This is a genomic window from Streptomyces sp. NPDC057565 (assembly GCF_042801455.1).
Classification (GTDB): Bacteria; Actinomycetota; Actinomycetes; order Streptomycetales; family Streptomycetaceae; genus Streptomyces; species Streptomyces yanii.
This window is the reverse complement of the sequence record NZ_JBHVFU010000021.1, coordinates 1-55375: the sequence shown is the minus strand read 5'-3', so window position 1 is coordinate 55375 and position 55375 is coordinate 1. Positions and strand designations below refer to the sequence as shown.

55 protein-coding genes and 2 pseudogenes (1 of these 57 cut by a window edge) are annotated in these 55375 nt (G+C 71.1%); 17 read left to right on the top strand and 40 right to left on the bottom strand.

Features of this window, described 5'->3' with window-relative positions; all coding sequences use genetic code 11:
* The 4 genes from ACFU8W_RS29640 to ACFU8W_RS29625 form a co-directional block, all read right to left on the bottom strand.
* On the bottom strand, positions 1–138 hold the start of the coding sequence (locus ACFU8W_RS29640) for a glutamate ABC transporter substrate-binding protein (protein WP_384043432.1). The gene continues 774 nt to the left of window position 1, outside the view; the window shows 138 of its 912 coding nt (coding positions 1–138); the start codon lies at positions 136–138; its stop codon lies beyond the left edge, outside the window.
* A 14-nt stretch (positions 139–152) separates the two neighbouring features.
* Positions 153–896: an amino acid ABC transporter ATP-binding protein gene (locus tag ACFU8W_RS29635; RefSeq protein WP_384043429.1), complete on the bottom strand. Its 744-nt coding sequence runs from the start codon at positions 894–896 to the stop codon at positions 153–155.
* A gap of 123 nt (positions 897–1019) precedes the next feature.
* Positions 1020–1460, bottom strand: coding sequence for a DUF6278 family protein (locus ACFU8W_RS29630; RefSeq protein WP_384043426.1), 441 nt, complete (start codon positions 1458–1460; stop codon positions 1020–1022).
* A gap of 157 nt (positions 1461–1617) precedes the next feature.
* Positions 1618–1848 carry a hypothetical protein gene (locus ACFU8W_RS29625; RefSeq protein WP_384043423.1) on the bottom strand — a complete coding sequence of 77 codons (231 nt, stop codon included), beginning with the start codon at positions 1846–1848 and terminating at the stop codon, positions 1618–1620.
* A gap of 419 nt (positions 1849–2267) precedes the next feature.
* Between ACFU8W_RS29625 and ACFU8W_RS29620 the strand changes: the two genes are divergently transcribed.
* Together ACFU8W_RS29620 and ACFU8W_RS29615 are read left to right on the top strand one after the other, a co-directional pair.
* Positions 2268–3500 carry a Cmx/CmrA family chloramphenicol efflux MFS transporter gene (locus tag ACFU8W_RS29620; RefSeq protein ID WP_384043420.1) on the top strand — a complete coding sequence of 411 codons (1233 nt, stop codon included), beginning with the start codon at positions 2268–2270 and terminating at the stop codon, positions 3498–3500.
* A 61-nt stretch (positions 3501–3561) separates the two neighbouring features.
* Positions 3562–3834, top strand: coding sequence for a mycoredoxin (locus ACFU8W_RS29615; protein WP_327243527.1), 273 nt, complete (start codon positions 3562–3564; stop codon positions 3832–3834).
* Positions 3835–3984: 150 nt separating this feature from the next.
* Here ACFU8W_RS29615 and ACFU8W_RS29610 read toward each other — a convergent pair whose 3' ends face one another.
* From ACFU8W_RS29610 to ACFU8W_RS29560, 11 genes and pseudogenes are all read right to left on the bottom strand, one after another.
* Entirely contained in the window at positions 3985–4764 is a 780-nt protein-coding gene (locus ACFU8W_RS29610; protein WP_384043418.1) for an exodeoxyribonuclease III, read from the bottom strand.
* Between the two features lie 48 nt (positions 4765–4812).
* Positions 4813–5469 (bottom strand): MBL fold metallo-hydrolase, encoded by a 657-nt coding sequence (locus ACFU8W_RS29605; protein ID WP_345511402.1) that lies wholly within the window; start codon positions 5467–5469, stop codon positions 4813–4815.
* A 13-nt stretch (positions 5470–5482) separates the two neighbouring features.
* Positions 5483–6745 carry an alpha/beta fold hydrolase gene (locus ACFU8W_RS29600; RefSeq protein ID WP_384043594.1) on the bottom strand — a complete coding sequence of 421 codons (1263 nt, stop codon included), beginning with the start codon at positions 6743–6745 and terminating at the stop codon, positions 5483–5485.
* 706 nt (positions 6746–7451) lie between these two features.
* Positions 7452–8792: an NB-ARC domain-containing protein gene (locus tag ACFU8W_RS29595; protein ID WP_384043414.1), complete on the bottom strand. Its 1341-nt coding sequence runs from the start codon at positions 8790–8792 to the stop codon at positions 7452–7454.
* 334 nt (positions 8793–9126) lie between these two features.
* Positions 9127–9321: pseudogene (locus ACFU8W_RS29590) on the bottom strand (helix-turn-helix domain-containing protein); the annotation flags it as partial.
* A gap of 238 nt (positions 9322–9559) precedes the next feature.
* The gene (locus tag ACFU8W_RS29585) at positions 9560–9874 is read right to left on the bottom strand and encodes a GNAT family N-acetyltransferase (protein WP_384043412.1); all 315 of its coding nucleotides are present in this window, start codon (positions 9872–9874) and stop codon (positions 9560–9562) included.
* 45 nt (positions 9875–9919) lie between these two features.
* Positions 9920–10657, bottom strand: coding sequence for a GPR1/FUN34/YaaH family transporter (locus tag ACFU8W_RS29580; protein ID WP_384043409.1), 738 nt, complete (start codon positions 10655–10657; stop codon positions 9920–9922).
* Positions 10658–10673: 16 nt separating this feature from the next.
* A complete protein-coding gene (locus ACFU8W_RS29575) occupies positions 10674–12554 on the bottom strand; it encodes an amidohydrolase (protein WP_384043591.1) in 1881 nt (626 codons plus the stop codon).
* A gap of 17 nt (positions 12555–12571) precedes the next feature.
* Positions 12572–13525: an alpha/beta hydrolase gene (locus ACFU8W_RS29570; RefSeq protein WP_384043406.1), complete on the bottom strand. Its 954-nt coding sequence runs from the start codon at positions 13523–13525 to the stop codon at positions 12572–12574.
* Between the two features lie 397 nt (positions 13526–13922).
* The gene (locus ACFU8W_RS29565) at positions 13923–14444 is read right to left on the bottom strand and encodes a DoxX family protein (protein ID WP_384043403.1); all 522 of its coding nucleotides are present in this window, start codon (positions 14442–14444) and stop codon (positions 13923–13925) included.
* A gap of 5 nt (positions 14445–14449) precedes the next feature.
* The gene (locus tag ACFU8W_RS29560; RefSeq protein WP_384043400.1) at positions 14450–15112 is read right to left on the bottom strand and encodes a hydrolase; all 663 of its coding nucleotides are present in this window, start codon (positions 15110–15112) and stop codon (positions 14450–14452) included.
* Positions 15113–15626: 514 nt separating this feature from the next.
* Here ACFU8W_RS29560 and ACFU8W_RS29555 point away from each other — a divergent pair.
* Positions 15627–15797 (top strand): annotated as a pseudogene (locus ACFU8W_RS29555) (serine/threonine-protein phosphatase); the annotation flags it as partial.
* A gap of 130 nt (positions 15798–15927) precedes the next feature.
* Here ACFU8W_RS29555 and ACFU8W_RS29550 read toward each other — a convergent pair.
* The 8 genes from ACFU8W_RS29550 to ACFU8W_RS29515 all read right to left on the bottom strand — a co-directional run bounded on the left by ACFU8W_RS29550 (position 15928) and on the right by ACFU8W_RS29515 (position 23203).
* On the bottom strand, positions 15928–16524 hold the full coding sequence (locus ACFU8W_RS29550; protein WP_384043397.1) for a hypothetical protein: 597 nt from the start codon (positions 16522–16524) through the stop codon (positions 15928–15930).
* 13 nt (positions 16525–16537) lie between these two features.
* Positions 16538–17701, bottom strand: coding sequence for an ROK family glucokinase (locus ACFU8W_RS29545; RefSeq protein ID WP_266979826.1), 1164 nt, complete (start codon positions 17699–17701; stop codon positions 16538–16540).
* Between the two features lie 363 nt (positions 17702–18064).
* The gene (locus tag ACFU8W_RS29540) at positions 18065–18889 is read right to left on the bottom strand and encodes an ATP-binding cassette domain-containing protein (RefSeq protein ID WP_266979828.1); all 825 of its coding nucleotides are present in this window, start codon (positions 18887–18889) and stop codon (positions 18065–18067) included.
* Entirely contained in the window at positions 18886–19938 is a 1053-nt protein-coding gene (locus ACFU8W_RS29535) for an ABC transporter permease (RefSeq protein ID WP_266979830.1), read from the bottom strand. The genes ACFU8W_RS29540 and ACFU8W_RS29535 overlap by 4 nt, the downstream gene beginning before the upstream one ends.
* Positions 19935–20918, bottom strand: a complete 984-nt coding sequence (locus ACFU8W_RS29530) for a sugar ABC transporter substrate-binding protein (RefSeq protein ID WP_345511414.1) — start codon at positions 20916–20918, stop codon at positions 19935–19937. The genes ACFU8W_RS29535 and ACFU8W_RS29530 overlap by 4 nt, the downstream gene beginning before the upstream one ends.
* A 194-nt stretch (positions 20919–21112) precedes the next feature.
* Entirely contained in the window at positions 21113–22126 is a 1014-nt protein-coding gene (locus tag ACFU8W_RS29525; protein WP_384043392.1) for a sugar ABC transporter substrate-binding protein, read from the bottom strand.
* Positions 22127–22218: 92 nt separating this feature from the next.
* Positions 22219–22977, bottom strand: a complete 759-nt coding sequence (locus ACFU8W_RS29520) for a GntR family transcriptional regulator (protein WP_384043389.1) — start codon at positions 22975–22977, stop codon at positions 22219–22221.
* A 37-nt stretch (positions 22978–23014) separates the two neighbouring features.
* Positions 23015–23203 carry a hypothetical protein gene (locus ACFU8W_RS29515; RefSeq protein ID WP_384043386.1) on the bottom strand — a complete coding sequence of 63 codons (189 nt, stop codon included), beginning with the start codon at positions 23201–23203 and terminating at the stop codon, positions 23015–23017.
* Positions 23204–23360: 157 nt separating this feature from the next.
* On the opposite strand from ACFU8W_RS29515, the gene ACFU8W_RS29510 reads away from it, so the two are divergent.
* Positions 23361–24368, top strand: a complete 1008-nt coding sequence (locus ACFU8W_RS29510; RefSeq protein ID WP_384043383.1) for a Gfo/Idh/MocA family oxidoreductase — start codon at positions 23361–23363, stop codon at positions 24366–24368.
* 14 nt (positions 24369–24382) lie between these two features.
* Here the strand turns inward: ACFU8W_RS29510 and ACFU8W_RS29505 are convergent, their stop codons facing one another.
* From ACFU8W_RS29505 to ACFU8W_RS29485, 5 genes are read right to left on the bottom strand one after another with little or no spacing between them, the layout of a single operon-like run.
* Positions 24383–25603, bottom strand: coding sequence for a cytochrome P450 (locus tag ACFU8W_RS29505; RefSeq protein ID WP_384043380.1), 1221 nt, complete (start codon positions 25601–25603; stop codon positions 24383–24385).
* Positions 25604–25614: 11 nt separating this feature from the next.
* Positions 25615–26034: a PaaI family thioesterase gene (locus ACFU8W_RS29500; protein WP_384043377.1), complete on the bottom strand. Its 420-nt coding sequence runs from the start codon at positions 26032–26034 to the stop codon at positions 25615–25617.
* Between the two features lie 16 nt (positions 26035–26050).
* A complete protein-coding gene (locus tag ACFU8W_RS29495) occupies positions 26051–27229 on the bottom strand; it encodes a cytochrome P450 (protein ID WP_384043375.1) in 1179 nt (392 codons plus the stop codon).
* A 51-nt stretch (positions 27230–27280) separates the two neighbouring features.
* Positions 27281–28015 carry a response regulator gene (locus ACFU8W_RS29490; RefSeq protein WP_384043372.1) on the bottom strand — a complete coding sequence of 245 codons (735 nt, stop codon included), beginning with the start codon at positions 28013–28015 and terminating at the stop codon, positions 27281–27283.
* Positions 28012–29232: a sensor histidine kinase gene (locus ACFU8W_RS29485; RefSeq protein ID WP_384043370.1), complete on the bottom strand. Its 1221-nt coding sequence runs from the start codon at positions 29230–29232 to the stop codon at positions 28012–28014. The genes ACFU8W_RS29490 and ACFU8W_RS29485 overlap by 4 nt, the downstream gene beginning before the upstream one ends.
* Before the next feature lie 146 nt (positions 29233–29378).
* On the opposite strand from ACFU8W_RS29485, the gene ACFU8W_RS29480 reads away from it, so the two are divergent.
* Entirely contained in the window at positions 29379–29582 is a 204-nt protein-coding gene (locus tag ACFU8W_RS29480) for a hypothetical protein (RefSeq protein WP_384043367.1), read from the top strand.
* A gap of 172 nt (positions 29583–29754) precedes the next feature.
* On the opposite strand, the gene ACFU8W_RS29475 is transcribed toward ACFU8W_RS29480, so the two are convergent.
* Both ACFU8W_RS29475 and ACFU8W_RS29470 read right to left on the bottom strand, forming a co-directional pair.
* Positions 29755–30672 (bottom strand): DMT family transporter, encoded by a 918-nt coding sequence (locus tag ACFU8W_RS29475; RefSeq protein WP_384043364.1) that lies wholly within the window; start codon positions 30670–30672, stop codon positions 29755–29757.
* Between the two features lie 362 nt (positions 30673–31034).
* Positions 31035–31652 (bottom strand): dihydrofolate reductase family protein, encoded by a 618-nt coding sequence (locus ACFU8W_RS29470; protein WP_384043361.1) that lies wholly within the window; start codon positions 31650–31652, stop codon positions 31035–31037.
* Positions 31653–31865: 213 nt separating this feature from the next.
* On the opposite strand from ACFU8W_RS29470, the gene ACFU8W_RS29465 reads away from it, so the two are divergent.
* The gene (locus ACFU8W_RS29465) at positions 31866–32606 is read left to right on the top strand and encodes an SDR family NAD(P)-dependent oxidoreductase (RefSeq protein ID WP_384043358.1); all 741 of its coding nucleotides are present in this window, start codon (positions 31866–31868) and stop codon (positions 32604–32606) included.
* A gap of 88 nt (positions 32607–32694) precedes the next feature.
* Positions 32695–33525 (top strand): aldo/keto reductase, encoded by an 831-nt coding sequence (locus ACFU8W_RS29460; RefSeq protein ID WP_384043355.1) that lies wholly within the window; start codon positions 32695–32697, stop codon positions 33523–33525.
* A gap of 18 nt (positions 33526–33543) precedes the next feature.
* On the opposite strand, the gene ACFU8W_RS29455 is transcribed toward ACFU8W_RS29460, so the two are convergent.
* The 3 genes from ACFU8W_RS29455 to allB form a co-directional block, all read right to left on the bottom strand.
* Complete coding sequence (locus ACFU8W_RS29455) at positions 33544–33873, bottom strand: putative quinol monooxygenase (RefSeq protein ID WP_345511429.1); 330 nt, start codon at positions 33871–33873, stop codon at positions 33544–33546.
* 153 nt (positions 33874–34026) lie between these two features.
* Complete coding sequence (gene alc, locus ACFU8W_RS29450; protein WP_384043352.1) at positions 34027–35142, bottom strand: allantoicase; 1116 nt, start codon at positions 35140–35142, stop codon at positions 34027–34029.
* A gap of 2 nt (positions 35143–35144) precedes the next feature.
* Positions 35145–36488, bottom strand: coding sequence for an allantoinase AllB (gene allB, locus ACFU8W_RS29445; RefSeq protein ID WP_384043349.1), 1344 nt, complete (start codon positions 36486–36488; stop codon positions 35145–35147).
* 353 nt (positions 36489–36841) lie between these two features.
* Here allB and ACFU8W_RS29440 point away from each other — a divergent pair, with 353 nt between their 5' ends.
* A complete protein-coding gene (locus tag ACFU8W_RS29440; protein WP_345511433.1) occupies positions 36842–37642 on the top strand; it encodes an IclR family transcriptional regulator in 801 nt (266 codons plus the stop codon).
* A 61-nt stretch (positions 37643–37703) separates the two neighbouring features.
* Here the strand turns inward: ACFU8W_RS29440 and ACFU8W_RS29435 are convergent, their stop codons facing one another.
* Positions 37704–38384: an ABC transporter ATP-binding protein gene (locus tag ACFU8W_RS29435; RefSeq protein ID WP_384043345.1), complete on the bottom strand. Its 681-nt coding sequence runs from the start codon at positions 38382–38384 to the stop codon at positions 37704–37706.
* Complete coding sequence (locus tag ACFU8W_RS29430; RefSeq protein WP_384043342.1) at positions 38381–39478, bottom strand: ABC transporter permease; 1098 nt, start codon at positions 39476–39478, stop codon at positions 38381–38383. Before ACFU8W_RS29430 ends, ACFU8W_RS29435 begins: the two co-directional genes overlap by 4 nt.
* A gap of 111 nt (positions 39479–39589) precedes the next feature.
* On the opposite strand from ACFU8W_RS29430, the gene ACFU8W_RS29425 reads away from it, so the two are divergent.
* Positions 39590–40798, top strand: coding sequence for a sensor histidine kinase (locus ACFU8W_RS29425; protein ID WP_384043338.1), 1209 nt, complete (start codon positions 39590–39592; stop codon positions 40796–40798).
* Positions 40795–41430 carry a response regulator transcription factor gene (locus ACFU8W_RS29420; RefSeq protein ID WP_345511438.1) on the top strand — a complete coding sequence of 212 codons (636 nt, stop codon included), beginning with the start codon at positions 40795–40797 and terminating at the stop codon, positions 41428–41430. The genes ACFU8W_RS29425 and ACFU8W_RS29420 overlap by 4 nt, the downstream gene beginning before the upstream one ends.
* A 24-nt stretch (positions 41431–41454) precedes the next feature.
* On the opposite strand, the gene ACFU8W_RS29415 is transcribed toward ACFU8W_RS29420, so the two are convergent.
* Positions 41455–41769 (bottom strand): DUF5955 family protein, encoded by a 315-nt coding sequence (locus ACFU8W_RS29415; protein WP_384043334.1) that lies wholly within the window; start codon positions 41767–41769, stop codon positions 41455–41457.
* Between the two features lie 203 nt (positions 41770–41972).
* On the opposite strand from ACFU8W_RS29415, the gene ACFU8W_RS29410 reads away from it, so the two are divergent.
* From ACFU8W_RS29410 to ACFU8W_RS29395, 4 genes are all read left to right on the top strand, one after another.
* Positions 41973–42575: an NTP transferase domain-containing protein gene (locus ACFU8W_RS29410; RefSeq protein ID WP_384043330.1), complete on the top strand. Its 603-nt coding sequence runs from the start codon at positions 41973–41975 to the stop codon at positions 42573–42575.
* Between the two features lie 245 nt (positions 42576–42820).
* A complete protein-coding gene (gene aceB, locus ACFU8W_RS29405; RefSeq protein ID WP_384043328.1) occupies positions 42821–44440 on the top strand; it encodes a malate synthase A in 1620 nt (539 codons plus the stop codon).
* 194 nt (positions 44441–44634) lie between these two features.
* Positions 44635–45249 carry a TetR/AcrR family transcriptional regulator gene (locus ACFU8W_RS29400; RefSeq protein ID WP_384043325.1) on the top strand — a complete coding sequence of 205 codons (615 nt, stop codon included), beginning with the start codon at positions 44635–44637 and terminating at the stop codon, positions 45247–45249.
* Positions 45250–45309: 60 nt separating this feature from the next.
* Positions 45310–46548 (top strand): FAD-dependent monooxygenase, encoded by a 1239-nt coding sequence (locus ACFU8W_RS29395; RefSeq protein WP_384043324.1) that lies wholly within the window; start codon positions 45310–45312, stop codon positions 46546–46548.
* Between the two features lie 81 nt (positions 46549–46629).
* On the opposite strand, the gene ACFU8W_RS29390 is transcribed toward ACFU8W_RS29395, so the two are convergent.
* The gene (locus tag ACFU8W_RS29390) at positions 46630–47625 is read right to left on the bottom strand and encodes a fibronectin type III domain-containing protein (RefSeq protein WP_384043321.1); all 996 of its coding nucleotides are present in this window, start codon (positions 47623–47625) and stop codon (positions 46630–46632) included.
* 168 nt (positions 47626–47793) lie between these two features.
* Here ACFU8W_RS29390 and ACFU8W_RS29385 point away from each other — a divergent pair, with 168 nt between their 5' ends.
* Entirely contained in the window at positions 47794–48375 is a 582-nt protein-coding gene (locus tag ACFU8W_RS29385) for a TIGR03086 family metal-binding protein (protein ID WP_384043319.1), read from the top strand.
* A 152-nt stretch (positions 48376–48527) separates the two neighbouring features.
* Here the strand turns inward: ACFU8W_RS29385 and ACFU8W_RS29380 are convergent, their stop codons facing one another.
* Positions 48528–50663 (bottom strand): hypothetical protein, encoded by a 2136-nt coding sequence (locus ACFU8W_RS29380; protein WP_384043316.1) that lies wholly within the window; start codon positions 50661–50663, stop codon positions 48528–48530.
* 125 nt (positions 50664–50788) lie between these two features.
* Complete coding sequence (locus ACFU8W_RS29375; protein ID WP_384043313.1) at positions 50789–51472, bottom strand: alpha/beta fold hydrolase; 684 nt, start codon at positions 51470–51472, stop codon at positions 50789–50791.
* Positions 51473–51580: 108 nt separating this feature from the next.
* Between ACFU8W_RS29375 and ACFU8W_RS29370 the strand changes: the two genes are divergently transcribed.
* Both ACFU8W_RS29370 and ACFU8W_RS29365 read left to right on the top strand, forming a co-directional pair.
* Complete coding sequence (locus tag ACFU8W_RS29370; protein WP_384043588.1) at positions 51581–52384, top strand: chitosanase; 804 nt, start codon at positions 51581–51583, stop codon at positions 52382–52384.
* 362 nt (positions 52385–52746) lie between these two features.
* Complete coding sequence (locus ACFU8W_RS29365) at positions 52747–53646, top strand: chitosanase (RefSeq protein ID WP_384043310.1); 900 nt, start codon at positions 52747–52749, stop codon at positions 53644–53646.
* Between the two features lie 75 nt (positions 53647–53721).
* Here ACFU8W_RS29365 and ACFU8W_RS29360 read toward each other — a convergent pair whose 3' ends face one another.
* Positions 53722–55164, bottom strand: a complete 1443-nt coding sequence (locus ACFU8W_RS29360) for a nucleobase:cation symporter-2 family protein (protein ID WP_384043308.1) — start codon at positions 55162–55164, stop codon at positions 53722–53724.
* Positions 55165–55375: the final 211 nt, after the last annotated feature.

The following is a 55375-nucleotide window of genomic DNA, read 5'->3' as shown; positions in this document are numbered from 1 at the left end:
CGCGGTGTCGACCTTGTAGACCGGCAGCTGGCCGGGCTTGGGCCCCTTCACCGGAGGGCTGCCCTCCTTCCCGCAGCCGACGGCGATGACGGCCAGCAGAAGGCTCGCGCAGGCGGCCAGAAGTCTTCTCGTTCGCAACAGGGAGCCTCCCGTCAGTGCTTGAGGATCTTGGACAGGAAGTCCTTGGCCCGGTCGGTCTCCGGGGCGGTGAAGAACGCCTCCGGGGTGCGGTCCTCGACGATGCGGCCGTCGGCCATGAAGACCACACGGTTGGCTGCCGACCGGGCGAACCCCATCTCGTGGGTGACGACGACCATGGTCATGCCGTCCCGGGCCAGCTGCCGCATGACCTCCAGCACCTCGTTGATCATTTCCGGGTCGAGCGCCGAGGTCGGCTCGTCGAAGAGGAGGGCCTTGGGGTCCATGGCGAGGGCGCGGGCGATGGCCACCCGCTGCTGCTGACCGCCGGAGAGCTGGGCGGGGTACTTGTCCGCCTGGGAGGCGAGCCCGACCCGCTCCAGCAGCTCCCGGGACCGCAGGTCGCACTGGTCCTTCTTGCGCTTGCGGACCTTGAGCTGGGCGAGCGAGACATTGGCCAGCACGGTCTTGTGCGCGAAGAGATTGAAGGACTGGAAGACCATCCCGACTTCGGCCCGCAGCTCCGCGAGTCCCTTGCCCTCCTCCGGGAGGGGCCTGCCGTCGATGGCGATGTAGCCCGACTCGATCGTCTCGAGCCTGTTGATGGTCCGGCAGAGCGTCGATTTTCCGGAGCCGGAGGGGCCGATGACCACCACCACCTCCCCGCGGCCGACGGTGAGATTGATGTCCTGCAGTACGTGCAACTTTCCGTAGTACTTATTGACGTCCCGCAGCTCGATCAACGGATCGACGGCCATACGCTGCCCTACCCACTTATCGCTGTGTCGAGGTCAGCGCAAACTATCCATCCCGGCAAGGGACTTCGTATCCGACACGCACAAATGGGGTATAAGGCTTCTTATTAGGTTTCGACGTTTCGCCTATCCTTCGGCTGACTCCGCGTACACCTGCGAGAGCTCAGGGCTTCCGGCCATCGCCCAGTCGAGCCCTGCCTCGACGACATCGATCTCCCGCCCGGAGGCGAGCCGCACCACCGGCTGGCCGCTGGGCCAGATGTGCCAGACGGCACCGGGGACGTTCCGCACCAGGACCGTGCCGAGGTACAGCCCGGCGTCGTTACCCAGCCAGGGCAACTCCTCGGGGTCGTCCCGCCAGCGGGGCGGCAGCTGGTCGAGCGCCATCAACGAGGCCGGAGTGTCATCGAGTTCCAGCCCTCGCTGCCCCGCTCGGACACGCAGCAGCTCACACTCCGCGAGCAGCTCGGCCACGCCGTCCGGGTCGGCCTCGACGGCGGCCGCGAGGCCCGCCCCGCGCCTACCGTCGTGACGCTTACGCCAGTTGTCCAAGAAGGGGATGTTCATGCCACTCAGGGTCGCATCCCGGCCCGGTTACGCACCACAGGGCGCGCGGCCTGTCGTTCGAGTGCTGAACCAGGTGCGCATGCCCACCCGTGCGCTGCCGCGCGCGCCGCCCGCAACCACCGGGCGGGCGCGGCCGCCACCGGTTCGACGCGTCCGATCAGTACGCCGTCCGGCCGCACTCCGTACCGCACGGAACCGCCCCGGGAACGTCGGCCAGGTGCCGCCCCACCCACGCACGGTCGCCGGTCGACTCCTCCTCGTACGCGTCGGCCGAGGCCGGATGCGCGCGGTTCCGGTCCAGCAGCGCGACCTGCTCCGCCGTATCGATGCGGGTCGGCTCCCGGAGCGTCAGCCCCGTCGGACGAGTCCTCAGCACATGCGCACTCACGATCTCATCCTTCATGACCGCGCAGCCCACCCAGGTACATGTGTCGGCCATGTTCTTTGAAAGGGGTGGAGGCGGAGTGATCCCGACTGGTACGTTCGCGATCATGTCCAGCCCCGAGGCGAACAGAGACTAGCCACCGGTCCCGCCGGTGGCCGACCCGCTGTCGAGTCGATCCCGCACGGCCGATCAGGCCGGAGGATCGCTTCTGCCCGGCCGCTGCCGCAGGACCACCGCAGTGTGGGCTGCGCTTCCCCGTATGCGTTCGTGCCCTGATTCCCGGCCACGACGCTGCCCCCGCGTTGTCGCGTCACGTCCGTGAACAGGCCTGACGCTCTTCCGCGTTGCCGCTCGACCTGTCGGGCGGGCGCGGCCCACACCCCTGTCTGGTCCGTCCATCAGTCTGCCCATGGGGTTCCTTCATGCCATTTGCTGTCTACGCGCTCGGGCTCGCCGTCTTCGCGCAGGGCACTTCCGAGTTCATGTTGTCCGGTCTGGTCTCGGACATCGCCGACGACCTGCACGTATCCATCCCGGCCGCCGGCCTGCTGACGTCTGCGTTCGCGGTCGGGATGGTCGTCGGCGCACCCGCGATGGCGCTCCTCAGCCGGAACTGGCCCCGGCGTCGTGCGCTGCTGTTCTTCCTCTCCGTCTTCACCGCCGTCCATGTCATGGGCGCGGTCACACCCGGCTACGGCCTGCTGCTGGCGACACGGATCGTCGGAGCACTGGCCAACGCGGGTTTCTGGGCCGTGGCGCTGGTGACCGCGGTCTCCGTGGCCGGACCCGGCGCCCGGGCACGCGCCACGTCGGTGGTGGTCGGCGGTGTCACCGTCGCCTGTGTCGCGGGGGTGCCCGCCGGTGCGGTTCTGGGCGGGCACTGGGGGTGGCGCGCTGCGTTCTGGGCCGTGGCCCTCGTCTCCGTACCGGCTCTTGCGGTGATCGCCAGGACGATCCCCGGCGAACGGGCCGACTCCCACGCGGTGGGCGGGCGTGCCGAACTGCGGTCCCTGACCGAGCCGCGGCTCGTCCTCACCCTGCTGACGAGCGCGCTCGTGCAGGGCGCGACCTTCTGCGCGTTCTCCTATCTGGAGCCGCTGGTCACCCGGGTCACGGGGGCCGGAGCCGGGTGGGTGCCTGCCGTGCTCGCGCTGTTCGGGGTCGGCTCGTTCCTGGGTGTCACCCTCGCGGGCCGGATCGTCGATGCGCGGCCGGTCGCCGTCACCACCGTCGGGCTGGTGGCACTCACCGCCGGCTGGGCCGGGCTGGCACTGACCGCGGGAAGCCCGGTCGCGGTCGTCGCGCTCGTCCTGGTCCAGGGCATGCTCGCGTTCGGCACCGGAACGGCACTGATCTCGCGGGTGCTCCAGTCGGCGCCCGGTGCGCCGACGCTGGCCGGCTCGTTCTCCACGGCCGCCTTCAACGTGGGCGGCGCGCTGGGGCCCTGGCTCGGCGGCATCACGATCAGTGCGGGGTTCGGCTTCCGGTCGCCGCTGTGGGTGAGTGCGCTGCTGATGGTCCTGGCGCTCGGCGCGACCGCGGCGTTGTCCGGATATGACGCCCCGCCCGGCGCTGAACGGGCGGGGCGGTCGGAGCCTTCGCAAGCAGCCAGCAAGCGGGACAATGACAGGAATCACCGTATCGGCGACCACTGACAATCGGCCGGGGCCGATCTGAGATGCTTGCCCTCGCACGTGGGCGAACAGGGGGAAGCGCATGGCCGAGGACCGCGACGGCATGGTCGTCTACTGGCGGCCCGGCTGCCCGTACTGCATGAAGCTCCGCCTGCGGCTCCGGTTCACCCGCCTCAGGTACACCGAGGTGAACATCTGGCGGGATCCCGAGGCGGCGGCGTTCGTCCGCTCGGTCGCCGACGGGAACGAAACCGTTCCGACGGTGTCCGTGGCCGGGCACGCGATGGTCAACCCGTCCAAGCGGCAGGTGCTCGACGCGGTCCGGGCCCACGCGCCGCAACTGGAGGCGTCGTAGGTCCGGACCGGCCGGACGGGACAGTCAGGGACTGGGCGGCGGCGCCGGTGGCGGCAAGAGCCCGGGTACGGGTCTGCCCGGTCCCCCCAGGACGTTCCCGATCAAGGCGCCCTTGTGCGCCGGGAGCAGCAGGGCGTCACCGGCCGGCGGTCACAGATCCAGATCGACGACCACCGGCGCATGGTCGGACGCGCCCTTGCCCTTGCGCTCCTCGCGGTCCACATAGCTGTCCTTCACCGCCGCCGTGAAGGGGGCGTTGCCGTAGACCAGGTCGATCCGCATGCCCTTGTTCTTCGGGAAGCGCAGCTCGCGGTAGTCCCAGAAGGTGTACGGGCGGTCGTACTTGAGCGGGCGCGGCATCACGTCCGAGAGGCCCTCCTCGCGAAGGGTGGCGAGGGCGGCGCGCTCGGCGGGGGTGACATGCGTGGCGCCCTCGAACAGGGCGGGGTCCCAGACGTCCTCGTCGGTCGGCGCCACGTTGAAGTCGCCGAGGACCGCGAACGGCTGGGCACCCGCGGCGTCGGGGGCGACCGCCTTCTGCAGGGCCTCGAACCAGCGCAGCTTGTACGCGTAGTGCTCGTGGGCGATCTCACGGCCGTTCGGCACGTACACCGACCAGAGACGGACCGGGCCGCAGGTCGCCGAGATCGCCCGGGGCTCCTGCACGCCCTCGTAATCGGGGCCGCCGGGCAGCCCCATGACGACATCGGCCAGACCCGCCCGGGAGACCAGCGCGACCCCGTTCCACCGGCCCGTGGCGTTGACCGCGGACTCGTAGCCGAGCTCGCGCAGCTCGTCCGCCGGGAACTGCTCGGCCGCGCACTTGGTCTCCTGGATGCACAGCACGTCCGTGCCGGTGCTCTCCAGCCAGGCCAGCAGCCGGGGGAGGCGGGCGGTGATCGAATTGACGTTCCACGTGGCGATGCGCATGTACGTAAACCTAGCGGCTCCCACTGACACTCGCCGGACCGGCGCCGGTCACAGGCCGGTCGAGTCACCCGGGGTCAGCCGGCCGTGGTCGGTGCCGCCGAGGCTGCCGATCTGCCGGTCGTAGATCGGGCGGGCGAGATCGGTGAGCAGCGCGTCGTGGATGTCGATGGCTCGCCGCGGCTTGACCTCGCGTACGTAGTCGATGACCTCGGAGATCTTGTTCCAGGGGGCCATCACCGGGAGCATCAGGGTGTCGACGGGGTGGTCGGGCACGGTGAGCGCGTCGCCCGGGTGGAAGAGCGAACCGTCCACCAGGAAGCCGATGTTGGTGATCCGCGGGATGTCGGGGTGGATCACCGCGTGCAGTTCGCCGTGCACCTGTACGTCGAAACCGGCCGCGGAGAACGTGTCCCCGTGTCCGACGGTGTGGACGCGCCCGGGGAACGCCGCGGAGAGCTGGTCGGCGACACTGCGCAGGGTCCAGACCTGCGCGGCCGGGTTCGCCTCCAGACCGGCCCGCAGCCGGTTCTCGTCGAAGTGGTCGGGGTGCTCGTGCGTCACCAACAGCGCGTCGGCGCCGAGTGCCGCGTCCTCCTCCGAGAAGCCGCCCGGGTCAATGACAAGCGTCCGCCCGTCCTTCTCCAGTCGGATGCAGGAGTGCGTCTTCTTCGTCAGGGTCAGGTGCACGGGGTTCGCAGCGTTCATGGTGCCCATCCTGCTACGGGCGCGGCCTCGTTTCTTCCTGAATCACGGTCTGGGCGATCGTGAACGCGGCGCCCGCGGCCGGGATGCCGCAGTAGACGGCGGTCTGCAGCAGCACCTCCTTGATCTCCGTGGGCGTCAGCCCGTTGCGCAGGGCGGCCCTGATGTGCGCGGCCAGGCTCTCCAGATGGCCGGAGGTGACCAGCGCGGTGAGCGTGATGCAGCTGCGGGTGCGGCGGTCCAGGACCTCGCGGGTCCAGGTCTCCCCCCAGGCGTAGCGCGTGACGAGCTCCTGGAACTCGCCGGTGAACTCGTCGGAGGCGGCCATGACCCGGTCGACATGGGCGTCGCCGAGCACCTCCCGGCGTACCTTCATGCCCGGTTGGTACGGGTCGGCGCGGCCGCTGGTCGCGGCCTCCGGCTGATCCTCGGCGGGGGCGATCTCCGCGATGGGCAGCACGGGGGCGGAGAGCGCGGGGCCGGTGCCCGGGACGGGGATGGCGGCGAGGGTGTCCTGCCAGCTCGTCGAGAAGTGGGTGACGAGCAGGTCGGTGACCGCGGCCGGCTGCTCGACCGGGGCGAGGTGCGAGGCCCCGGGGACGAGGGCGAGCCGGGCGTCCGGGATGCCCGCGACCAGGGTCCGGGCCTCGGCGGGCCCGGTGACCCGGTCCTCGGCGCCGACCAGCACGAGGGTCGGGACGCCGATGCGGCCGAGCTCGGTACGGATGTCGAAGGCGGCGAGCGCTTCGCAGGCGGCGATGTAACAGCCGGGGTCGGTGGTGCGGACCATCTGGACGGCCCACTCGACGATCGCGGCCTGGGCGGCGGCGAAGCCGGGGGTGAACCAGCGTTCCGGCGCGCTGCGCGCCATGGGCTCCAGGCCGTTGGTCCGGACGACCACCCCGCGCTGCCGGAACTCGTCGGCGCTGCCGAACCGGGGTGAGGCGGCCACCAGGGCCAGCGAGGCGACCCGGTGCGGATGGCGCAGCGCGAGGTCGGCGCCGATCGCGCCGCCGATGGAGCAGCCCGCGTACGCGAAGCGCTGGACGCCGAGACCGTCGAGGGTGGCCAGCAGCCGGTCGGAGAGTTCACCGACGGAGGTGGCCGGGTGGGCGGGGGCGCCGCCGTGGCCCGGCAGGTCGAAGCGGAAGATCCGCCAGTGCTGGGAGAGCTCCGGTATCTGCCGGTCCCACATGTGCCAGGTGGTGCCGAGCGAGGGGCCGATGACGAGGACGGGGGCGTCCTGCGGTCCGTCGAACCGGTACTGCAGGGTGTGCACCGGCTGCGCGGGGGAGGCCTGCCGGGGCGGGGCGGGCTGCGTCGGTGGCGCGGGCTGCACGGGCGGCGCCTGCTGGGCCGGCGGCACCGGCTCCAGGTGTACGGCCTGGAACGGGGTGTGCTCGGGCTGCGCGTGCGACGGCGGCGCCGATGTGGTCTGCGGTCCGTGGAACGGATCCACCGGCTGGAGATGCAGCCCGGGCTGCGTGCCCTGCGCGGCGGCGTACGGATCCACGGGCTGCAGGCCCGGGAACGGCTCCACCGTCTGCGGCCCCTGGAACGGCTGCTCCGGTGGTGCGGACTGCGGCCCCAGGTAGGACTGCGCGGACTGCGGGGTCTTCGTCTCACTCACCCGCCCACGCTCCCATATCGCATATTTTCTGGCGGGAGGGGGGTCGGGACACTCGCCGGACCTCCGCATGAGTGCACTGCCGGACGAGGATCCTCCACATCTGACTTCACATACCAGCGCTTCGTGGTCCTGACGTTGGTGTACCCCGCCCAGAGCGCAAGGACGTGAGCAGGGAACGCGGGCGCCGGTATCCGCAGCGGTTCGCCACCCACGTCTTCCAACTTCCGCGCCGCACACTGGGTGTGTCGGACAGCGACATCCGGCAGGTCACGGGCAACGCCATCGGCACCGGGGACGGCTTCGGCGCGATGCTGCTCCCGTTCCTGGCCACCCTGGCCTCCTCCTCTGGCGACGGCTACCCGCCGGCCGTCGCGAACCGGTTGGCCGGCAATGTCGTCGACCTGTTCGCCACCCTGATCGCGGAGCGGGCCCACCCGGGCGGCATGGACGCGAACGCACCGAGCCATCTGGTGCTGCGCGTCCGTGACCACATCAGCGCCAGTGCCGAGGTCTGCTGGGAAGCGTTCTGGGCGCGGCGGGCGCAGTCCAGCCCTTCGTGGGCCCGTTCGATGGCCTCCCCGTACCGGGATTCGCAGGAGAGGGACCAGGAGTACACGTTGAGGTGAAAGGCCTGCATGTACGGGTCGTCAAGTGCGGTGGCGGCCTCGCCGGCCAGGCGGAAGACCTCGGGCCAGTGCCCCCAGTGAACCCACAGGTTGCAGAACCATTCCATGGCATAGGCGGTCTCCACGACCTGGATGTGCTCACCCCGGTGGGCGGCGCTGCGCAGCGCGGCGAGCCAGGCGGGGGCTTCGCTCTGGAGCCAGGCACGGGCCTGCTCGGCACTCTCCAGCGGGACCAGGCCCTGCCAGGAGGACGGCGGCGCCCCGTACTTGGGCTTGTACCAGCGGCCGGCGACCACAGCCGTCTCCAGCAGCCAGGTACGCAGCCGGTCCTCGGCTTCTTCCTGCTCGCCGGGTTCTTCCTCGCGGGACAGCCGGGCGCGGGCGAACAGCCGCAGCAGGTCGTGCAACTGGTAGCGGCCGGTGAAGGTAGCCTGCAGCAGGCCGGCCTCGACGAGCTCCTCCATCACGTCCTCGGCCTCGAAGACGCCGGTGGCGGTCAGAGCGGCGCCGTAGGCAGCGGTCATGTCCGGCCCCGGAACCGGACTCAGCAGCCGCAGCATGCGCGCGGCCTGGCCGGTCAGCTGGCGGTAGGACAGTTCGAACGCCGCCTCCACCCGCACGTCGCCGGCGGCGAGCGCGCTCAGTCGGCGTTCTTCGTCGGCCAGGCGCCGGACCAGGTGGTCAACGGTCCATCCGGAACGGACCGTCAGCCAGTCTCCCGCCACCCGCAAGGCCAACGGCAGTCGCCCGCACAGCTCCGCCACCTGCGCCACAGCCGCGGCTTCCGCGTCCGCCCGCTCCTCACCCAGGATCCGGCGCAGCAGATCGACCGCCTCCTCCTGCGCCATCTCCGACAGCGCCAGGCGGTCGACATCCTCAAGACCGGTCAAGGGCCGCCGACTGGTGACCAGCACCAGACTCCGCCCGCCTGCCGGCAGCAGCGCACGGACCTGCCCCTCGTCGCGGGCGTTGTCCAACACCACCAGGCACCGGCGGTCGCCCAACAGCGCCCGCAGAAGCCCCGCGCGGATGTTGATCCTCCTGCGCCAGCCGGCGGTCCGACACGCCAAGGGCCTTCAGCAGCTTCAGCAGCGCTTCGCCCGTGTCCACGGGGCCATCCACTCCGTGCAGGTCCACCACGAAACACCCGTCGGGGAACTTCTCCGCCGGATCCGTCGCCGCCTTCAGCGCCGGCGTCGTCTTCCCGCACCCCGGAGGACCCGAGACGACCCACACCGACACCTCTCCGCCGGCTGGGGCCCGTTCCGCGACCTCCCGCAGGAGAGCCAGCTCCGGTTCGCGCCCCGTGAAATCCCCCACCGATCGCGGCGGCACAACCGTCCCCGCCACCGCGACCGCGCGCGTCGGACGCGCCGTCCGCGCCGCGGCCAGCAGCGCCTCCCGCTCGTCGTCCGCGAGTCCAAGACCCTCCGTCGGCGCCACCACCGTGCGCCGCTGCGGAACCCGACTGCGCCCCCGCTCCATATCGCCGATGGCCCGGACACTCACACCCGACGCCTCGGCCAACTCCTCCATCGTCAAACGGCCTCGCTGCCGCAGACCGCGCAGAACGGCCCCGAACGACTTGTCCCCGTACACAACTCCTCTTTCCTCCACACCCCGAGGAAGGAATACGGTGTGCCAGTTCGGGTAAAACCGCAGGTCGGCGGTGTCAACAGCCGTGCCGAGCCCACCCCGAAGGGTGGTCTCGGCACGGCCCCAAGCCGGGCTGCGGGTCAGTGAGCAGTGAACCGGACCGCGTCCTGGATCAGCTCCACAAAGGGTGACGCGGGCGTGGCCGGGGGACCGGAAGGCGGAATCGTGGTGCTTCAGTGCTTCAGAGGCCGAAGCGGGCGCGGCTCGCCTCGGGCACCAGGTCGGCGTACTCGGGGTGTTTGCCGATCCAGCCCCGGATGAAGGGGCAGTACGGCAGGACACGCAGCCCGCGTGCCCGGGCGTCGTCGAGAGCCCCGCGGGCGAGCAGCCCGCCCAGGCCCCGACCCGCGAACCGGGGATCGGTCTCGGTGTGGATGAAGGCGATCTCGCCCTCCGAGAGGTGGTACTCGGCGAAGCCCGCGGTCTCGGTGCCGTCGTCACCGGCGAGGACCTCGTACCGGGACCTCTCTGGCCGGTCCGTCACCTGCGGTTCCATGGGTACTCCTGTGCGGTCGTGGTGTGACGGGGTGGGTGGGTGCGGTCAGAGCGTGCGGCGCACGCCCGCCTGGCGTTCCAGATTGCGGAGCTGGACGGCCAGGTCGCCTTCCACGGCGAGGTGGGCGGGGCCGCTGCGGCCGATGGGCAGGACCTGCTCGCTGCGCATGTCCTCGAGCATCAGGGCGAACGCCGTGTACATCGCGACGAGCGCCACCACGAGGCCGAGCGCACCGGACGTGCGGGTCAGCCATTCGGCGCCGGTGATGCCCGCGAGGCCGGTGGCCGCCCAGCGGGGCAGGGAGACCGCAAGCACGAACCACAGCGCGCGCTTGGGCCGGGTCACGGCGGTCATCAGCGCCCCGAAGCAGAGGAGCGCCAGGTTGAACACGCCGAGGACCTGAAGGCCGTCGGCCGCGCCGCTGAGCATGATGAGCGAGTAGGGCAGCCAGCTGCCGGCGAACACCGCCATCAGCGTCGCCGCGATCACGTCACGGGCGCCGAAGGCCAGGAAGCTCACCAGGAGTTGGAGGACGAAGGCCGGCAGCACAGTGAAGGCGACGGCGGCGCGGGCCGCCTCGTCGAAGAGCCCGAGCTGGAGGCAGCCCGTCATCACGGAAGCGATGGCTATCGTGAAGAAGCCGAGCGGCATGGGTGAGGCGATGGGGCGCAGGTTGATCCGGGTCATCGACCGGAGATCCGGCTCGAAACGGCGTCCCGGCGGTGTGTCCGGCGGGGTTGCCTGAGTGTCGCCGCCGTCGGCGGCGGGGGAGGCTGCGGTCATCGGGTGGATCTCTCTTTCAGTGATCGAAGCAGGGGTCGACGAAGGACGGCGTCGTCCCGGGAACGGAGCCACGCGCGACGCGCCAGCGGCGGTGCTGCTCGGACTCGGCGACGGCCTCGGCCACGAGCGACGCCTGGCGGGCGCCGCCCTGGTAGCCGCCGAAGTGGGCCACTGGGCTCCAGTCGGGGGTCACCGGCGGGATGGCCTCGTCGAGACCCTCGTACTCGGCGGACGCGTACACGATGCGGCCGCCGACGACGGTGAGGACGGACTCGATGTCGGGGATAGCCGCCTCGGGCACGGTGAGGTAGTCGTCGGACAGGATCGCGAGGTCGCCGTAGCAGCCCTCTCGCAGGACTCCCTTGACGTCCTGCTCACCGGTGAGCTGCGCTCCACCCCGGGTGTAGAGGCCGAGGGCGGTCTCCCGGTCGATCAGGTTCCCGGCCGGGTAGAGGGCCGTGCCGCCGACGGTGCGCCCGGTCACCAGCCAGTGGAGTGCGACCCACGGGTTGTACGAGGAGACGCGGGTGGCGTCGGTTCCGGCGGCCACGGTCAGGCCCCGGTCGAGCATGGCCCGCACCGGCGGGGTGTGGGCGGCGGCCTCGGCGCCGTAGCGGTCGAGGAACGCGGCGCCCTGGAAGGACATCCGGTTCTGGACCGAGACGGCTCCGCCGAGGGCGGCGATCCGGTCCAGGCTGCCGGCCGAGACGGTCTCCGCGTGATCGAAGAGCCAGCGGTTGCCGCCGGGGAAGAGTCCTTCCGCCGCGAGTTTCTCGAAGACGGCCAGATCGCGGCGGATCGTCTCGTCGTAGGTCGCGTGGAGCCGGAAGCCCCAGCCGTTCTCCATCAGGAGCCGGACGGCGCTCTCGAATTCGGTCTCGTAGCCCACGGCGAGTTCGGGTCGGGGTTCGGAGAAGTTCTCGAAGTCGGCGGCGGCCCAGGTCAGGTTCTCGCCCGCGCCGTTCAGCCGGAGCCACTCGTCCCCGTCCTCGGGCTTGACCATCTCGGTCCAGCGCTTCAGGTCGGCGAGCTCCTGGCCGGCTGTCTGCGGGAACAGGTGGTAGGCGATGCGCAGGGAGAGCTCCCCCGACCGGGCGAGGTCGACGACCGTGGCGTAGTTGTCGGGGAAGTTCTGGAACCCGCCGGCGGCGTCGACCGCGGATGTCAGTCCGAAGCGGTTGAGCTCGCGCAGGAAGTGTCGCGTCGACGTCCGCTTGTCGGCCTCGTCGAGGGCCGGCGCCTTGGCCAGGGTCGAGTACAGGATGAGGGCGCCCGGCGCTGCGAGGAGGACCCCGTTGGGTTCGCCGTCCCGGCCCCGTACGATCTGCCCCCCGCGCGGGTCGGGGGTGTCTCGCGTGAATCCGGCTGCCTGCACCGCGGCCCGGTTCATCAGGGCCGACTGGTACAGGTGCAGGACGAATACCGGGGTGTCGGGGGCGGCGGCGTTCAGCTCGGCGACGGTGGGCATCCTGCGCTCGGCGAACTGTTCGGCGGTCCAGCCGCCGACGACCCGGATCCACTGCCCCTTGGGGGTGCGGCCGGCCTGCTCGCGCAGCATGGCGAGAGCCTGTCGGAGGCTGCGCACGCCGTCCCAGCGCAGTTCCAGGACGTAGTTCAGGCCGCCCCGAATGACGTGCAGGTGCGAGTCGTTCAGGCCGGGAATCACCCGGCGCCCGAGGGCGTCGACGACCCTGGTTCCCGGGCCGACCAGGTGGGCGAGGTCGTGGTCGTCACCGAGAGCCGCGACCCGGCCGTCGCGGATCGCGACGGCGCGAGCCTCGGGTCGGTCGGGGTCACCGGTGAACACCTTCGCGTTGCGGACGAGGAGGTCGGCCTGCGGCTGTTCCTGCCGCGGGCCGGGCACGAGGCCCGCCACAGGCATGCTCGTCGTCGGCATGCTCATCGACGGCCCCATCACGCCAGGACCTTGCGCAGGGTGTCGATCGCGACACCGATGGCGAGTTCCGCGGCCTGCGTCTCGCGCAGCGCGTTCAGCATGACGAAGTCGTGAATGACCCCCTGGACGCGCAGGGCGGTGACGGGGACTCCGGCGGCGCGGAGCTTCGCCGCGTATGCCTCGCCCTCGTCGCGCAGGACGTCGGCTTCGGCGGTGATGACCAGGGCGGGCGGCAGGCCGGCCAGCTGGTCGGTGGTGGCGCGCAGCGGCGAGGCGGTGATCTGGGCGCGCTCGGCCTCGTCGGTCGTGTACTGGTCCCAGAACCACTGCATGCCGTCGCGGCGCAGGAAGTAGCCCTCGCCGAACCGGTGGTACGAGTCGGTGTCGAAGCTCGCGTCCGTGACCGGGTAGAAGAGGACCTGCTGGACGAGCGTGACGTCGCCGCGCTGCTTGGCCATCAGGGTGAGGGCCGCAGTCATGTTGCCACCGACCGAGTCGCCGGCGACGGCAATCCGGGTGCCGTCGAGGTCCTTGTGGTGTCCCTCGCGGGCGATCCACTGGGCGACGCTGTAGTTCTGCTCGATGGCGACCGGGTAGCGGGCCTCGGGCGACAGGTCGTACTCGGGGAAGACCACGGCCGCCCCGGTGCCGACGGAGAGCTCGCGGACGAGCCGGTCGTGGGTGTGGGCGTTGCCGAAGACCCAGCCGGCACCGTGGATGTAGAGGATGACGGGGAGGGGGCCGGTGGCACCGCGCGGGCGGACGATCCGGGCACGGACGTCGCCGGTCGGACCGCCGTGGACAGTGATCCATTCCTCGTCGACGGCGGGCAGCAGGACGCCTTCACCGCTCTGGACGTCATCCACGGCCTTGCGGCCGTCCTCCACGGGAATCTGGTAGAGGAACGGCGGCTGGGCGGTGGCCTCGGCGAACGCCTGGGCGGCGGGTTCGAGGGTCGGCCGGTTCGGCATGAGGGGTTCTCCTTCGGAGGGTGTGCGGGGTGGGGCGGGGCGGGCGTTCAGCGGGTGCCGCGCGCCGCGTCGAGGAAGGTCGCCCCGCGCATGAGCCAGTGGTGTTTCTTGTCAGGGGAGTACAGGGCCTGCTTGTCGGCGACTACGCGGTGGAGCCGCCGGCGGGCTTACATGCGGGTGTCGTGGCCGAGGCCGATCGGCAGCTGCTCGAGCGTGCCGAACGCCTGGGTTCCGGCGCCCTTCTGGTGCAGCAACGGCTGGCCGCCACTGCGCGGGGGTGTGGTGGTGGATGCGGTGATCGCGGTTTCCTTCAGGTGCTCCTGGCCGGATGAGTGGGAGGGCCCGGCCTCCCGCGCGGGGGACGCGGGCTGCCGGGCCCGGCCTTCGCGGCTCGCGCTCAGCGCCCGCCGTGGGCGGCGGCCTGCGGCGCCGCCGGGGCCGACCGATGCAGTACGAGCCGGGTGAGCAGCCCGCTGCCGAGACCGGCCACGAGGGCGAGGGCCGCCCACCACAGCGGGTACGGCGTGAGGCCGAGGGCCGCGTCGAGCGACCAGGCGCCTGGTCCGGTGGCAGCGAGGGCGGCGGCGGTACCGATGAGGACGAGCGGGTACTCGTATCCGTCGTTCTGCACCCAGAGCCCGTGGTGCCATTTCACGGTGAGCGCGACCGTCATGACCCCGATGGCCCCGGTCGCGGCGAGCGGGGTCAGGAAGCCGGCGGCGAGCAGCAGACCCGATCCGATCTGGCCACCGCCCGCCGCCAGGGCGGTGAGGGCTCCGCCGCGGAAGCCGTCGGCACGGAACTCCTCCGTGCCGCCCTCGAGTCCCCTGCCGCCCAGGTGCGAGCTGATCTTCTGCACACCGTGGCCGGCCACGAGCAGTCCCACCAGCAGACGCAGGATCAGAATGCCGGTGTCCACGGAGGTCAGCCGGCCGCGTGCGCGCCGATGACGCTCTGCGCGTACACGACACCCAGACCGTACGCACCCGCGTGGGCCTTGACGATCTCCATGACCGCGCCGTACGTCTCCTGACGCGCCCAGTCGCGCTGCAGCTCCAGCAGGACCTGCACCCAGGTCACCGGGACCGCACCGGCGGCGATCATCCGCTGCAGCGCGTGCTCGTGGGCGGCCGGGCTGACGCCACCCGAGGCGTCGGAGACCACGTACACCTCGTACCCCTGCTCCAGCGCCGAGAGCGCGGGCAGCACCAGGCAGACCTCGGTCCACAGACCCGACAGGATGATCTTCTTGCGCCCGGTCGCCTTGACCGCCGCGACGAGCGCCTCGTCCTCCCAGGCGTTCATCGTGGTGCGGTCGATGACCTCGTGCTTGGGAAACACCTCGGCCAGCTGGGGCAGCAGGGGCCCGGAGAACGACTCGGCGGCGACCGTGGTCAGGACGGCCGGCACGTCGAACGCCTGAGCCGCCTTGGCGAGACCCACGGTGCTGTTGATGATCGCGGCACGATCGCCGCTCCCGGTGCCGAAGAACATCTGCGGCTGGTGGTCCACGAAGAGCATGACCGCGTTGTCGGGCGTGAGCAGGTCCTTGCTCGGAGCGGCCTGCACCTTGTTGATGTCGAACATGAGGGGTCCTTTCGGAACAGTCGGTATCGCGCCCGCCGCGTTTCCGCGACTCGGCACATCCGAAAGCTATGACCGGCCCGACCGACCGACTTTTCTCCCTGCGCCCAGGTGTTGGCACGACAGCGCACTACCCGCTCAGGGCCGGAGCGGTGAGGGTGTCGACGCCGACGACGCCGTCGACCTGGCCCACACCAACGTCACCTCCCTTGTGGAGACCGTGTTCTCGGGGTTGTCGGCATTGGTGGTCGAGGACGTGGCCGACGAGGGGGAAGTGATCCGCCTGTCGGCGCGCCCCGGGAGGAGTCGGTGCCGTGCCCCTTGCGCTGCCGGAGCGATACCAGAACCGCACGACCCGGCCGGCCGGCCGACTTGGCTCCATTGCCGCGGAGTTGGCGGGCGGGGCGGGCGCCCGCCTCTCACGCTGCGCCGAGGGGACGCCCGTGGTACCGGCCCGGCAGGGGCACTCACGCGCTGAGTCGGTCCGGCCGCGGAACGTGGCCGAGGGCACATCGGCGGCGCCGCGTTCGCCGTCATCGGCGCCTTCCGTGAGGCTGCGCACCGGGAGCCCACCCTGACCGCGATCGTCGACGCCCTCGATGCCTCGGCCGTACGGCACAACTCCTACGCCGCACAGACCGGCGACGACGAACGGTTCGTCACCGCTGTCATCGCCAACACCGACGCGCACGACAACTGCGCGACGCGTCGCCACACACAGAGCCCCCGTCAAGGTAGGACTGCGCGGACTGCGGGGTCTTCGTCTCACTCACATCGCTCACTCGCTCCAGGTCAGTGAGCGCTCTGTCGGCCTCCGGTCAGGGGGTGGCCGCAGATACGACATATACGACAGGGGCTGCCGGATCGGTCATGTCGACACTGATGTTCTGGGTGGGACGCGGGTCCTTGTTGGTGTGCGTGGTGCCCGCCCAGTCGGCGCCGGGGCCGAAGTACCAGCCGGCGATCTTGGTGTCGCGGGCCCCGATGGTGACCTCGCCCTCCTGCAGGGCGGCGCGACCGCTGCCGAGACGGCTCAGGAACCGGTCGAGCCCGGCGGACGACGTGCGGAACTGCACGTACATCCGGCTGGCCTTCCAGTTGTTGGTTTCGTAGTACTGGACGTCCAGGGCGTTGCCGGGGATCGGCAGTTCGAAGATCCTGCGCTGCATCCGGGACGGCCAGCCCTCGCGCATCCCCTGCGCGGCGGCCTCGGCCTCCTTGTCCTGACCGGAGCGGCGGCTCTGCCCTGCGGAGATCAGCAGATAGCCGGCCGGGACGCCGATCAGCAGCACGATGATGGTCGCCGTGATCAGGCGCCGGCGGATCGTCCGGCGCCGGTCCTGCGGGGGCCTGCCGCTGCCCTCGCCGGGCGGCGAGGACTGGCGCGGCACAACGGGATGCTCGGCTGTGGTCATGTTCTGGGAATCCCTAGGAGGTGCGGGTGTTGCGCGTGGAGCGGATGGTGTTCGCGGCCTGGTCGTAGATCTGCGCATACCGCTCGTACCGCTCGACGCGACGGCGGTTGGTGCGGCGGAACCTCCGCGCGACCAGCCGGGCCAGGTCGGCGGCGCCGACCATACCTGCCTCCGGGCCGAGCTGCGCCTTGGCGATCCGGGCCTCGGGCCGGTAGCCGCGGCCGGTGAGGTGGCGTTTGAAGGCGTCCCTGGCGGGGCCGATCAGCAGATCGTCCGCGGCGCTCACGCCGCCGCCGATGACGAAGCAGGAGGGGTCGAGCGCGGCGGCCAGATTGGCGATGCCGACGCCGAGCCACTGGCCGATGTCCTGGAGGAGCTCGATGCACATCGCATCGCCCTCCCGGGCCAGTTCGGTGATGAGCGGCCCGGTGATCTCGGGGATGTTCCCCTTGACGCGCTCGATGATTCCGTGGGCGACCGGGGAGTCCGCGGCGGCCAGCTCCCGGGCCTCGCGGACCAGGGCGTTGCCGGAGCTGTACTGCTCCCAGCAGCCACGGTTCCCGCAGGGACAGCGGTGCCCGCCGGGCACCACCTGCATGTGGCCGAACTCACCGGCGACGCCGTACTTGCCGCGCTTGACCTGACCGTCCTCCAGGATCGCGCCGCCGATGCCGGTGCCGAGCGTGATCATGACCAGATGGTCCTCGCCGCGCCCGGCGCCGAAGCGCCACTCCGCCCAGGCGGCGGTGTTCGCGTCGTTGTCGACCATGACGGGGACGACGAGGCGCGAGGCCAGGGCGTCCCTGAGGGGTTCGTCACGCCAGGCGAGATGCGGGGCGAAGAGCACCTTGGAGCGGTCCGCGTCGACCCAGCCCGCCGCGCCGATGCCGACGGCGTGCACGTCGTGCCGGTCGGAGAGATCGAGGACCAGCTCGACGATGGTGTCCTCGACGACCTTGGGGCTCTTGGACTTGTCGGGCGTCTCGGTGCGCAGCTGCTCGAGGATGTTGCCGTCGGCGTCGACGACGCCCGCCATCACCTTCGTACCCCCGATGTCGATACCGACGGTGGGCACCCGGGGCGCGGTGAGGTGCGAGCGCCGCTCACGGGTGCCGACGGTCCGCAGGACGGTGGCGCGGGCGGAGCCGCGGTGTGTGAAGTCGCGGTACGTGCTCATCGTCCCTGCGGGGTCTGGGGGCCGGGTGGTGATGCTCCCGGCGACGGACGGCGCCCGTCGGGCTCGATTCTGCCACTGCCGGGGCGCCGGGGCGGGCGGCCGGGGCCCCGCGGCGCCCCGGTGGCGCCCCACCCCAGAGGGTGTCGGGCGGATCAGGGTCGAGCCCGGCCATGATCCGCCGGAGAGTCCTGAGCTTCTCTAAGAGGAGCTCACAAAATGGGAGTCCGATCAGCTCGCGGCGTCTGGTGCGTGCGATCGCAAGGCGCTGGAAGGTCCTCGTAGCGGAGCTACCAGGGCATTTCGGCAACGCAGCGAGCGTGCGTGCCAGGCGTCGCGAGCCGGGCGCCCATTTTGTGAGCTCCTCTAAGGCGTGTCGTCGGTGTCCGGGCGCCCCGGTGACGTGGCCCGCTGGAGCTCGTGGCTGAGCTCCTCGAGCTCGCTGCCGCCCGCCATCTGGCGGGTCAGCTCGTCCAGCGTGATGCCGTCCTTGGCATGGCTGCCGGACATGGCACCCCGCTTGAGCAGCACGAACCGGTCTCCGACCAGATATGCGTGGTGCGGGTTGTGCGTGATGAGAACCACGCCGAGTCCGGCGTCCCGGGCGGCCGCGACGTACTTGAGCACGACCCCGGACTGCTTGACGCCGAGCGCCGCGGTGGGCTCGTCCAGGACCAGCACCTTGGCACCGAAGTAGACGGCGCGCGCGATGGCGACGCACTGGCGCTCGCCGCCGGACAGGGTGCCGATCGGCTGGTCGACGTCGCGCAGGTCGATGCCCATGCGCAGCAGTTCGGAGCGGGTGGTCTCGCGCATCTTCCGGACGTCGAGCGTCTTGAACGGGCCGACACCCGTCGTCGGCTCGGAGCCGAGGAAGAAGTTCCGCCAGACCGGCATCAGCGGGACGACGGCCAGGTCCTGGTAGACGGTGGCGATGCCCCGGTCGAGGGCGTCGCGCGGGTTGGCGAGCGTGGTCTCCTCACCGTCGATGAGGAACGTGCCGGCGTCGTGCCGGTGCAGGCCCGCGATGATCTTGATGAGGGTGGACTTGCCCGCACCGTTGTCGCCCAGTACGCAGGAGATCTCGCCCGCGTGGACCACCAGCGAGACGTCCTGGAGCGCCTTGATGTTGCCGTAGAACTTGCTGACGTGGTCCAGCTCGATCAGCGCCCGGGGGGCCGGGGTCGTCATTTCGTCGCCTCCGCGCGCTTGCGTACCCATGCGTTGAGCAGGGTGGCCAGGAGCAGCATGGCTCCGAGGAAGAACTTGAACCAGTCCGGGTTCCACTCCGCGTAGACGATGCCCTTGCTGGTCATACCGAAGATGAACGCGCCGACCGCCGAGCCGATGGCGGAGCCGTAACCTCCGGTGATCAGGCAGCCGCCGATGACGGCCGCGATGATGTACGTCAGCTCGTTGCCGACGCCCTCACCGGACTGCACCACGTCGTACGAGAACAGCAGATGCTGCCCGGAGACCCAGGCGGCGAAGGCGACCCCGAGGTAGAGCCCGACCTTGGTACGGATCACCGGGACGCCGACCGCGCGGGCCGCGTCGGCCTCGCCGCCGACCGCGAAGATCCAGTTCCCGAAGCGGGTACGGAGCAGGATCCCGGTGGCGATCGCCACGAGCACCGCCCACCACAGGATGGTCACCTTGAACTCGACCCCGCCGACGGTCCACTCCGAGGCGAAGACCTTGCGGGCCGAGTCGAAGCCCTCCATGTCGCCGATGGACTTCGTCGACACGGTGCCGCTGATCAGCTTGGTGAAGCCGAGATTGAGACCGGTCAGCATCAGGAACGTGCCGAGCGTGATGATGAAGCTCGGAAGTTTGGTCCGGGTCAGCATGAGCCCGTTGAACGCGCCGATGGCCAGGGTCACCAGCAGCGACACGAAGACGCCGACCCAGACGTTGGCCGTCATCTGGTAGCTGAACATCGACGAGACCAGCGCGGAGCTGGTGACCAGCACACCGGCGGAGAGGTCGAACTCGCCGCCGATCATCAACAGGGCGACCGGCGCCGCCATGATCCCGATGGTGGACGCCGCGTACAGCACCGTGCCGAAGCTGGACGCGCGCAGGAAGCTGTCGGCGACGATCGAGAAGAAGAGAAAGACGGCCGCGGCGCCGACGACCGATCCGAGTTCGGGGCGGCCCAGGAGCCTGCGCAGCGGTGAGGTGCGCAGCAGCCGCTCGTCGGCCCCGGAGGGCGCGGGTGGTTGCTCCGTCGTGGTCATCGGGTCCCCCGCTTCGTGTACTCCGCCAGCTGGGCGGCGTCCTTCGAGGTGATGATCTGCGGGCCGGTGAGGACGGGGCGGCCGCCGCCGAGCACATTGCGGTTGTAGCGGTAGAGCCAGAGCAGGTCGACGGCCTCGTACCCCTGGAGGTAGGGCTGCTGGTCCACGGCGAAGCCCAGGGTCTTGTCCTGGAGTGCGGTGGCGACCTTGGCGTTCAGGTCGAAGGTGTCGATCTCGGCCTTGGAGCCCGCGGTCCGCTTCGCCTTCACAGCGGCGTCGGCGAACGGCGCGCCCAGGGTGACGACCGCGTCGATGCTCTTGTCCGCCTGGAGCTTCGCCTCGATGGACGCCTGGACGTCGGGCATGTTGGTGCCCTCGACGTACAGGTTCTGCATCTGCCCGTCGAAGGTCTTCTTCGCCCCGGCGCAGCGCTGCTCGTGCCCGATGTTGCCCTGCTCGTGCAGGATGCACAGGGCCTTCTTGCGGCCGCGCGCGTTGAGCTCGTCGCCGACGGCCTCGCCCGCGATGGACTCGTCCTGGCCGATGTGGGTGAGCGCGCCGAACGCCTTGGACTCCGCGGAGCCCGAGTTCACGGTGATCACCGGGATCCCGGCCCGGGTCGCCTTGGCGACGACGTCCTTCAACGCGTCGGGCTTGGCGAGCGTGACGATCAGCCCGTCGACCTTCTGGTCGATGGCGGCCTGGACGAGCTGGGCCTGCTGCTGCGCCTCGTCGTTGTGCGAGTACAGGAACTTGATGTTGTCCTTGACGGCCGCCTGCTTCGCGCCGTTCTGGACGATGTCCCAGAAGGTGTCGCCGTCGCCCGAGTGCGTGACCATGGCGAAGGTCCAGCGGGGTGTGTTCACCGCGGACCGGCCCTCGGCGGCGGCCCGGGCCGCGCGCTCCTCCGCCCGCTTGCCACCGGTGCTGCTGCATCCCACGAGGGAGGCCCCGAGCACCGCCGCAAGCACGGCGCCCATCGCACGTACCCCTGTCCGAACCCTTGCCACGACGTGGTGCCCTTCTTGTGCTGCTCGCTGTGCTGCTTGGTGCCGACCGGCGGTGTTTCCACCCGGTCCGGCTGGCCAAGTATCCCCGAGCCGGACTCGGCGCCGCCCGGCAGGGGCGGGCCGTGGGTGTCGGCACGGAGGGGGCACGGCGGTCCGCACGCGGGTCACCGGGTACCGCGCGCGGTGTATTTCTCCAGCTGCGGCACGTCGGCGGCGGTGACGATCGCCGGGCCGGTGAGCACGGGCTTTCCGCCCCCGATGATGTTGCCGTTGGTCCTGTCGAGCCACAGTTCGTCGACGGCGAGATAGCCCTGGAGATAGGGCTGCTGGTCGACGGCGAAGCCGACCTCGGAGGCCTTCAGCCGTTTGACGACCTCGGCGTTGAGATCGAACGTGTCGACCTCGGCCTTGGAGCCGGAGCCTTCCTTGGCCTTGACGGAGGCGGCGGCGAACGGCGCGCCGAGGGTGACGATCGCGTCGATGCCGTGGTCGGCCTGGAGCTTCGCCTCGATGGAGGACGTGGAGGCGGGCATGTTGGTGCCTTCGATGCTGAGGTTCTCGACGCTTCCCTCGAAGGTCTTCTTCACCCCGGCGCAGCGCTCCTCCAGCGACACATTGCCCTGCTCGTGGATGACGCAGACGGCCTTCTTGCGGCCCCGCTTGTTGAGCTCCTCACCGACGGCCTCGCCGGCGACCTTCTCGTCCTGCCCGATATGGCCGATCGCGCCGACACCCTTCGAGAACTGCGCGCCCGAGTTGATGGTGACGACGGGGATGCCCGCCTTCACGGCCTTGGTGACGGCGTCCGCCACGGCCTCCGGTTTGGCGAGGGTGACGACGATCCCGTCGACCTTCTGGTCGATGGCGGCCTGGACGAGCTGGGCCTGCTCCTTGCCCTCCTTGTTCGCGGAGTACAGGAACTCGACGTTGTCCTTGGCCGCCGCCTGCTTCGCACCGCTCTGGACGATGTCCCAGAAGGTGTCGCCCTCCCCCGAGTGCGTGATCATCGCGATCTTCATCCGGGGTGTGGAGACGCCCTTGGCTCCCTGCCCGCTGCCGCTGCCGGATTTGTCCTCGGAGCTCTTGCCGCCGGAGCTGCTGCATCCGGCGACGACGGTGACGGCGAGGCTGATGGTGCAGATGGCGATCAGGGGTGCTGCCTTGCGAGAAGTACGCATGGTGGGTCCGCCTTGTCTCCCGGCCGCCCGAGTGCGGCTTGGGGAGTTGTAGCGAGGAGCGGGGACACCGTCAACGGGCCGATATGCGGGCGTCAGCGGACAAGCAGCTGGAAATCGAAGGCGTAGCGCGACGCCCGGTAGATGTGCGAGCCGAATTCGACCGCCCGCCCGGTGTCGTCGTACGTGGTGCGTTCCATGGTCAGCAGCGGCGCGCCCTCGGGCTCGGCGAGCTGTGCCGCCTCCTCGGCCGTGGCGAGGCGGGCGCCGACGGTCTGGCGGGCGCTGTGCAGGGTGACTCCGGCGGCCCGCAGCATCCGGTAGAGGCCGGTGGCCTCCAGCCGTTCGGTGGACAGGTCGACGAGACCGGCCGGCAGATGGTTACGGAGCAGGGCCATCGGTTCGCCGTGCGCGGACCGCAGCCGTTCGACGAGGTGGACCTCGGTGCCTTCCGGGACGCCGAGGGCGGCGGCGGTCGCGGCGGGGGCGGGCTCGACCATGTTGCGCAGGACGCGGGTGGTGGGGTGCTGCCCGGCCGCCTCCAGGTCGTCGTACAGACTGCTCAGTTCGAGCGGACGCCGCACCTGGCTGTGGACGACCTGGGTGCCCACCCCGCGGCGACGGACCATCAGTCCCTTGTCGACGAGCGACTGGATGGCCTGGCGGACGGTGGGCCGGGACAGACCGAGCCGGGCCGCGAGCTCGATCTCGTTGCCGAGGAGGCTGCCGGGGGCGAGCCGGCCCTTCTCGATGGCCGCCTCCAGCTGCTGGGACAGCTGGTAGTAGAGCGGGACCGGGCTGCTGCGGTCCACGCCGAGTTCGAGGGCGGCGGGGTCGGCGGTGGGTTTGGACACGGCAGGAGCGTAGCTGTCACGTCCGGACGGCCGGTAGTCAGGTCGTCCTGTTGTCCGGACAATCCGGGTGTCTGTTTGTTCGCGTCGCTCCCCGGGTGAAGCCGTTGCAGAGGTACTGCTGGAGGAAGAGGAAGGCGATCAGGGTGGGCGGGGTGACGAGCACCGCGCCCGTCGAAATGTTCTCCTCGCAGGTGAAGCCGGCCGTCGAGGCGGGGCGCCGCCTCACGGCTCTCGACGGTGAACCGGTGGACACGGTGAACCGGTGGACAACGTGACGCCGGAGCCGTCCGGGGTGTCGGTACTGCGGTTGGAGGCGTCGAACACACCCTCGTTTGTCAGGACATATAGTTGACAGCGCAGCTGGGGGGCGGCACGTTGGGTCCATGCGTATCGGACTCATCGGCACCGGCCGGATCGGTTCCTTCCATGCGGGCGCGCTGGCCCGCCACCCCGAGGTGGACACCCTGGTGGTGACGGACACCGACGGGGCGCGGGCGGCCGGGGTCGCGGACCGCATCGGCCATGCGACAGCCGTCGGGTCCGCGGCCGAGGTGCTGGACGCGGGGGTGGATGCCGTCGTGATCGCCTCGGCCACCTCGGCACATGCGGAGCTGATCGCACTGGCCGCACGGGCGGGCCTGCCGGCGTTCTGCGAGAAGCCCATCGCACTGGATCTGGCGGGAACGCTGGGCGCCCTGCATGAGGTCGAGCGGGCCGGAAGCGTGCTCCAACTGGGCTTCATGCGCCGCTTCGACGCCGGTTACGGTGCGGCGCGCAGCGCCGTGCGGAGCGGGGCGCTGGGCAGGCTCCACACCGTCCGGGCCATGACGTCCGATCCTGCGCCGCCGCCCGCCGCGTATCTGCCGTACTCCGGCGGCCTGTTCCGGGATTGCCTGGTCCATGACTTCGACATCCTGCGGTGGGTGACGGGCCGTGAGGTCGTGGAGGTGTACGCCACCGGTTCGGACGCCGGTCCCGCGATGTTCCGGGCGGCGGGCGATGTCGACACGGCGGCGGCGCTGCTGACCCTGGACGACTCCACACTGGCGACGGCGACGGCGACCCGGTGCAACGGCGCCGGGTACGACGTACGGATGGAGCTGGCGGGCGAGCTCGACCAGGTCGCGGTCGGTCTGGACGACCGTACGCCGCTGACGTCGGTGGAACCCCAGGGCCCCGCCGCCCCGGCCAAGCCGTGGCCGGGGTTCCTGGAGCGGTTCGCCGCGGCGTACGAGGCGGAACTCGACGCGTTCGTACAGGTGGTGCGGGGCGAGGCGGCCAACCCGTGTGACGGCCGGGAGGCTCTGCACGCGCTGCGGATCGCGGAGGCGTGCGAGCTGTCCCGGCGCGAGCACCGGCCGGTGGCGGTGGCGGAGATCCCCACCGGCTGACGGCGCGGGCCCCGCTACCAGGCGACCGGCAGCCGCTCGGGGCCCCGGATCAGCATGCCCGTACGCCAGGTCAGGGCGGCGGGATGCGCGTCCAGGGCCAGTCCGGGGCAGCGCTCCAGCAGGGATCTGATCGCAATCCGGGCCTCGATGCGAGCCAGGGGCGCGCCCAGGCAGTAGTGGATGCCGTGGCCGAAGGCGACATGGCCGCGGGCGTCCCGGGTGATGTCGAAACGGTCGGCGTCCTCGAAGCGGTCCGGGTCGCGGTTGGCGTCGGCCATCGCGATCAGGACCAGTTTGCCGCCGCCGGGAACGACGGTGCCGCCGATGTCGAGCGGCTCGGTGGTGAACCGGTACGTGGGGGTCTCGACCGGCCCCTCGTAGCGCAGCGTCTCCTCCACCGCGTTGTCGATGAGTCCGAAATCGGCGCGTAGTACGGCCAGTTGGTCCGGGTGAGCGAGGAGAGCCAGAACGCCGTTGGAGATGAGGTTGACCGTGGTCTCGTGTCCGGCGACGAGCAGCAGCCAGGCCATACCCATCAGCTCGTCCTCGGAGAGCCGGTCGCCGTCGTCGTCCGACGTGTGGATCAGCGCGCTCATCAGGTCGTCGCCGGGCTGTGCGCGCTTGTCGGCCAGCAGCCCCGCCACGTAGCGGGTCATGTTCCCGGTGGCGGCCACCCGCGCCGCCGCGTCGACCGACGACACAGCGATGCCGGACCATTCACGGAACGACCCGCGGTCCAGGAACGGGACCCCGAGCAGTTCGCAGATGACGGACATCGGCAGCGGGAACGACAGCGCGTCGACGAGGTCGGTCCTGCGGTCCGGTTCCGCCAGCATCCGGTCGAGCAGTTCGTCGGTCATCTCCTGGATCCGTGGAGCGAGTTGCTCCATGCGGCGCGGGGTGAACTCACGGGTCACCAGCTTGCGCAGCCGGGTGTGCACGGGGGCGTCCGAGCTGAGCATGGACGTCCCTGCGGAGACCTTGCTGACGCCCAGGGCGGGCGAGGCGTTGTCCCACCGCTTGGACAGCCGCGGGTCCGCGAGCGCGGTGCGGCCTTCCTCGTATCCGACGACGAGCCAGGCGTCGGTGCCTTCCGGCATCCGGATCCGGTGGACGGGTCCACGCTCCCGGAGCGCGGCGTAGACGGGGTGGGGGTCGCGGGTGAACGTCTCACCGAGCGCGGCGAGATCGACGACATCCGCTGATTCGGTCGCGTCGGTCGCTCGACTGGTCAAGGCGGGTCCCTTCACTGCGTCCGGGCGGAGAGCACGGTTCCCTGGGCGACCGCGCACAGGGCTTCCGCGCCGTCATCCGCCGCGGCGAACAGATCGCAGCGGACCACCGCCTGGCGACGGCCGGTGTGGACGACGGTGGCGCGGGCGATCAGGGTGCGCCCGGTGGCCGGACGGATGTACTGGATCGAGAAGCCACCGGTCAGTACGGCCGGCCCGAGCGTCGTTCCGGCGGCGAAGGTGATCGAGTTGTCGGCGGCGTACGACAGCACGCCGCCGTGCACAAAGCCGTTCTGCTGCTGGAGCTCCTGCCGGATGTCCACTTCGAGGGTGGCGGCGCCGCCCCCGAAGGCGGTGATCCGTGCCCCGACGAGCCCGCTGAACGGCTGGCTGTCGAGGACCTTCTGCGCCATCTGCATGTCAAGTCCGTTCATGACAAGCCTTCTTATCTCACCAGCGCACCGGCAGCTGCCGGACCCCTCGGATCAGCATCCCGGGCAGCCAGTCCAGCTCCGCACCGGCCGGGTCGAGTGCGAGATCCGGGCACCGCTCCAGCAGCGTACGAATCGCGATCCGGCCCTCCATCCGGGCCAGCGGCGCCCCCATGCAGAAGTGCATGCCGTGGCCGAAGGCCAGGTGGCCCTGGGCGTCGCGACTGATGTCGAAGTGGTCCGGGTCCGGGTAGCGAGCGGGGTCGCGGTCGCCACCGGCCAGGGCGACCAGGATCGCTTCGCCCGCCGGAATGGTCCGGTTGCCGATCTCGACCGGCTCCCGGGCGAAGCGGAAGGTGGCGGTCTCCACCGGTCCGTCGTACCGGAGCATCTCCTCGACCGCGCCGTCGATCAGACCGAGGTCGGCGCGGAGTGCGGCGAGTTGGCCGGGGTGGGCGAGCAGGGCCCGTACCCCGTTGGAGATCAGATTGACGGTGGTCTCGTGTCCGGCGACGAGCAGCAGGAAGGCCATGCCGACGAGTTCGTCGGGCGACAGACCGTCACCCTCCTCGTCCCGCACTCTGATCAGCGCGCTCATCAGGTCGTCGCCGGGAGCGCACCGCTTGTCCTCGATGAGCTCCACGAGATAGGCCCCCATCGCGCGGACCGCTTCGCCTCCCGTGTCCGAGGACGTCGGGGCGACGATGCCGTTCGACAGCAGGCGGAACCGGTCGCGGTCCAGGTCCGGCACGCCGATCAGCTCGCAGATGACGGTCATCGGCAGCGGGAAGGCGAGCGCGTCGACGAGGTCGCCGCTCCCTGCGGGCACCATCGCGTCGAGCAGTTCGTCGGTGATCTGCTGGACCCGCGGCCGCAGCGACTCGATCCTTCGGGCGGTGAACTCGCGGGCGACGAGCTTGCGCAGCCGGGTGTGGTGCGGCGCGTCCATCTCCAGCATGTTGGCGTTGATCGGATCGCCGTCACCGATCCAGAGGTCCGAGGTCCGCCAGTCCTTGCTGAGCCGTTGGTCGGCGAGGGCCGCGCGGCCCTCCTCGTACCCGACGATCAGCCAGATCCGCTCGGCGTCATCGGTGCGGATGGTGTGCACCGGGCCCTCGGAGCGCAGCTTCGCGTACGTCGGGTAGGGATTCGCGGTGAAGTCGTGGACCCCGCGAAGATCGATGTCGACTGCGGACACGGTTCAGCCCCTCCCGGCCGGTTCGGTTCGATCGCCTCGGATCGAACCGTCTCAGCGTACGTCGCCCCCGCCGTCGTCCTCCTCGTCGAGCAACCCCGCATCGTGCACCAACAGCGCTATCTGGACACGGTTGTTGAAGTCGAACTTCGCAAGAATGCGTGACACGTGTGTTTTCACGGTGGCCACGCTGAGATAGAGGCTCGCGGCGATTTCCGCGTTGGAACGGCCGCGTCCGACGGCGACCGCGACCTCGCGCTCCCGCTCGGCGAGACCGGCGATCCTCCGGCGTGCCCGCTGGGCCCGGCCCGCGCGGTCGTCGGCGCCGGTCCCCGCTCCGATGCCTGCGGCCCGGTTCATCAGCTGCCGGGTGACGGCGGGCGACAGCACGGGGTCACCGGCCGCGACCCGGCGCACCGAGTCGACGATCTGCGCGGGCGGCGTATCTTTCAGGACAAATCCTGCGGCCCCGGCGCGGATGGCTCGCAGCACCTGCTCATCGGCGTGGAAAGTGGTCAGGACGACGACTTCCGGGGCGTCGGGGCGGCTGCGCAGCGCCTCGGTCGCGGCCAGTCCGTCCACGGTCGGCATTCTGATGTCCATCAGCACCACGTCGGGGCGGAGCCGGTCGACGAGGTCCGCGACCTCGGAGCCATCCGCTCCCTCCCCCACAATCGCGATGTCCTCCGCGCCGCCGAGCATGAACGTCAGCCCGGCCCGCACGAGCGGATCGTCGTCGACGATGAGCAGCCGCACGGGCCGTGCCGGAGGATCCAGGGGGGTGGTCATGAGGTCCACGGTAGCCAGGCCCGGATCCCGAATCCGCCGTCGGGTTCGGGCCCGTGGCCGAGGCGGCCCCCGGCGAGGGTGGCGCGCTCGGTCAGACCGATGAGGCCCTGGCCGGAGCCGGGAACCCGCTCGAACGGTTCGACGGGCGCCGGGTTGCGCACCTCGATGGTGAGACCCTCGCCCGGACCCCCGGTGACGGTGACGGTGACCTCGGCTCCGGGGGCGTGTTTACGGGCGTTGGTCAGGCCTTCCTGCGCGATGCGGTAGACGGTGCGGCCGGTGGCGGCGGGGGCGGCGGCCGGGTCGGCGATGCGGTTGTCGAGGGTGACCTTCATGCCGGCGCGACGGGACTCGGCGATCAGCGCGTCGAGGGTGGCAAGGGTGGGCTGCGGCCGGTTGCCCTCCCCGTTGTCACCGGGGCTGCGGAGGACACCGATGATCTCGCGGAGGTCCTGGAGCGCCTCGTGCGCGCTGTCCCGGATCACCCCGGCAGCCCGGCCGACCTCGGCGGGGGGCGCGTCGGGGCGGAATTCGAGGGCGCCCGCATGGACGCTGAGGAGGGTGAGGCGGTGGGCGAGGACGTCATGCATCTCTCGGGCGATGGCCTCGCGGGCCAGCCGCTGCGCCTGCTCGGCGCGGAGCTCGGCCTCGGTCTCGGCCCGGTGGGCGCGCTCGCGCAGGGTGATGACGAGCTGGCGCCGGGACCGCACGACCATGCCCCAGCTCAGCACCAGCAGGACCAGCAGCACACCGATGATCGTGGAGGCAACGAACGAGGTGTCCGGGTCGGGGCGCAGATACGGCTGTACGGGGGCGACGGCCAGGGCCAGCGCACCGACGGCGGCCACCGGTTTGAACGGCCGGTGCACCGCCACGCTGAACAGCGCGACGAGCATGGCCCCGGCAGCGACCGGTTCGACGGTGGCGAGCAGCGTCAGGACCACGGCCAGTCCGACCGGCCACCGGCGCCGCGTCCACAGCGCGCAGCAGGCCGCGGCACCGATCAGCGAGTCGACCAGGACGACACCGTCGGGTGTGGTGCGGTCGGCGTCGATCGCGGCGGCCGCGAGCAGGCCGATGCCGGCCGCACAGAGGAAGGCCGTGATGTCGACGACCCAGTCCCGTACTGTGCGGCGCGCCCGGCGGCCGTGGTCGCCGGGCAGCTCGGGCTCGGCCATGGCCGAGGGGAGCAGCCAGCGGTACTCCGTACGCGTCATATCGACAAAGCTACTCAAGTGACGGGCTCGTACCGGCCGTGCGGGAGCGAGGAGCCACCAAAGTTGCCGGATCGGATACTTTCGGCGCGGTGCCGCAGACCGGCGGCCGACACCCCGGCCGGAGCGGGCCCGCGAGGCTCTCCCCCATGAAGAAACTCTGCGAGTCGGTCGGCTTCATCGTGTTCATCCAGGGCGTCGCCGGACTGCTGCACGAATGGACGGGCTGGTTCCGGCTCTGGGCGGTGGTGCGGCGGCTGGAGTTCCTCAGCGGCTACCCGGTCTTCGTCAACATCGTGCTGGTGGTGGCCGGCGCCTCGGTGATGGTTGCGGCGGACCGGCTCCGGGAGTAATGGCCTCCCCCGCCACAGGGAATGGATCAGCGCGCGGCGTCATGCGGCTTCGATGGCAAGGCGGAGGACGCAGTCGCCGCAGAACGTCGGTGACTGACGACAACGCCGCGGGTGGAGTCGCGGGGCCTCGGGAGCCGGCTCCCTGTCGTGGGGGAGGCCGCAACCGGCCGGCTCACGGGGCAGCGGCGGCGCGACGCCCCCAGCCCGTCCCGGCGAGGACGAGCACCGCGCCCACCACGCCCAGGACCCCGAGCCGTTCTCCTCCGATGGCGATGCCTGCGGCGGCGGCCCACAGAGGTTCCGTACCGAGCAGCAGGCTGACCCGGGACGGCGAGGTGCGGCGTACCGACCACATCTGCACGAAGAACGCGAAGAGCGTGCAGAAGACGGAGAGGAAGAGCAGCCCGCCCCACTCCCGGACACCGAACTCCGAGGCCACCGCCCACGGCGACGCCCCCGTACCGGGCACGCCGGCGAGCACGGCGAAGACGGCGACTGCGCTGCCGAGCTGCACCGTGGTGAGCGACAGCGAGTCGGCGCCCTGGACGGACTTGATGCGGGCCATCAGCAGCACGTGGAGGGTACGGGCGAGTGCGGCAACCAGCATCAGCAGATCGCCCATCGAGGGGCTGGTGAAACCGCCGCCCTGGGTCAGCAGCACCACACCGGCGACGGACAGCGCGGCGGCGGCGAGGAAGGCCCTGGGCGGCCGGACCCGGGTCACCGCGGCCTCGGCGAGCGGTGTGAAGATCATGGTGAGGCTGATGATGAGGCCGGCGTTGGTCGCCGAGGTGTGCACGACGCCGTACGTCTCCACGAGGAAGATCCCGCTGAGGACCGACCCCAGCAGCCCCGCGCCGCGCCACTGCGCCGCGCTGAGCGCCCGCAGCCTGCGCCATCCCGTGGCGGCCAGCACGGGCAGCACGATGACGAATCGCAGGACGAGGACCGCGATGACGGTCTGCGTGGTCGTGATGCCCTTGGCGGCGAGATAGCTGGCGCCCCAGACGACCGCGACGAGCAGCACGGGCAGATCGGTGAGCCAGGCCCGGCGCGGTGGTGCGAGGGCGGGCAGGGCGATCGAGGACACCTGGTTTCTCCTGGCACTCGTGGTTCTCGTGATGCTCCACAGCGGGAACCATGGGGAGACCGCACCGGCTCACCCGCGGAACGATCACGGTACCGGGAGGTCCCCGACCCCGGGAACATCTGTCCCACCCCTCGGGCGTGGCCTGCGCTCCTGCACGAACGGGCCCGGGACCCGGGGTGAAGGGGACGCGCGCAGTGGTCACCTGGCGGACGGGCGGGTCCAGCGGCGGGCACGGTGAACGGCGAGCGGGCGGCGACGCGTTCGGTCTCCCGCCCTGCCCGGCGAGGGCGGCGCCAGGACCCTCGTCCGCATCCCGACGAGGCGCGGAAGGCCGCCCGGCCGGGCGGGCGGGCGGGCGCCGTTCAGTCGTCGACCGAGCCGAACCGAGCCCGGCCGACGGGCCGGTAGGTGTGGATCGCGATGCCTTTGGGGGTGGTGCGGGTGCCGGTCAGCGCGAACGCGGTGGGCAGCCCGCCCTCCGGGAAGAGCCGACGGCCGCGGCCGAGCACAACGGGGTAGGTCAGCAGGTTGTACTCGTCGATCAGGTCGTGCGCCATCAGGGACTGGGCGAGCGTGCCGCTGCCGTGGATCTGCAGCTCGCCGCCCACGGTGCGCTCCTTGATCCGGGCGACCTCCTCGGCGACATCGGCGGAGACGACGGTGGTGTTCTCCCAGTCGGCCTTCTCCAGCGTGGTCGACACGACGAACTTGGGATACGGGTTCAGCCGGCCGGCGATCGGGTCGTCCGGGTCGGTGACCCGGGGCCAGTACGCGGCGAAGATGTCGTACGTACGACGGCCCAGCAGGAACGCCGCCGACCGGTCGAGTACCTCGATCATGAACTGCCCCATGCCCTCGTCCATGAAGGGCGCGAGCCAGCCGCCGTACTCGAATCCGCCGCTCGGGTCCTCGTCGGGGCTGCCGGGCGCCTGCATGACACCGTCGAGGGACAGAAATGTGGTGAGGGTCAGCTTCGCCATGGTCCTTCTCCTTCCGGGCCGTCCGGCTCCTTCGGGGCCGTCCGGGCGGTCATGCACCGTCGTCTCTTCCGACCCCGCTTTCGCCCGGAACTCATCGGTCCACCCGACGGAGCTTCCGCCGCGTAGGTGTCCGTTTCCCGCCGGTCACCGCACGGCGAACGGACTTTCCTTGTCCCTGTCGAAACAACAGCCCCGACCGACAAGGAACCCGCCATGAACAGCACCGACACCAGGACCGCACTCGTCACCGGCGGCAGCCGCGGCATCGGCGCCGCGACCGCGCTGCGGCTCGCCCAGGACGGCGCCGATGTGGCGCTGACGTATGTACAGGACGAGGACGGCGCCCGTGAGATCGTCCAAAAGATCGAGGCGTACGGCCGCCGCGCGCTCGCCCTGCGCGCCGACTCGGCCGACCCCGAGGCGGTCCCGGCGGCCGTGCACGAGGCCGCGGACACGTTCGGCCGGCTCGACATTCTCGTCAACAACGCGGGCATCGGCGTCCTCGGCCCCATCGGCTCACTCACCCCGGCCGATGTGGACCGGGTGCTGGCCGTCAATGTCCGGGCGGTGTTCCTCGCCTGCCGGGCGGCGGCCACCCGGATGGAGCGCGGCGGTCGCATCATCTCCGTCGGAACGGCCCTGAGCAGGCGCGCGGGCGGTCCGGGCGGCACGCTCTACGCCATGAGCAAGTCGGCGCTCGCCGGTCTCACCAAGCCGCTCGCCCATGAGCTCGGCCCGCGCTCCATCACGGTGAACCTGGTCCAGCCCGGCCCGATCGACACGGACCTGAACCCGGCCGACGGCCCGTACGCCGCCGGACAGCGCGTCGGCACCGCCCTGGACCGCTTCGGTACGACGGCTGAAGTGGCCTCCCTGATCTCCTACTTGGCCGGTGACGAAGCGGCGTACATCACCGGTACGGAGGTGGTGGTGGACGGCGGCCACGCGGCCTGACCCGTACTCCGCCCGGCCGCGCCCTCCCTGTCCCGTGCCCCTGTCCGTCCTACCCTGGTCAGGATGGTTTCGAACGACAAGGGAGATCATGACCGAGACCCCGGTTCACCCCCTGGGCGGCGGCCGCACCCTCCCCGCCGTCGGGCTCGGCACCTGGCCGATGAAGGACGACGCGGCGGAGGAGGCGGTGGCCGGAGCGCTGGACCTCGGATACCGGCTCATCGACACCGCACTCAATTACCGCAACGAGACCGGCACCGGACGCGGGATCGCCCGCAGCGCTGTGGCGCGCGAGGACATCGTCGTCACCACCAAGGTTCCGGGCAGGCATCAGGGTTACGAGCAGACCCTGGCGTCGTTCGAGGAGTCCCGCCGCAATCTCGGGCTCGACTACGTGGACCTGTATCTCATCCACTGGCCACTGCCCCGGGTGGATCTGTACGTCGACACCTGGAAGGCGATGATCCAGCTCCGCAAGGACGGGCTGGTGCGCTCGATCGGCGTCTCCAACTTCACCGCGTCCCAGCTCGACCGGCTGGAACGGGAGACCGGAGTGCTGCCCGCCGTGAACCAGATCGAGATGCATCCGCGCTTCCCGCAGGAGGAGCTGCGGGCCGTGCACGCCGCCAAGGGCATCGTGACCGAGAGCTGGAGTCCGCTGGGCCGCGGCCGCAATCTCCTGGCGGACCCCGAGCTCGTCGCCGTCGCCGCGGCACACGGGGTGACCCCCGGTCAGGCCGCGCTGCGTTGGCACACCCAGCTGGGGGCGGTCCCGATCCCGAAGTCCTCCGATCCGGGGCGGCAGCGCCAGAATCTGGAGATCTTCGGCTTCGAACTGACGGCGGACGAACTGGCCAGGATCTCCGCCGGACCGCGGCGGCGGTACGGCGGAGACCCGGATGTCCACGAGGAGTTCTGAACCGTCAGGACTCACGGATTACTGACGGCTGGGCGTGAGCTCCGCCATCCGGGACCAACCGTCGCCCGGCACCTCGACATTGATGATCTCCGGGGCCACGGCGACGAGGTCCGCCATCAGGTCCATCGCCGCCGCGAAGTGCTCGGACTTCACATGCGCCTCTCCGGCCTCGGGGGACGCGAAGGCCTCCAGGAGCACGAACTGGTCCGGGTTCTCGACGCTGTACGACCACTCGAAGAACAGGTTGCCCGGCTCCTGACGGGTGGCAAGCGTGAAGGGCTCGACGGCGGGCAGCCAGTTGTCGCGCTCTTCGCTGTGGACGGTGAACTTGACGGCGATGAAGATCATGACGACTCCTGCTCGGGATGTGCGACGCACCCAGGGTCCCATAAGCCCTGGATGCGGACGCATCGGGCACACCCGAGGGGGTGGCGGGAGCCGCCGCGCACGAAGGAGTGACGTGCGCCGCCACCCGCGAGGCGGCAGGGCCGCCCGTCCTCGTCAGCCGCCCAGTTCCTGGTGGCGGGCGGCCAGTCGTGCCGCCCCTTCCTCCGTCAGCGAGCCGAACAGTCGCAGTCGTGAGATACCGCCGTCCGGGAAGATGTCGATCCGGACGTGCGTGGCGCGCACGGTCTCCGGGAGGACGAAGCGATGGTTCGTGTCGGGCTGCAGCCGGGTCCGCGGCAGGACCTCCGTCCAGTCGCCGCTCGTCCCGTCCCGCACCGAAAGGCTCGCCCAGCCCGCCGAGTTGCCCTTGAGACAGGCGGTGTCGATCTCGACGGCCCGGATCTCCGCCTGCTCGGCGAGCCTGTAGCGGATCCAGTCGTTGCCCTTGTCGCGGCGGCGTCGGGTCTCCCAGCCGTCGTCCATCTTGCGGGAGCGACCGGGCTGGATGGTGTTGGTGGCCGGGGAGTAGAAGCGGTCGGAGGCGTCCTCGACCTGGCCGCCGTTCTCCAGCGCGGCGAGGTCGAAGGTGGCGAGGGCGGCCAGCCAGGCGGGGTCGGGGGCGACCTCTCCGTAGACCCGGAGGCGGGCGATCCCGCCGTCGGGGTGCTGGTTGACCCGCAGATGGGTGACGCGCCGGTCGGTGTCGACCGCGAAGCCGTTGGCCGCGTGGCCGCCGACGGCCGTACGGAGTATGAGGGTTGTCCACTCCACGTCCGGTGCGAGGAGTTCCTCGGGGGACGGGGAGCCGGGCACGGAGGCCGCTTCGACGGAGACGGCCTGCGGGTGGTTGCCGCGGAAGTGGGCGGTGTCGACGACGATGCCGCGGACGACGCCGGGCGCGCCGAGCCGTACCAGCGCCCAGTCGTGGTCCTCGTCCGAGGGGTGCGGCTGCGCGGCACTGACGCCGCGGCGGCGACGGGTCTCCCAGCCGTCCATGATCTTGCCCTTGTGCCCGAAGTGCTCCGGGTCGAACTCCGCGGGCCCCGGCTTCAGCAGGTTCTCACGCTCGGCGAAGAACTCGTCGTTGGCTGCGATCACACCCGCGCCGAGCCGCCGGTCGGCGAGATCGACGAGGTGGGTGAAGGGGAAGTCGGCGGTGCGGTAGTCGGCGTACGGGTCGCCGCCCGAGTACGGGTCGGCGGCACCGGTGAAGTGCGCTGTCGCCGTCATGGTCAGTGGTTCCTTTCGAGGAGACGGCCGGTGGGCTCGGCAAGGACGCCGCCGGCCGCGATCCGCCGCCCGCGCAGCCAGGTCGACTTCACCACACCGTGCAAGGTCTTACCGGCGTAGGCGGTGACCTGGTTGCGGTGGAAGAGCTCGGCGGGGTCGACGGTGAAGGTCTCGTCGGGGGCGAGGACCGCGAAGTCGGCGTCGCGCCCGGCCTCGATGGCGCCCTTGCGGGTCAGTCCGGCCAGCTCGGCGGGGGCGGCGGACATCCAGCGGACCACGTCGTCGAGCGAGTGGCCGCGCCGGCGCGCCTCGGTCCAGATGGCGGGCAGTCCGAGCTGGAGGGAGGAGATGCCGCCCCAGGCGGAGGCGAAGTCCGGCGTCTTGAGGTCCGCGGTGCAGGGCGAGTGGTCCGAGACGATGCAGTCGATCGTGCCGTCGGCGAGCCCGGCCCAGAGCGCATCCTGGTTGGCGGCTTCCCGGATCGGCGGGCAGCACTTGAACTCCGTCGCCCCGTCAGGGACTTCCTCCGCGGTGAGGGTGAGGAAGTGCGGGCAGGACTCGACGGTGACGCGTATGCCCTCCCGCTTGGCGGCGGCGATCAGCGGCAGCGCGTCGCCGGACGACAGGTGCAGGACGTGAATGCGGGCGTTCAGCCGCCTGGCGTGCGCGATGAGGCTCTCGATGGCGGTGTTCTCGGCGTCGCGCGGCCGGGAGGCGAGGAAGTCGGCGTAGGCGGGTCCGCTGCGCTGCGGCGCGGCCGCCAGGTGGTGCGGGTCCTCGGCGTGCACGATCAGCAGTCCGTCGAAGCCGGCGATCTCGGCCAGGGAGCGGGCCAGCTGCTCCTGGTCCAGCTCCGGGAACTCCTCGACCCCGGAGGGCGACAGGAAGCACTTGAAGCCGAAGACCCCGGCCTCGTACAGCGGCCGCAGGTCCTTCACGTTGGACGGGATCGCGCCGCCCCAGAAGCCGGTGTCGATGTGCGCCTTGGCGGCTGCCACCTGCTGCTTGGTACGCAGATGGCCGACGGTGGTGGTCGGCGGGAGGGAGTTGAGGGGCATGTCGAGCAGGGTGGTGATCCCACCCGCTGCGGCGGCGCGGGTGGCGGTCCAGAAACCTTCCCACTCGGTGCGGCCGGGGTCGTTCACGTGGACATGGGTGTCGACGAGGCCGGGCAGCAGGACGTCGTCGCCGAAGTCCTGGAGCCGGGCACCGGCCGGCACCTCGGTGTCGTACGGCAGGACGGCGTCGATCGCACCGGCTGCGACGGCCACCGCCGCGGGGCGCGTCCCCTCGGGGGTGACGACGCGCGTCGAGCGCAGTACCAGGTTCACGTCCGCACCGGACACCCGTGCTCCTCACTTCCGCATGGTCGGCGGCTCACGGCCACCGAAAGAATTCAACGAACTGTTGAAGGAGTCTTCACTCGGGATTCGAGCCCGTCAAGACCCCACCTTCCTCGCCGGACGGCGAGCGGACCACCCGCACACCCGATTGGAGATTTCCACAAAGTAAAAGACTCTTTTCGAGGAGCGGAACGTAGCATGGGCCAGGTGCGGCATCGCGGAACGGTCCGGCTGATCCCGGACTCCCGGACAAACAGGCCCTGACCGGCCAGGACGCCGCACCGGGTGCAGTGTGCCGATCGGGAACCTCCCGGTAGGCTGCTGCCTTGCCCATCCGCCTCGAAAGGACCGTTGACGTGCCGCCGTCCCACGCCAGCACATCCGACTCCAAACCCGCCGGTTCCAGCGGCGGTGTGCAGTCACTTGAGCGCGCCTTCGATCTGCTGGAACGGATGGCCGACGCCGGGGGCGAGGTCGGACTCAGCGAACTCTCCGCGAGCAGCGGACTTCCGTTGCCCACCATTCACCGGCTGATGCGCACCCTGGTCGCCTGTGGCTATGTACGCCAGCAGTCCAACCGGCGCTATGCGCTCGGCCCGCGCCTGATCCGGCTCGGCGAGTCCGCGTCCCGGCTGCTCGGGACCTGGGCCCGTCCGTATCTCGCGCGGCTCGTCGAGGAGACCGGCGAGACGGCGAACATGGCGCTGCTCGACGGCGACGAGATCGTGTACGTCGCCCAGGTGCCGTCGAAGCACTCGATGCGGATGTTCACCGAGGTCGGCCGCCGGGTGCTCCCCCACTCCACCGGGGTGGGCAAGGCGCTGCTCGCACACACCCCGCCGGAGGAGGTACGGGCGCTGCTGGCCCGCACCGGAATGCCGGCCGCCACCGAGAAGACGATCACCACCCCGGACGGTTTCCTGGACGCGCTCGACCAGGTCCGCCGGGCGGGCTACGCGGTCGACGACAACGAGCAGGAGATAGGGGTCCGCTGCCTGGCGGTCTCCGTACCCAACTCCCCCACCTCGGCCGCGATCTCGATCTCGGGCCCGGCGGGACGGGTGACGGAGGCGGCGACGGAACGGATCGTGCCGATCCTGCAGCAGGTCGCGAAGGAGCTGTCCGACGCGCTGGCCAGCAGCGGTCCGACCGGCTGAGACCCTACGGACACAGCGGTGCCCGCCGGGCAGGCCCCGGCGGGCACCGACATGTTCCGGGTCAGCTGGGCACCGCTTCCGTCAGCCGCCCGTCCCGCATCACCACCGTCCGGTCCGTCCGTTCCAGATGCATCCGGTCGTGGGTGACCAGTACGGTCGCCGTCGACCGTTCCCGGGTCAGCGCGATCAGCAGCTCCAGTACCGCCGCGCCGCGCTCATGGTCGAGAGCGCTCGTCGGCTCGTCGACCAGGAGTACCGCCGGATCGTTCATCAGCGCCCGCGCGATATTGATCCGCTGGCGCTGACCGCCCGACAGCTGGTGCGGCCTGCGGCCCGCCTTGTCGGCCAGACCGACCGCGTCGAGGAGCTCCAGCGCCCGCCCGCGGGCGCCGCGCGTGGTGCCGCCCGACAGATGGGTCATCACCTGAAGCTGTTCGACGGCGGTCAGCGACGGCAGCAGGTTCGGCTGCTGGAAGACGATGCCGATGCGTTCGCGGCGCAGCGCCGCCTTCTCCGCGCGTCCGAGTCCCGCCGTCTCCCGGCCCGCGACCACGACCTGCCCCTCGTCCGGCGTGACCAGCGTCGCGGCCACCGCGAGGAGGCTGGACTTACCGGAGCCGGACGGTCCGACGACCGCGGTGAGTGAGCCCTCGGGGACGTCGAGCGAGACCCGGTCGAGTGCGGTGAGCCGGCCGTCGCCGTCGGGGTAGGTGAGGGTGACATCGGCGAGGGTGAGGGTCATCGGGCACTCCCGAGTGCGGTGAGCGGGTCGACGGCGGTGATCCGCCGGATGGACAGTGCCGCCCCGAGGGCACCGAGGGCGATCATGACGGCCGACGGAACGAGGACGGTCGCCGCGTCGAGGACGAACGGCACGGCCCCGCCACTGACCACCGCGCCGATGCCCGAGGCGAGCGCGGTGCCCAGTCCCGTACCGATCGCCAGCATCACGACCGCCTGCCCGAGCGCGTCGCGCAGGAGGTACGGGGTGGAGGCGCCGAGCGCCTTGAGGACGGCGACGTCGCCGCTGCGCTGGATCGTCCAGACGGTGAAGAAGGCCCCGATCACCAGGGCCGAGATGGCGAAGAGGAAGCCGCGCATCAGCTGGAGCGAGCCGTTCTCGGCCTGGTAGGAGCCGATGGCGGTGAGCGAGTCGTCGAGGGAGAGCGTGCTGGTGCCGGCCGCCGTGTCACCGGCGGCCAGGTCGGCGTCGCCGGTGGTGGTCAGGGCGATCACCGTGGCGTGCGGCGCGCCGCCGGTCCCGCTGTCCGCGAAGCGCTGCCAGTCGTCGAGCGAGGTCCACACGACCGGCGTATGGCTGTACGAGGCATCTCCCGCGACGGCCGCCACACGCACCTCGACGCGGCCGAGTCGCACCCGGTCGCCGACGGCCGCGCCGAGCTCGTCGGCGGCCTGCTCCGAGAGCACGACCCTCCCCGGGGCGACGCGCGCTGCGCCGGCCGTCGGGGCAAGGCCCGAGTCCTGCTCGACACCGAACGCCGACACGGCAGCCGTCCCCTCCCCTCCAACGGCGGCGGCGTTGAGCGTACGGATGCCGAGGGGCCGTGCGGCACCGACACCGGGCCGCTCGGCCCAGCTCCGCCACGCACTCTCCCCGACGGTCGAGTTGGTGAAGGACACCGACTGGCCGTCGGGCGGGGCGGCGAACGCGAGGTGGTCGGCGTTCAGCCCCGTGACGGCCGAGGTGTTCTCCCTGGCCAGACCGGCCGTAAGACCGGACAACAAGCCCACGAGCAGCGTGATCAGCACCACGACCGTGCCCATGAGCGCGAACCGGCCCCTGGCGAACCGGAGATCTCTCCATGCGACGAACATGGCTCCAGCCTCGGTCGGCCGGCCCGCGAAAACATCGCACGCCGGTGGGGCCTGACATCAACCTTTCGATTGACCGGCCGCGGACGCCGCGCGTCTACGCTGGAACGCATCATGGATTCGCGTTCGCACACCCCGGTCGCCGCCGCACTGCGGCTGTGTCTGCACGCATTGCTGCTGGGACTGCTGGCGCTCGCCGCGGTGCCGGCCGTGAGCGACGGCGCATCCAGCGCGACCGCCGTGGTCGCGCTCGCCTGCGTCATGGCCGCCGTCTACGCGGCGGGCGCGCTCGCCCCCGCCGTGCAGCCGCAGAACAGGGCGGCCGCCCTGTGGCTGTCGCTCCTCGGGGCGCTCTGGCTTGCGCTTCTCGTCCTCTCGCCGGACGCCCTGTGGCTGGCTTTCCCGCTGTACTTCCTGCAGCTGCATCTGCTGCCGATGCGCTGGGGTCTGCCCGCCGTCGTCGTCACCGCGGCGGCTGCCATCACCGGCTTTGTGCTGCACGGCGGGCAGATCACGCCCGGCGCGTTCATCGGGCCACTGCTCGGTGCGGCGGTCGCGATCGCCACGGTCCTCGGGTACGACGCGTTGTTCCGGGAGAGCGAGCGGCGCCGCAAGCTGATCGAGGAGCTGGTCTCGACCCGGGCGGAGCTGGCCGTCGCCGAGCGCACGGCGGGAACGCTCGCCGAACGCGAGCGGCTGGCCCGCGAGATCCACGACACACTCGCACAGGGCCTGTCCAGCATTCAGCTGCTGCTGCGCGCCGCCGAACGCACCCTTCCGCCGGACGCCCCCGCCACCGCGCATGTGCGCCGGGCCCGCGAAGCCGCGCAGGAAAATCTTGCCGAGGCCCGCCGCTTCGTACGCGCCCTCTCCCCGCCCGATCTGGAGAACGGTTCGCTCGCCGGCGCCCTCGAACGCCTCTGCGCGCGTACCACCGGACCGGATCTGACGGTGCAGTTCGCGGTCAGCGGGACGCCGGTGGAACTGCCGACGCCGTACGAGGTGGCGCTGCTCCGCACCGCCCAGTCGGCGCTGGCCAACACGGTGCAGCACGCCGCAGCCCGGCGCGCGGAGATCACGCTCAGCTTCATGGACACCTCGGTGTCGCTGGACGTCGTGGACGACGGCCGGGGCTTCTCGCCGGGCGCACCCGCGGTCTCGAGGGACACGGAGACCAGCGGTTTCGGTCTCCCCGCCATGCGGGCCCGGGCCGGTTCGCTCGGCGGCACGCTGAGTGTCGAATCGGCCCCCGGCCAGGGCACCGCCCTGGCGCTCACCCTCCCCCTCCCGCTGCCCGGGTACGAAGAGAGGTCGGCCGCATGAGTGCCACCCCCATCCGCCTGCTGCTCGCCGACGACCATCCGGTGGTGCGTGCGGGGCTGCGGGCCGTCCTCGACACCGAGCCGGACTTCCGCGTGGTCGCCGAGGCCGACACCGCCGAGCGGGCCGTGGCACTCGCGGCGACGGGCGAGTTCGACGTCGTGCTGATGGATCTCCAGTTCGGGACGGGCCTGCACGGCTCGGAGGCCACCGCGGCGATCACCGCGGCGCCCGACGCGCCCCGGGTCCTGATCCTCACCACTTACGACACGGACGCCGACATCCTGGCGGCCGTGGAGGCGGGAGCGAGCGGCTACCTCCTCAAGGACGCCCCGCCCGAGGAGCTGGCGGCAGCGGTGCGCACGGCGGCGGCCGGCCGCTCGGCGCTCGCCCCGGCCGTCGCGCACCGGCTGATGGACCGCATGCGGACGCCCGCGGAGGCCCTGACCAAGCGCGAGCTCGAGGTGCTGCAACTGGTCGGTGAGGGACTGTCGAACCTGCAGATCAGCAAGGCGCTGTTCCTCAGCCAGGCGACGGTGAAATCGCACCTGGTACACATCTACGCCAAATTGGGCGTCGACTCCCGCACGTCGGCGGTGGCTGCGGCAACGGCACGGCGGCTCATCCGCCGCTGACCCCCGCCGCACCCCCTCCCGTACTCAGCGGCGCATCGGCTCGCCGAAGAGATCCACGGCGACCCGCACGTCCCTGAGTGCGGATGCCAGCGCGCTGACCGAGCCGATCGCCCCCGCGATCAGCAGCAGTGAACGGCGCAGCCGCGGAATCTCGGGCACACCGGTGGCCGCCATCGCGTCCAGGGCCGCCAGTTCGTCCTCGGCGATCCCGCGGTCGGGGAACTCGGCGGGATGCCCCGCCAGCTCACGGCGGAGCCGCGAGACGGCCGTACGCAACTCCGTCACCCTCGGGTCCTCGTCACCGCTGGTCACCCGCGTCTGCCCCACGCTTCGCAACAAAGCACTCCCCCTCGCACCTCTTTGTGCCAGTGTTTCGCCCCTGCCCCGGACCTTGGTCAAGTGTCCGGGGGTGCGGGCAAGTTAACGCCATGAAAGGTGCCGTGCGCCACTCCGGGGACTGAATTCGGGGTGACCACGAGGGGACGCGGGCCACGGCCGGGTCGGGTAGGAATTCATGGGCACGGTGAGGTATTCAGGGCCTCATGGCTCATTCATCTCACCCCGTCGTCGCAGGTCTGCTGCTCGCCGCCGGCGGTGGCCGGCGGCTCGGCGGCCGGCCGAAGGCGTTGCTGGAACACCGCGGGCGGCCGCTCGTCGAGCACGCCATACGCATTCTGCGGGAGGGCGGATGCGACCCCGTCCATGTGGTGCTCGGCGCCGCGGCGGACGAGGTGCGGGCGCGGGCGGACCTCTCGGGATGCGCGGTGACCGTCAACCCGCATTGGCCGGAAGGCATGGGTTCCTCACTGCGGGCAGGGCTCGGCGCGCTCTCCGGTACGGAGGCGGACGCGGCGCTCGTCCTCCTGGTCGACCAGCCGGGCATCGGTGCGCAGGCGGTGGCGCGGGTCCGGTCTGCGTACCGCTCCCGGGTGACGCTGGCGGCAGCCTCGTACGACGGGGAGCGAGGCCATCCGGTGCTGTTCGGTGCCGACCGGTGGACAGGCATCACAGCGGGTGCCGTGGGCGATCAGGGGGCGCGTGCGTACCTGCGGGCGCACCGCGATGCGATCACCCTCGTCGAGTGTTCCGATGTGGCGGAGGCCTACGACATCGACACCGCGGAGGACCTGAGGCACCTCGACTGAACGGGCTGTGCGCGCGCTGGCACGCTGCGCCACCCCCACCCCACTTGTGTCGACCCGGAGAATCTCGACATCAACAAACCATTGAACTTCCACCATGAGGAAACTACTATCCACTGGTCAGAAGCGCTCTGTACCCCAGACGGCGCCCACGGCCGTATCCCGGAGCCCTGGCACGCCGTGCCATAGAGGCGACCCGGCGGCCACGAAGGCGCCACCCGCACCGCCCGCTGAAGGAGTGACAGCTCATGTCCGCACCAGCGCCGTCCCCGCTGGCCATCGTCGATGCCGAGCCCCTGCCCCGGCAGGATGAGGTCCTGACCGACGCGGCCCTCGCGTTCGTGGCCGAGCTGCACCGGCAGTTCACGCCCCGCCGTGACGAGCTGCTCGCCCGCCGCGCCGAGCGCCGCGCCGAGATCGCCCGCACTTCCACGCTGGACTTCCTGCCCGAAACGGCGGCGATCCGCGCGGACGACTCCTGGAAGGTCGCCCCGGCCCCGGCGGCGCTGAACGACCGCCGGGTGGAGATCACCGGTCCGACCGACCGCAAGATGACCATCAACGCCCTGAACTCGGGCGCCAAGGTCTGGCTCGCCGACTTCGAGGACGCGTCCGCCCCCACGTGGGAGAACGTCATCCTCGGCCAGCTCAATCTGATCGACGCCTACGAGCGCCGCATCGACTTCACGGACCCCAGGTCCGGCAAGTCGTACGCGCTGAGGCCCGCCGACGAGCTCGCCACGGTCGTCACCCGCCCCCGCGGCTGGCACCTGAACGAGCGTCACCTCCAGCTCGACGGCACCCCGGTGCCGGGCGCGCTGGTCGACTTCGGCCTCTACTTCTTCCACAACGCCCAGCGCCTGATCGACCTCGGCAAGGGCCCCTACTTCTACCTCCCGAAGACCGAGTCGCACCTGGAGGCCCGCCTCTGGAACGACATCTTCGTCTTCGCCCAGGACTACGTCGGCATCCCGCAGGGCACGGTCCGCGCGACCGTCCTGATCGAGACAATCACCGCCGCGTACGAGATGGAGGAGATCCTCTACGAACTCCGCGACCACGCCTCCGGGCTGAACGCGGGCCGCTGGGACTATCTCTTCTCCATCGTCAAGAACTTCCGTGACGGCGGCTCGAAGTTCGTCCTGCCGGACCGCAACGCGGTGACGATGACCGCCCCGTTCATGCGCGCGTACACCGAACTCCTCGTCCGCACCTGTCACAAGCGTGGTGCGCACGCGATCGGCGGCATGGCGGCATTCATCCCGTCCCGCCGCGACGCCGAGGTCAACAAGGTCGCCTTCGAGAAGGTCAAGGCCGACAAGGACCGCGAGGCGAACGACGGCTTCGACGGCTCCTGGGTCGCCCACCCGGACCTCGTCCCGATCGCGATGGCCTCCTTCGATGCGGTTCTCGGCGAGAGGCCGAACCAGAAGGACCGCCTGCGCGAGGACGTCTCCGTGGCGCCGGGTGACCTGATCGCCATCGACACCCTGGACGCCAAGCCCACGTACGACGGCCTGCGCAACGCCGTCGCCGTCGGCATCCGCTACATCGAGGCGTGGCTGCGCGGCATGGGCGCCGTCGCCATCTTCAACCTGATGGAGGACGCCGCCACCGCGGAGATCTCCCGCTCGCAGATCTGGCAGTGGATCAACGCGGACGTGGTCTTCGAGAACGGCGAGCACGCCACGGCGGACCTGGCCCGCAAGGTCGCCGCCGAGGAACTCGCCGCGATCCGCGAGGAGATCGGCCAGGAGGCATTCACCTCCGGCAAGTGGCAGCAGGCCCACGACCTGCTTCTCCAGGTGTCGCTGGACCAGGACTACGCGGACTTCCTGACACTGCCGGCGTACGAGCAGCTGGTCTGAGCCGCTCCGACTCCGTAGAGCTTTCCGCCCCCGGTACCGCACAGCACCGGGGGCGGAGCGCTGCCGCCCGGTCGGCCCTCACCCCGCGCTCGACGAGAGGCCGTGTGATGGCAGATTCTGCCACATAGGCAATTCCTGCCGACCAGTTGCAGGGCCCTCGAGGGCATAACCTGACCCGCATGCAAGGTGGCTCGTTGACGGAGCGGCGCAAGGCCGCGACCCGCTTGGACATCGCCCGTACGGCGGCGGCGCTCTTCGTGGAACACGGCCTGCGGACCACACGCGCCGAGGACATCGCTCGCGCCGCGGGCGTCGCCCCACGCACCTTCTACCGCTACTTCGCGACCAAGGAAGAGGCCGTCGCGCCACTGCTCGCCGCCGGCGCCCAGCAGTGGGCGGAGGCGGTGCGGGACGCCCCGAGCGTACTGTCCCTGCCCGATGCGATGCGGCACGCGGCGGCCCGCGCACTGGTCCCGGCGTCCGGTGACACGGCGGCCGCGGAGTCCCTGGAGTGGGTGCGGTCGCTGCTGAGGATGGCGGCCGACAGCCCGACTCTGCGGTCGGTATGGAACGACGCCTGCCACGAGTCCGAGGCCACCCTGGCGACCGTGCTCGCGGCGCGGGCCGGTCTCCCAGACGAGGCGGACCCGCTGGACATCCGGCTGACCGCCGGGGTCGCCAGTGCGGCGGTGCGGGTGGCCGTGGAGGCCTGGGCGACGAGCGACGCCCGGGCGGACGGGCCGCTGGGGCCCGCGGCATTGGCGGCACGCTGCCTGACCTCCGCGGAGGGCGCGCTCCGCGGGGTTTGACCGTCCACTGCGGGTGGGGAGTCAGAGGTGTGGTCCGTGGGGCAGCCGAGGAGACATCAGATGCGTGGAGGCCGGGTCGTCGTCGTGGGCGGCAGCGTCGCCGGATGCGCCGCCGCACTGGCCGCGCACCGAGGCGGCGCCGACGAGATCGTGGTCCTGGAGCGCGCGCCGGGCCGGTTGGCGGAGCGGGGCGTCGGGCTGGCCGTGCACGACGACCGTTACGAGGAGCTTCGGTCGGCCGGGTATCTGGACGCGGGGATGCCCTGGATCCAGCTGAACCGCCGGCGCTGGTACGTACGCGGAGAGGGCGGCGCACCCCTCGGACAGCTGATCGGCGAGATGCCCTTCCCGTTCCGTACGTACAACTGGGGTCCGCTCTGGCAGGAACTGCGGACCCGGGTTCCGGGCGAGGTCGACTTCCGTACCGGCACCACCGTCGGGGCGGTGCGGCACACCCCGGACGGGGTTGCGTTACGCATCACGGGCGTCGACGGCAGCGACCGTACCGAGGTGTTCGACTTCGCCATCGGTGCGGACGGATACCGCTCCCTCGTCCGCACCGAGGTCTGCGCCGGGCTCGTCGCCGCGGCTCGCCCCGAGTACGCCGGGTATCTCGCATGGCGCGGCGCCTTCCCCGTCTCCAGGATGTCCGCCGCCGACCGGCGGCTGTGGGACGTCGAGGAGTGTGCGTACGCCGTCTTCCCCGGCGGCCACGTGATCGTCTACCGCATCCCGGACGCCACCGGCGGCCAGCGGGTGAACTGGGTGCTCTACACCGCTCCTCCCCCGGATCTCGAACTGTCGTTGGAGACTCCGACGAGCCTGCCGCCCGGCACGCTCACCGACGCCTTGCACTCCCATCTCGCGCATATCGCCGCCGAGTTGCTGCCACCGTACTGGGGCGGCCTGGTCGGCCTGACCGCGCCGGACGAGCTGTTCGTCCAGCCGCTGTACGACTTCACGGCGCCGCGCTACGCCACCGGCCGGCTCCTGCTGACCGGCGACGCGGCGACCGTGGCCCGCCCGCACACCGGCGCCGGTGCGGTCAAGGCGCTCCAGGACGCGACGGCACTGGAGTCGGCGCTCAGGTCCGCACCCCACTGGGCCGAGGCACTCCGTACGTACGACTCCGAGCGCACCGCGGCCGGCCGGGCCATGGTGGAGCTGGGGCGGCGACTGGGGCAGGCCCTGGTGGAAGCCACACCGGAGTGGGGATCGATGGATTCGTCGGCGCTGGATGCCTGGTGGCAACGGGCCGCCGTGGGCGGCGGGTTCGGTGGCCGCGCCCTGAAGGCGTGACCCCCGAACGGGAGGTTTCCTGGATCGATGGCCCGTTCGGTGCGGCTTCCCGCTCGCCCTGTCCGTCCGCGTGCGTCCCTGTCAGCCGCCGAGGACGACGGTGCGCCGGGCGGAGAAGTCACCCCACTTCCCGTCCGGGAGCTTGGCGCGGATCCTCATCGAGTACCGCGTGCCGCGCGGGTCGCCGACGGTCAGCCGGTAGCTCGCCCGCCCCTTGGGCGGCTTGCCGCCCCACACGATCGTGGTGGTCAGCCGGCCGTCGATGAAAAGCTGGTACGCGGGGATCTCGCCGCCGGTGTCCGGCTGCTTCCAGTCGAGGTCGATCACGTACTCCTTGCCCTGCACATGGCTGTCGGTCCGCAGCTCGGTGGGGGCGGTATTCGCCGGGGCGCCCGGGGCGGACGGGGTGGTGAGGTCGAGGTCGTTGCTGTCCGGCGAGGACGTGTCGGCGGCGTCGCGGGCCCGGACGGTGAAGGTGTAGACGGTCCCGGGGCGGAGCCCGGTGAGGTGGGCCGTGGTCTGTGTGCCGGGCACGCTGTGGATACGGGAGTCCTCCTGGTAGATGTCGTACGAGGTGACGCCCACGTCATCCGTCGAACCTCCCCAGGACAGGGTGGCCGAGCGTCCGCCGTCGGCCGTGCCGCGCAGCTCGACCGGGCGGGTCGGCGGCCCGTGGTCGGCAGGCGCGGGGGCGGGGGTGGTGACGGCGACGGCTTTGCTCGGGGCGGAGAGGTTCCCGGCGGCGTCGCGGGCCCGGACGGTGAAGGTGTAGGCGGTCGAGGGGGTCAGTCCGTCGACGTCGGTCATCTGCCGGGTCGCCGCGACGGACGTGACCTGTTTGCCCGTGCGGTAGACCTCGTAGCCGGTGATCGCCTTGTTGTCGGAGGACCGGTTCCACATGACGTGGACGGAGGTGGCGCTGCCGGCCTGCGCCGTCACCCCGCCGGGCGCGGTCGGTCGCTGCGTGTCGGCGGCGTCGGCGGTCCCGCCGCAGGCGGTGAGCATGGCGAGGAGCAGGGCGGCGGAGGTGGCCAACGCGGCGTGTGCGTGGGGGCGTTGCACGGTCTTGCCTTCCATCCGGCAGCAATGGTCTGGACCTATATGACACTGCTGGCGGGTCCACGACAAGAGGATGGGGCGGTACGTTCCGCACATGCCGGTGCGGAACGTGGACTCCCCGCGCGAGAACCGATGAGTTCCGGGTGCCGGAGCGGTCTGAAGAGTATGGATACCGAAAACAAAACGATGCCCACGGCCGATCTGGGACCTGCCGCACGCCAGATCGCCGCACTGCTCGACGGCATCGAGGAGAAACAGCTGACCGACCCCACCCCCTGTCCCGACTATGCGGTACGGGAGCTGCTCGCCCATCTGGTCGGGCTGAGCACGGCCTTCCGCGACGCGGCGCGGAAGGACCTCGGGCCGACCACCGACAGCTCGTCGGCCGCCGCACTGCCGGTCCTCGGCGACGACTGGCGGGAGGCACTGCCGCCCCTGCTGGACGAACTGGTGACAGCCTGGCGCGACCCTGCCGCCCGGCAGGGGATGACCAGGGCGGGCGGTGTGGATCTGCCGGGCGAGGTGGCCGCGACGGTCGCACTGAACGAACTGGTCGTCCACGGCTGGGACCTGGCCCGGTCCACCGGGCAGGCGTACGAGGCGGACGAGGCGAGCCTGCGGGTGTCGCTGGCCATGCTGACGCCCCGCGACGACATCCCGCGACCCGACATCTTCGGACCGCCGGTCCCCGTACCGTCCGACGCGCCCCTCGTCGACCGGGCGATCGCCATGAGCGGCCGGCACCCGGACTGGCAGCCCGGGGGCTGACGTCTGCGCGGGACGGCCACCGCCGGAGGGGCGTGGCCGGGCCCGCCCCACGACCGGCCGATACGGCGGGCCGCGCCGGAGGTCCGGTGCGGCCCGCCGGTCCGTCCCGTCTCGGCGTTGACTGCGGCGCGCAGGCGATTCCGCACGCGTGGTCAGCGCGGTCGCAGCGTACGCACCGCCTCGCGCGCCCGGTCGCGCAGTCGTTCGTCGGCCGGGGCGATGCCTGACTCCAGTCCTGACGCCGTCACCCGCAGGTCCCGTTCGGCGAGGGCGGTCAGCCGGTTCAGGTGGTCGTCGGTGAGGGCGGTCGGGCCGAGGGCAACCAGGGCTTCGATGGCGGTGACGGGTTCGGCGTCCGCCTCTGCGGCGTCCAGGAGCAGGCCGGCCAGCCGAGGGGCGTCGAGGGACTCGGGTGCGATCGTGTGCAGGGCAAGTACCGCGGCCGGGGTCTGTTGCCGGTCCGTCAGCAGGCCCTCCAGCGCGGGGACCAGCGGGCGGGCGGCCTCTCCGATGAGGGCCGCCGCTCGCGCGGCGCGGATGAACGTCCAGCGCATCCAGGCCGGTTCGACCTCCGCGAGCACCCCGGCGAGCACCGGCACCGCCTCCTCGGCGTCCCCCGTGATCCGCCACAGCGCAACGGCGATCTCGACATCGCCGTCCAGCTGCGGGATGGTGCGGTTCGGCTCGGGGACACTGAGCGCGGACCGCAGGGCGGGCACCAGATCGGCTGCCTCCGGGCCCAGTTCGCCGGCAGTGCTCGCAGCCTCCCGCACGTCGTAGCCCCCCTCGGCGAGCCGTGCGGCCGTCGCTGCCAGCAGGGGACCGGTGTCGCCGGTCAGCTCGTGCACCGCCCCGGCCGCCGCGAGCCTGCCCGCCTTCGGTCCGGAGCGGGCCGCGGTCGTCAGGAGCTCCGCCGCCTCCGCGCGGTGTTCCGGCGGGCAGACCGCCACCAGCGCCCTGGGGACGACCTTCGGGAACCGCGCCAGCGCGGACCGCAGTTCGGGCAGGGCCGAGGATGCCCGGCTCCCCCAGGCGGTGAGCAGGGCCGTGAGCCAGAACGGCTCATTGCCCTCGAGATCGTCCGCGACGAGGCGGACACGGATCGCGTCCAGCAGGTCGGGGTCGTACGGGAACGAGAGGGCAGCTGCCCCTCGGACCGGGAAGCCGCATACGGCACCGAGCGCGCGCGGGCGCTGCCCCAGGTCGCGCGCAAGGAGCGGCGCGGCCTGCGCGGGGGCCACGGCGACAAGCGCTTCGAGGGCCTGGTCCGCCGGATCACCCTGCCCTGCCGCGAGTTGGGCCAGGACCGGGGCGGCCGCCGCTCCATGGACGCCCAGCTTCCGGAGGAGCGAGTACGCCGCGGGCACGGCAGCCGGGTCGGCCGTCAGGGCACGCAGGGGCGCGGCCAGCCGTTCGGGCGCGCTGCGCGAGAGCTGACAGGCGGTCTCGGCCGCCCACAGCGCCTCGGCGCGGGCGTCGGGGTCGGAGCTGCGCAGTGCCCCGTCGAGCAGGCCGTAGGCCGCTTCGCGGTCCTCGGGGGTGTCACGGAGCAGCAGGGAATCGACGACATACTGCAGCGGCTCGTTGCGCTCCTGGTCGAGGCGGGTCCGGACCAGCCCGTCGGCCGGGAGGAGCATCAGCATCGCCTCGTGGTGGGCCGGACCCCAGGGCCGGCCCGCGTCGACGCCGGCCAGCAGGGCCGCGATCCTCACCTCGCCCGGCTCGCCGGCACCCATGGCTTCGGTTGCCTCGGCAACGCTGCCTGCCGGGTCCAGATGGGCGATGGCTCCGAGGAGTTCGGCCCGGACAAGGGGGTCCGTCTCCTCCGCCCAGCGCCTCCGGAGCACCGGCAGCACCTGACCGGACGCCCCCGTCATGGCCCCGGTCCACGCGGCGGCCTGCCGCAACCCGGGATTCTCGTCGGCGATCCAGCCCAGGATCAAAGGCAGCTGGGCGACGACGGCTGCCCGGCAGGCGGCTTCATCCGTCTCTCCCTGGTCCTCGCCGCCCTCCGCGATCCCACCGAGCAGCACCAGCAGATCCTCCGTGCGGTGCCCGGCCTCCGCGAGCCGCGCCAGATACGGCACCGCGTGGGCCGTCGCCTCGTACACCGATCCCTGGTGCAGGATGCTGCCGTACAGCTCGGAGAGCGCCTCGGACGCCGCGTCCTCGTCGTCCCCGGCGAGCGCCCGCAGGCAGTCGGGCACATCGGCGGCGCTTCCGTACGCATGCTGCAGCTCGGCCCACGGCTGGGCGTCGACCTCGGCGAAGAACAGTGCAAGCTCCATACGGACGATCTTGGCACCCGGCACCGACAACGCCCCGGCCGGGCCACTCCCTCATGCCGACCGGTGCGGTTTCGCCGGCTCCGATCCTCCGGTCGCCCGATCGGATGACGCCGGCTGCCGGGGTTTCAGCTGGTGAAGAACTCGGTGATCTGCTGGGCGACCTGGTCGGCGTGGGTCTCGTGGACCCGGTGGCCGCCGCCGAGCGTGATCAGCCGGCAGTCCGGGATCAGGGAGGCCATGTCGGCCAGCCGGCCCTGCGGCATGGTGCTCTCCGGGCCGCCGGCGATCACCAGCGTCGGCGCGACGATCTCGCCGAGTCCCTGCGCCCACTGCGGGTCGGGGTCGGCGACCTGGGCCCGGATGGGCGCGACGACATTCCAGTCGTAGTCGACCGGCCCTTCGGGCTGCGCGGCGGGCCGCGGCTCACTGGGGAACGGCGGCGGGGTCTCCACCAGCACCAGGCGCTCCACCCGGTCCGCGTGCTCCTGGGCGAGCAGATGGGCGACGACGCCGCCCATGGAGTGGCCGACAAGACCGACGCGGTCGAGCTCGCACTCGTCGAGGAAGCCGAGGACGTCGTCCCTCATCAGCTCGAAGGAGTACTCGTCGGGCCAGTCGCTCTCCCCGTGCCCGCGCAGGTCGAGGGCGTACACCCGCCATTCCTCGCCGAGCAGGCTCCCGACCGCTTCCCAGCTCGCGGCGGAACCGCCGAGGCCGTGCAGCAGGACGACGGGCGAGCCGAACGGGTCGCCCCAGGTCCGGTACGCGAGCCGGACGTCGCCGACATCCACAACAGACTGATTTTCCATACCCCCGACGCTACAGTCGAACGGACCAAGATCCCTCTCCGTGCCTGGCAGGCTGGAGAAGTGAAGGTCATTCCGCGTTCCCGGCTCGCCCCCGCCACAGCTCCGTTCATCGCTCTGGTCACGGTGACCGCCCTGCTGACGGGGTGTTCCGGGCGCTCGCCCGGGCGCTTTTCCGGCAATGGCTCCCCGGCGGCCGGGCTGGACGATCCGGCGAAGAAGGAGATCGCCATGCAGCTGGTCTCCAGCGCGGAGAACTCCACGCTCGGCTGGAAGGCGCAGTACAAGTACATCGAGGACATCGGCGACGGCCGCGGCTACACCGCGGGCATCATCGGCTTCTGCTCCGGCACCGGCGACATGCTGAGGGTCGTCGAGCGGTACGCGTCGGCGCACCCCGGCAATCCGCTGGAACGGTTCCTGCCCGCTCTGCGCGCGGTGAAGGGCAGCGACTCGCACGACGGCCTCGGAAGCCCGTTCACCGACGCATGGGTGGAGGCGGCCGCCGACCCCGCGTTCCGATCGGCGCAGGACGCCGAACGGGACAGCTCGTACTTCGATCCGGCGGTCGAACAGGGAAAGGACGACGGTCTCGGCGCCCTGGGCCAGTTCATCTACTACGACGCCTATGTGATGCACGGGGGCGCCGACTCGGACGGCACGGTCGGCTTCCGTACGATGCGCCGCGAGGCTCTCGACTCCGCCGAACCGCCGTCCGCGGGCGGCGACGAGGTGACGTATCTGAACGCCTTCCTCGATGCCCGGGTCGCCGCGATCCGCAAGGAACCCTCGCACTCCGACACCAGTCGCGTCGAGACGGAGCAGCGGGCCTTCGTACGCGAGGGCAGACTCCAGCTGGAAACGCCGCTGGAGTGGAAGGTGTACGGCGACAGCTACCGTATCGACGGACCCTGAGCCCGCGATCGGCGGTCTGCGCGGTCGAGGAAAACGGGGTCAAAACCTCAACTGCCACGCCCAGTAGGGGCATTGACCCATGGGCGACCCGCAGGGTGGCCCCACGGGCGTATGGATCCACGTGACCTGCCCCGACTGCTGACAGCCATCGGTCAAAGGGTGTCCGCCCCTGATCCGCAGGCCGCTCCGTACGGCCCCGCACCGCGAGTCCGGCACGTGGTGCGGGGCTTTTCCGTAGCCGGGGCAGGACTCGACTCGCTTGCGCCGAACGAGTGCACGACTCTCACTCCACCACGACTCTCACTCCGCTCTGGTAGGAAAGCTTCCTAGCGGATCCGGAACGACGAACTCCCTTTGGAGGAATGGTGCCCGCTTCCCATAAGCACGCCGCACGTCATAAACACGCCGCACGTCGCAACACTCGCCCCGCACGGCTCACGCTGGTCGCATTCGGGGTGACCCTCACGGCGGCACCCGCCACCGCCTACGCCGGCGCCCCCACGCATCCAGCCCTGCGCCACGAGGTCTCCTCCACCCGGAAGGCGGCTGCCGCCACCGGGCTGGACAATCCGGCGAAGAAGGAGATCGCCATGCAGCTGGTCTCCAGCGCGGAGAACTCCACGCTCGACTGGAAGGCGCAGTACAAGTACATCGAGGACATCGGCGACGGCCGCGGCTACACCGCGGGCATCATCGGCTTCTGCTCCGGCACCGGCGACATGCTCGACCTCGTCGAGCTGTACACCCGGCGCAAGCCGGGCAACGTCCTCGCGAAGTATCTGCCCGCTCTGCGGGAGGTGAACGGCACCGACTCGCACGAAGGCCTCGACCCGAACTTCGCCGAGGACTGGGTGACCGCCGCGTCGGACCCCGCCTTCAAGCAGGCGCAGAACGACGAACGGGACCGGGTGTACTTCAACCCGGCGGTCGATCAGGGGAAGGCCGACGGCATCGGCGCACTCGGCCAGTTCGAGTACTACGACGCCATCGTCACGCACGGCGACGGCAGCGACAGCACGAGCTTCAGCTCCATCCGCAAGCGCGCGCTCGCCAGGGCGAAGCCGCCGTCGCAGGGCGGCGACGAGGTGACCTACCTCAACGCCTTCCTGGACGCGCGGGTCTGGGCGCTGCGGCAGGAGGGGGCCCACTCGGACACCAGCCGGGTGGACACCGCCCAGCGGGTCTTCCTGAGGGAGGGCAATCTGAACCTGGATCCGCCGCCGGAGTGGAAGGTGTACGGCGACAGCTACCACATCGCCTGACCGCCCGGACCTGCCCGGAATACGTCTGTGGCGCGTACGGCTCCCGCCGTGCGCGCCACAGCGCCGTAGCCGGACTCAGTGCGCGCCCACCGGAGCCGTTGCCGGGACGGGGGGCTCCTCCTCGTTCCCCTCCTCCGGCTTCCTGCCCAGGTGGTTGAAGGCCAGGTTGAGGACGATCGCCACGACGCACCCGGTGGAGATCCCCGAGTCCAGCACGACGAGGAGGTCCTTGGGGAACGCGTGGTAGAACTCCGGCGCGGCGATCGGGATCAGGCCGATGCCGACGGCGGCCGCGACGATCAGCGCGTTCTCCCCCTTCTCCAGGGCGGCGGTGGCCAGGGTCTGGATGCCGCTCGCGGCGACCGAGCCGAAGAGCACGATGCCCGCACCGCCGAGCACCGGCAGTGGGACGAGCGCGATGACGGACGCGGCCACGGGGACCAGACCGAGCACGATCAGGATGACGCCACCCGCGGCAACGACGAACCGGCTGCGCACCTTGGTCATCGCGACCAGACCGATGTTCTGCGCGAAGGCGCTGCACATGAAGCCGTTGAAGAGCGGGCTGACGGCGCTGCCGAGGGTGTCGGCGCGCAGACCGCCCTCGATGGTCCGCTCGTCCGCCGGCCGGCCGACGATCTTGCCGAGGGCCAGCATGTCGGCGGTGGACTCGGTCATGCAGACGAGCATCACGATGCACATCGAGACGATGGCGGCCATCTCGAACTGCGGTGCCCCGAAGTGGAACGGGGTCGGGAAGCCGATCAGGTCGGCATCCCCGATCGCGCCGAAGTCGGTGATGCCGACCGGGATCGCGATCAGGGTGCCGGCGACCAGACCGAGCAGGATCGCGATCTGCTGCAGGAAGCCGCGCAGCAGTTTGCGCAGGGCGAGGACGATGACCAGGGTGACGGCGGCCATGGAGATATTGGTCGTCGACCCGTAGCCGTCGGCCGTCGCGTTGCCGCCCTGGGACCAGTTGAAGGCGACCGGCAGCAACGAGACGCCGATCAGGGTGATGACGGTCCCGGTGACGACGGGCGGGAAGAAGCGGACCAGCTTGCAGAAGTAGGGGGCGAGTACGAAGCCGAGGAGACTGGCGACGAGGATCGCACCGAAGATGACGGCGATGCCGTCGTGCCCGCGATCCTTGCCGATCGCGATCATCGGTGTCACCCCGGCGAACGAGACGCCGTTGACGAACGGCAGCCGGGCGCCGATGCGCCAGAAGCCGAGGGTCTGGAGCAGGGTGGCGATGCCCGCGGTGAAGAGGCTCGCCCCCATCAGGAAAGCGGTCTCCTTGGCGGTGAGTCCCACGGCGGGTCCCACGATCATGGGCGGTGCCACGACGCCCGCGTACATCGCGGCCACATGCTGCAGTCCGCTGGTGAACATCTTCAGTGGGGGGAGGGTCTCGTCGACCGGATGCTTGCCGCCGGAGATCTGCGGGTCATCCGGTACGGGCTGCTGGTCGGGAACTGCGACTGCGTCGTTGCGAAACCTGGGCTGTGCTGCCACGGCGGTTCCTCCGGTCGGGTACACGTCAAGGCGACGTGGGTGTCAGGGAGGTGGTGCAGGTGGTGCAGGTCGTGCAGCTGGTGCGGCAGCTTGGGTCACCGGTCCGGCGAACACGCACTTCTGAGTGCGTGGTGGCCGGCCCGGCCGCCGGGGGGCCCGCGCGGGGCGACCGCCGCCGGCCCGGGGGCGGCCCCCCCCCGCCGCGCGGGGT

What these genes read in the sequence shown, in the direction of transcription:
- ACFU8W_RS29580 (WP_384043409.1), bottom strand. Translation starts at nt 10,657, where the DNA reads ATGACCGCAGCCTCCCCCGCCGCCGACGGCGGCGACACTCAGGCAACC.
- ACFU8W_RS29485 (WP_384043370.1), bottom strand. Translation starts at nt 29,232, where the DNA reads ATGACGCGTACGGAGTACCGCTGGCTGCTCCCCTCGGCCATGGCCGAG.
- aceB (WP_384043328.1), top strand. Translation starts at nt 42,821, where the DNA reads ATGTCCGCACCAGCGCCGTCCCCGCTGGCCATCGTCGATGCCGAGCCC.
- ACFU8W_RS29455 (WP_345511429.1), bottom strand. Translation starts at nt 33,873, where the DNA reads ATGATCTTCATCGCCGTCAAGTTCACCGTCCACAGCGAAGAGCGCGAC.
- ACFU8W_RS29620 (WP_384043420.1), top strand. Translation starts at nt 2,268, where the DNA reads ATGCCATTTGCTGTCTACGCGCTCGGGCTCGCCGTCTTCGCGCAGGGC.
- ACFU8W_RS29365 (WP_384043310.1), top strand. Translation starts at nt 52,747, where the DNA reads ATGGTGCCCGCTTCCCATAAGCACGCCGCACGTCATAAACACGCCGCA.
- ACFU8W_RS29490 (WP_384043372.1), bottom strand. Translation starts at nt 28,015, where the DNA reads ATGACCACCCCCCTGGATCCTCCGGCACGGCCCGTGCGGCTGCTCATC.
- ACFU8W_RS29545 (WP_266979826.1), bottom strand. Translation starts at nt 17,701, where the DNA reads ATGAGCACGTACCGCGACTTCACACACCGCGGCTCCGCCCGCGCCACC.
- ACFU8W_RS29385 (WP_384043319.1), top strand. Translation starts at nt 47,794, where the DNA reads ATGCCCACGGCCGATCTGGGACCTGCCGCACGCCAGATCGCCGCACTG.
- ACFU8W_RS29535 (WP_266979830.1), bottom strand. Translation starts at nt 19,938, where the DNA reads ATGACCACGACGGAGCAACCACCCGCGCCCTCCGGGGCCGACGAGCGG.
- ACFU8W_RS29425 (WP_384043338.1), top strand. Translation starts at nt 39,590, where the DNA reads ATGGATTCGCGTTCGCACACCCCGGTCGCCGCCGCACTGCGGCTGTGT.
- ACFU8W_RS29470 (WP_384043361.1), bottom strand. Translation starts at nt 31,652, where the DNA reads ATGGCGAAGCTGACCCTCACCACATTTCTGTCCCTCGACGGTGTCATG.
- ACFU8W_RS29635 (WP_384043429.1), bottom strand. Translation starts at nt 896, where the DNA reads ATGGCCGTCGATCCGTTGATCGAGCTGCGGGACGTCAATAAGTACTAC.
- ACFU8W_RS29510 (WP_384043383.1), top strand. Translation starts at nt 23,361, where the DNA reads ATGCGTATCGGACTCATCGGCACCGGCCGGATCGGTTCCTTCCATGCG.
- ACFU8W_RS29605 (WP_345511402.1), bottom strand. Translation starts at nt 5,469, where the DNA reads ATGAACGCTGCGAACCCCGTGCACCTGACCCTGACGAAGAAGACGCAC.
- ACFU8W_RS29550 (WP_384043397.1), bottom strand. Translation starts at nt 16,524, where the DNA reads ATGACCACAGCCGAGCATCCCGTTGTGCCGCGCCAGTCCTCGCCGCCC.
- ACFU8W_RS29610 (WP_384043418.1), bottom strand. Translation starts at nt 4,764, where the DNA reads ATGCGCATCGCCACGTGGAACGTCAATTCGATCACCGCCCGCCTCCCC.
- ACFU8W_RS29525 (WP_384043392.1), bottom strand. Translation starts at nt 22,126, where the DNA reads ATGCGTACTTCTCGCAAGGCAGCACCCCTGATCGCCATCTGCACCATC.
- ACFU8W_RS29395 (WP_384043324.1), top strand. Translation starts at nt 45,310, where the DNA reads ATGCGTGGAGGCCGGGTCGTCGTCGTGGGCGGCAGCGTCGCCGGATGC.
- ACFU8W_RS29585 (WP_384043412.1), bottom strand. Translation starts at nt 9,874, where the DNA reads ATGGAACCGCAGGTGACGGACCGGCCAGAGAGGTCCCGGTACGAGGTC.
- ACFU8W_RS29575 (WP_384043591.1), bottom strand. Translation starts at nt 12,554, where the DNA reads ATGCCGACGACGAGCATGCCTGTGGCGGGCCTCGTGCCCGGCCCGCGG.
- ACFU8W_RS29630 (WP_384043426.1), bottom strand. Translation starts at nt 1,460, where the DNA reads ATGAACATCCCCTTCTTGGACAACTGGCGTAAGCGTCACGACGGTAGG.
- ACFU8W_RS29410 (WP_384043330.1), top strand. Translation starts at nt 41,973, where the DNA reads ATGGCTCATTCATCTCACCCCGTCGTCGCAGGTCTGCTGCTCGCCGCC.
- ACFU8W_RS29375 (WP_384043313.1), bottom strand. Translation starts at nt 51,472, where the DNA reads ATGGAAAATCAGTCTGTTGTGGATGTCGGCGACGTCCGGCTCGCGTAC.
- ACFU8W_RS29540 (WP_266979828.1), bottom strand. Translation starts at nt 18,889, where the DNA reads ATGACGACCCCGGCCCCCCGGGCGCTGATCGAGCTGGACCACGTCAGC.
- ACFU8W_RS29530 (WP_345511414.1), bottom strand. Translation starts at nt 20,918, where the DNA reads ATGGGCGCCGTGCTTGCGGCGGTGCTCGGGGCCTCCCTCGTGGGATGC.
- ACFU8W_RS29615 (WP_327243527.1), top strand. Translation starts at nt 3,562, where the DNA reads ATGGCCGAGGACCGCGACGGCATGGTCGTCTACTGGCGGCCCGGCTGC.
- ACFU8W_RS29380 (WP_384043316.1), bottom strand. Translation starts at nt 50,663, where the DNA reads ATGGAGCTTGCACTGTTCTTCGCCGAGGTCGACGCCCAGCCGTGGGCC.
- alc (WP_384043352.1), bottom strand. Translation starts at nt 35,142, where the DNA reads ATGACGGCGACAGCGCACTTCACCGGTGCCGCCGACCCGTACTCGGGC.
- ACFU8W_RS29420 (WP_345511438.1), top strand. Translation starts at nt 40,795, where the DNA reads ATGAGTGCCACCCCCATCCGCCTGCTGCTCGCCGACGACCATCCGGTG.
- ACFU8W_RS29480 (WP_384043367.1), top strand. Translation starts at nt 29,379, where the DNA reads ATGAAGAAACTCTGCGAGTCGGTCGGCTTCATCGTGTTCATCCAGGGC.
- ACFU8W_RS29460 (WP_384043355.1), top strand. Translation starts at nt 32,695, where the DNA reads ATGACCGAGACCCCGGTTCACCCCCTGGGCGGCGGCCGCACCCTCCCC.
- ACFU8W_RS29570 (WP_384043406.1), bottom strand. Translation starts at nt 13,525, where the DNA reads ATGCCGAACCGGCCGACCCTCGAACCCGCCGCCCAGGCGTTCGCCGAG.
- ACFU8W_RS29390 (WP_384043321.1), bottom strand. Translation starts at nt 47,625, where the DNA reads ATGGAAGGCAAGACCGTGCAACGCCCCCACGCACACGCCGCGTTGGCC.
- ACFU8W_RS29435 (WP_384043345.1), bottom strand. Translation starts at nt 38,384, where the DNA reads ATGACCCTCACCCTCGCCGATGTCACCCTCACCTACCCCGACGGCGAC.
- ACFU8W_RS29560 (WP_384043400.1), bottom strand. Translation starts at nt 15,112, where the DNA reads ATGTTCGACATCAACAAGGTGCAGGCCGCTCCGAGCAAGGACCTGCTC.
- ACFU8W_RS29430 (WP_384043342.1), bottom strand. Translation starts at nt 39,478, where the DNA reads ATGTTCGTCGCATGGAGAGATCTCCGGTTCGCCAGGGGCCGGTTCGCG.
- ACFU8W_RS29465 (WP_384043358.1), top strand. Translation starts at nt 31,866, where the DNA reads ATGAACAGCACCGACACCAGGACCGCACTCGTCACCGGCGGCAGCCGC.
- ACFU8W_RS29500 (WP_384043377.1), bottom strand. Translation starts at nt 26,034, where the DNA reads ATGAACGGACTTGACATGCAGATGGCGCAGAAGGTCCTCGACAGCCAG.